The 56679-nt window shown below is 68.6% G+C and carries 52 protein-coding genes (1 of these 52 only partly in view); 34 read left to right on the plus strand and 18 right to left on the minus strand.

Annotation, left to right across the window (positions count from 1 at the left end):
- Positions 1-268 precede the first annotated feature (268 nt).
- Complete coding sequence (locus WFQ67_RS30450; protein ID WP_442969608.1) at positions 269-457, plus strand: hypothetical protein; 189 nt, start codon at positions 269-271, stop codon at positions 455-457.
- Positions 458-508: 51 nt separating this feature from the next.
- Here WFQ67_RS30450 and WFQ67_RS18850 read toward each other — a convergent pair whose 3' ends face one another.
- Positions 509-682 (minus strand): hypothetical protein, encoded by a 174-nt coding sequence (locus WFQ67_RS18850; RefSeq protein WP_213630101.1) that lies wholly within the window; start codon positions 680-682, stop codon positions 509-511.
- Positions 683-818: 136 nt separating this feature from the next.
- On the opposite strand from WFQ67_RS18850, the gene WFQ67_RS18855 reads away from it, so the two are divergent.
- The gene (locus tag WFQ67_RS18855) at positions 819-1784 is read left to right on the plus strand and encodes an ATPase (protein ID WP_337057862.1); all 966 of its coding nucleotides are present in this window, start codon (positions 819-821) and stop codon (positions 1782-1784) included.
- A 6-nt stretch (positions 1785-1790) separates the two neighbouring features.
- On the opposite strand, the gene WFQ67_RS18860 is transcribed toward WFQ67_RS18855, so the two are convergent.
- Both WFQ67_RS18860 and WFQ67_RS18865 read right to left on the minus strand, forming a co-directional pair.
- Positions 1791-2372: a DUF3156 family protein gene (locus WFQ67_RS18860; RefSeq protein ID WP_173175787.1), complete on the minus strand. Its 582-nt coding sequence runs from the start codon at positions 2370-2372 to the stop codon at positions 1791-1793.
- The gene (locus WFQ67_RS18865) at positions 2353-3852 is read right to left on the minus strand and encodes an APC family permease (protein ID WP_213630097.1); all 1500 of its coding nucleotides are present in this window, start codon (positions 3850-3852) and stop codon (positions 2353-2355) included. The genes WFQ67_RS18860 and WFQ67_RS18865 overlap by 20 nt, the downstream gene beginning before the upstream one ends.
- A gap of 611 nt (positions 3853-4463) precedes the next feature.
- On the opposite strand from WFQ67_RS18865, the gene WFQ67_RS18870 reads away from it, so the two are divergent.
- Positions 4464-5960, plus strand: a complete 1497-nt coding sequence (locus WFQ67_RS18870; protein WP_271106042.1) for an aldehyde dehydrogenase family protein — start codon at positions 4464-4466, stop codon at positions 5958-5960.
- 49 nt (positions 5961-6009) lie between these two features.
- Here the strand turns inward: WFQ67_RS18870 and WFQ67_RS18875 are convergent, their stop codons facing one another.
- Positions 6010-7689, minus strand: a complete 1680-nt coding sequence (locus WFQ67_RS18875; RefSeq protein ID WP_337057863.1) for a hypothetical protein — start codon at positions 7687-7689, stop codon at positions 6010-6012.
- Between the two features lie 276 nt (positions 7690-7965).
- On the opposite strand from WFQ67_RS18875, the gene WFQ67_RS18880 reads away from it, so the two are divergent.
- Positions 7966-10029 (plus strand): TerD family protein, encoded by a 2064-nt coding sequence (locus WFQ67_RS18880; RefSeq protein ID WP_337057864.1) that lies wholly within the window; start codon positions 7966-7968, stop codon positions 10027-10029.
- Positions 10030-10056: 27 nt separating this feature from the next.
- On the opposite strand, the gene WFQ67_RS18885 is transcribed toward WFQ67_RS18880, so the two are convergent.
- From WFQ67_RS18885 to WFQ67_RS18895, 3 genes are all read right to left on the minus strand, one after another.
- On the minus strand, positions 10057-10752 hold the full coding sequence (locus WFQ67_RS18885) for a hypothetical protein (RefSeq protein ID WP_337057865.1): 696 nt from the start codon (positions 10750-10752) through the stop codon (positions 10057-10059).
- On the minus strand, positions 10749-11663 hold the full coding sequence (locus WFQ67_RS18890) for a hypothetical protein (RefSeq protein WP_337057866.1): 915 nt from the start codon (positions 11661-11663) through the stop codon (positions 10749-10751). Before WFQ67_RS18890 ends, WFQ67_RS18885 begins: the two co-directional genes overlap by 4 nt.
- 90 nt (positions 11664-11753) lie before the next feature.
- The gene (locus tag WFQ67_RS18895) at positions 11754-12758 is read right to left on the minus strand and encodes a TerC family protein (protein ID WP_213630084.1); all 1005 of its coding nucleotides are present in this window, start codon (positions 12756-12758) and stop codon (positions 11754-11756) included.
- 356 nt (positions 12759-13114) lie between these two features.
- Here WFQ67_RS18895 and WFQ67_RS18900 point away from each other — a divergent pair, with 356 nt between their 5' ends.
- Complete coding sequence (locus WFQ67_RS18900; RefSeq protein ID WP_337057867.1) at positions 13115-13705, plus strand: YopT-type cysteine protease domain-containing protein; 591 nt, start codon at positions 13115-13117, stop codon at positions 13703-13705.
- A gap of 80 nt (positions 13706-13785) precedes the next feature.
- The gene (locus tag WFQ67_RS18905; RefSeq protein ID WP_337057868.1) at positions 13786-14277 is read left to right on the plus strand and encodes a hypothetical protein; all 492 of its coding nucleotides are present in this window, start codon (positions 13786-13788) and stop codon (positions 14275-14277) included.
- A gap of 6 nt (positions 14278-14283) precedes the next feature.
- Here the strand turns inward: WFQ67_RS18905 and WFQ67_RS18910 are convergent, their stop codons facing one another.
- Positions 14284-15186 (minus strand): hydrogen peroxide-inducible genes activator, encoded by a 903-nt coding sequence (locus tag WFQ67_RS18910; protein WP_271106026.1) that lies wholly within the window; start codon positions 15184-15186, stop codon positions 14284-14286.
- Positions 15187-15389: 203 nt separating this feature from the next.
- Between WFQ67_RS18910 and katB the strand changes: the two genes are divergently transcribed.
- The 14 genes from katB to WFQ67_RS18980 all read left to right on the plus strand — a co-directional run bounded on the left by katB (position 15390) and on the right by WFQ67_RS18980 (position 33506).
- Positions 15390-16916: a catalase KatB gene (gene katB / locus WFQ67_RS18915; protein WP_337057869.1), complete on the plus strand. Its 1527-nt coding sequence runs from the start codon at positions 15390-15392 to the stop codon at positions 16914-16916.
- Between the two features lie 48 nt (positions 16917-16964).
- Entirely contained in the window at positions 16965-17495 is a 531-nt protein-coding gene (locus WFQ67_RS18920; protein ID WP_337057871.1) for an ankyrin repeat domain-containing protein, read from the plus strand.
- Positions 17496-18165: 670 nt separating this feature from the next.
- Positions 18166-20232: a hypothetical protein gene (locus tag WFQ67_RS18925; protein ID WP_337057873.1), complete on the plus strand. Its 2067-nt coding sequence runs from the start codon at positions 18166-18168 to the stop codon at positions 20230-20232.
- A gap of 67 nt (positions 20233-20299) precedes the next feature.
- Positions 20300-20599: a hypothetical protein gene (locus WFQ67_RS18930; protein ID WP_337057874.1), complete on the plus strand. Its 300-nt coding sequence runs from the start codon at positions 20300-20302 to the stop codon at positions 20597-20599.
- 210 nt (positions 20600-20809) lie between these two features.
- On the plus strand, positions 20810-22303 hold the full coding sequence (locus tag WFQ67_RS18935; RefSeq protein WP_337057875.1) for a flavin-containing monooxygenase: 1494 nt from the start codon (positions 20810-20812) through the stop codon (positions 22301-22303).
- 94 nt (positions 22304-22397) lie between these two features.
- Positions 22398-23228, plus strand: coding sequence for a hypothetical protein (locus WFQ67_RS18940; RefSeq protein ID WP_337057876.1), 831 nt, complete (start codon positions 22398-22400; stop codon positions 23226-23228).
- A 150-nt stretch (positions 23229-23378) separates the two neighbouring features.
- Entirely contained in the window at positions 23379-24053 is a 675-nt protein-coding gene (locus WFQ67_RS18945; RefSeq protein WP_173175729.1) for a nitroreductase, read from the plus strand.
- 225 nt (positions 24054-24278) lie between these two features.
- Positions 24279-25739 carry a GGDEF domain-containing protein gene (locus WFQ67_RS18950; RefSeq protein ID WP_337057877.1) on the plus strand — a complete coding sequence of 487 codons (1461 nt, stop codon included), beginning with the start codon at positions 24279-24281 and terminating at the stop codon, positions 25737-25739.
- 56 nt (positions 25740-25795) lie between these two features.
- Positions 25796-26518, plus strand: coding sequence for a response regulator transcription factor (locus tag WFQ67_RS18955; protein WP_337057878.1), 723 nt, complete (start codon positions 25796-25798; stop codon positions 26516-26518).
- Complete coding sequence (locus WFQ67_RS18960; RefSeq protein ID WP_337057879.1) at positions 26518-27855, plus strand: HAMP domain-containing sensor histidine kinase; 1338 nt, start codon at positions 26518-26520, stop codon at positions 27853-27855. The genes WFQ67_RS18955 and WFQ67_RS18960 overlap by 1 nt, the downstream gene beginning before the upstream one ends.
- 316 nt (positions 27856-28171) lie before the next feature.
- Positions 28172-30424: a TonB-dependent siderophore receptor gene (locus WFQ67_RS18965; RefSeq protein WP_337057880.1), complete on the plus strand. Its 2253-nt coding sequence runs from the start codon at positions 28172-28174 to the stop codon at positions 30422-30424.
- Positions 30425-30440: 16 nt separating this feature from the next.
- A complete protein-coding gene (locus tag WFQ67_RS18970) occupies positions 30441-31364 on the plus strand; it encodes an alpha/beta hydrolase (RefSeq protein ID WP_213630060.1) in 924 nt (307 codons plus the stop codon).
- Positions 31365-31499: 135 nt separating this feature from the next.
- Positions 31500-32564: a PAAR-like domain-containing protein gene (locus WFQ67_RS18975; protein WP_337057881.1), complete on the plus strand. Its 1065-nt coding sequence runs from the start codon at positions 31500-31502 to the stop codon at positions 32562-32564.
- Between the two features lie 15 nt (positions 32565-32579).
- Positions 32580-33506 carry a hypothetical protein gene (locus WFQ67_RS18980; protein ID WP_337057882.1) on the plus strand — a complete coding sequence of 309 codons (927 nt, stop codon included), beginning with the start codon at positions 32580-32582 and terminating at the stop codon, positions 33504-33506.
- Positions 33507-33560: 54 nt separating this feature from the next.
- Here WFQ67_RS18980 and WFQ67_RS18985 read toward each other — a convergent pair whose 3' ends face one another.
- Entirely contained in the window at positions 33561-33785 is a 225-nt protein-coding gene (locus WFQ67_RS18985; RefSeq protein WP_111263213.1) for a DUF2188 domain-containing protein, read from the minus strand.
- Positions 33786-33795: 10 nt separating this feature from the next.
- On the minus strand, positions 33796-34140 hold the full coding sequence (locus tag WFQ67_RS18990; RefSeq protein WP_337057883.1) for a hypothetical protein: 345 nt from the start codon (positions 34138-34140) through the stop codon (positions 33796-33798).
- A 394-nt stretch (positions 34141-34534) separates the two neighbouring features.
- Between WFQ67_RS18990 and WFQ67_RS18995 the strand changes: the two genes are divergently transcribed.
- The gene (locus WFQ67_RS18995; protein WP_337057884.1) at positions 34535-36571 is read left to right on the plus strand and encodes a TonB-dependent receptor; all 2037 of its coding nucleotides are present in this window, start codon (positions 34535-34537) and stop codon (positions 36569-36571) included.
- 49 nt (positions 36572-36620) lie between these two features.
- On the opposite strand, the gene WFQ67_RS19000 is transcribed toward WFQ67_RS18995, so the two are convergent.
- Positions 36621-37547, minus strand: a complete 927-nt coding sequence (locus tag WFQ67_RS19000; RefSeq protein ID WP_173175705.1) for a LysR family transcriptional regulator — start codon at positions 37545-37547, stop codon at positions 36621-36623.
- Between the two features lie 143 nt (positions 37548-37690).
- Between WFQ67_RS19000 and WFQ67_RS19005 the strand changes: the two genes are divergently transcribed.
- Complete coding sequence (locus tag WFQ67_RS19005) at positions 37691-38083, plus strand: RidA family protein (RefSeq protein WP_173175703.1); 393 nt, start codon at positions 37691-37693, stop codon at positions 38081-38083.
- A 12-nt stretch (positions 38084-38095) separates the two neighbouring features.
- Here WFQ67_RS19005 and WFQ67_RS19010 read toward each other — a convergent pair whose 3' ends face one another.
- Positions 38096-39082 (minus strand): DMT family transporter, encoded by a 987-nt coding sequence (locus WFQ67_RS19010; RefSeq protein WP_337057885.1) that lies wholly within the window; start codon positions 39080-39082, stop codon positions 38096-38098.
- A gap of 102 nt (positions 39083-39184) precedes the next feature.
- On the opposite strand from WFQ67_RS19010, the gene WFQ67_RS19015 reads away from it, so the two are divergent.
- A complete protein-coding gene (locus WFQ67_RS19015; protein ID WP_173175699.1) occupies positions 39185-40069 on the plus strand; it encodes a LysR family transcriptional regulator in 885 nt (294 codons plus the stop codon).
- 24 nt (positions 40070-40093) lie between these two features.
- Here the strand turns inward: WFQ67_RS19015 and WFQ67_RS19020 are convergent, their stop codons facing one another.
- Positions 40094-41989 (minus strand): diguanylate cyclase, encoded by a 1896-nt coding sequence (locus WFQ67_RS19020; RefSeq protein WP_337057886.1) that lies wholly within the window; start codon positions 41987-41989, stop codon positions 40094-40096.
- A gap of 271 nt (positions 41990-42260) precedes the next feature.
- On the opposite strand from WFQ67_RS19020, the gene WFQ67_RS19025 reads away from it, so the two are divergent.
- The 7 genes from WFQ67_RS19025 to WFQ67_RS19055 all read left to right on the plus strand — a co-directional run bounded on the left by WFQ67_RS19025 (position 42261) and on the right by WFQ67_RS19055 (position 49752).
- Positions 42261-43181, plus strand: coding sequence for an ABC transporter substrate-binding protein (locus tag WFQ67_RS19025; RefSeq protein WP_213630050.1), 921 nt, complete (start codon positions 42261-42263; stop codon positions 43179-43181).
- Positions 43178-44329, plus strand: a complete 1152-nt coding sequence (locus WFQ67_RS19030) for a phosphotransferase enzyme family protein (RefSeq protein WP_337057887.1) — start codon at positions 43178-43180, stop codon at positions 44327-44329. The genes WFQ67_RS19025 and WFQ67_RS19030 overlap by 4 nt, the downstream gene beginning before the upstream one ends.
- Before the next feature lie 9 nt (positions 44330-44338).
- Positions 44339-45220 (plus strand): sulfurtransferase, encoded by an 882-nt coding sequence (locus WFQ67_RS19035; protein WP_213630046.1) that lies wholly within the window; start codon positions 44339-44341, stop codon positions 45218-45220.
- A gap of 102 nt (positions 45221-45322) precedes the next feature.
- Positions 45323-47491, plus strand: coding sequence for a TonB-dependent siderophore receptor (locus tag WFQ67_RS19040; RefSeq protein ID WP_337057888.1), 2169 nt, complete (start codon positions 45323-45325; stop codon positions 47489-47491).
- A gap of 10 nt (positions 47492-47501) precedes the next feature.
- Positions 47502-48344, plus strand: coding sequence for a 5'-nucleotidase, lipoprotein e(P4) family (locus tag WFQ67_RS19045; protein WP_337057889.1), 843 nt, complete (start codon positions 47502-47504; stop codon positions 48342-48344).
- Positions 48345-48355: 11 nt separating this feature from the next.
- Entirely contained in the window at positions 48356-48952 is a 597-nt protein-coding gene (gene pnuC / locus WFQ67_RS19050; protein WP_213630040.1) for a nicotinamide riboside transporter PnuC, read from the plus strand.
- A gap of 47 nt (positions 48953-48999) precedes the next feature.
- On the plus strand, positions 49000-49752 hold the full coding sequence (locus WFQ67_RS19055) for a UTRA domain-containing protein (RefSeq protein WP_213630556.1): 753 nt from the start codon (positions 49000-49002) through the stop codon (positions 49750-49752).
- A gap of 45 nt (positions 49753-49797) precedes the next feature.
- Here WFQ67_RS19055 and mnmH read toward each other — a convergent pair whose 3' ends face one another.
- Together mnmH and selD are read right to left on the minus strand one after the other, a co-directional pair.
- Positions 49798-50898, minus strand: a complete 1101-nt coding sequence (gene mnmH, locus WFQ67_RS19060) for a tRNA 2-selenouridine(34) synthase MnmH (RefSeq protein WP_213630038.1) — start codon at positions 50896-50898, stop codon at positions 49798-49800.
- On the minus strand, positions 50898-51932 hold the full coding sequence (gene selD / locus WFQ67_RS19065) for a selenide, water dikinase SelD (RefSeq protein ID WP_213630036.1): 1035 nt from the start codon (positions 51930-51932) through the stop codon (positions 50898-50900). The genes mnmH and selD overlap by 1 nt, the downstream gene beginning before the upstream one ends.
- A 151-nt stretch (positions 51933-52083) precedes the next feature.
- Between selD and WFQ67_RS19070 the strand changes: the two genes are divergently transcribed.
- From WFQ67_RS19070 to phnE, 4 genes are read left to right on the plus strand one after another with little or no spacing between them, the layout of a single operon-like run.
- On the plus strand, positions 52084-52935 hold the full coding sequence (locus WFQ67_RS19070) for a putative selenate ABC transporter substrate-binding protein (RefSeq protein ID WP_263154186.1): 852 nt from the start codon (positions 52084-52086) through the stop codon (positions 52933-52935).
- On the plus strand, positions 52932-53729 hold the full coding sequence (locus WFQ67_RS19075; protein WP_337057890.1) for a phosphonate ABC transporter ATP-binding protein: 798 nt from the start codon (positions 52932-52934) through the stop codon (positions 53727-53729). The genes WFQ67_RS19070 and WFQ67_RS19075 overlap by 4 nt, the downstream gene beginning before the upstream one ends.
- The gene (locus WFQ67_RS19080; RefSeq protein WP_213630031.1) at positions 53723-54550 is read left to right on the plus strand and encodes a PhnE/PtxC family ABC transporter permease; all 828 of its coding nucleotides are present in this window, start codon (positions 53723-53725) and stop codon (positions 54548-54550) included. The genes WFQ67_RS19075 and WFQ67_RS19080 overlap by 7 nt, the downstream gene beginning before the upstream one ends.
- The gene (gene phnE / locus WFQ67_RS19085) at positions 54547-55314 is read left to right on the plus strand and encodes a phosphonate ABC transporter, permease protein PhnE (protein WP_213630029.1); all 768 of its coding nucleotides are present in this window, start codon (positions 54547-54549) and stop codon (positions 55312-55314) included. Before WFQ67_RS19080 ends, phnE begins: the two co-directional genes overlap by 4 nt.
- A gap of 34 nt (positions 55315-55348) precedes the next feature.
- Here phnE and WFQ67_RS19090 read toward each other — a convergent pair whose 3' ends face one another.
- The 3 genes from WFQ67_RS19090 to WFQ67_RS19100 form a co-directional block, all read right to left on the minus strand.
- On the minus strand, positions 55349-55582 hold the full coding sequence (locus WFQ67_RS19090) for a hypothetical protein (protein ID WP_213630027.1): 234 nt from the start codon (positions 55580-55582) through the stop codon (positions 55349-55351).
- Positions 55583-55619: 37 nt separating this feature from the next.
- Positions 55620-56141 carry a hypothetical protein gene (locus tag WFQ67_RS19095; RefSeq protein WP_337057891.1) on the minus strand — a complete coding sequence of 174 codons (522 nt, stop codon included), beginning with the start codon at positions 56139-56141 and terminating at the stop codon, positions 55620-55622.
- Positions 56142-56257: 116 nt separating this feature from the next.
- Positions 56258-56679, minus strand: the 3' portion of a protein-coding gene (locus WFQ67_RS19100; RefSeq protein WP_337057892.1) for a winged helix-turn-helix transcriptional regulator. It continues 64 nt past the right edge of the window; the window shows 422 of its 486 coding nt (coding positions 65-486); its start codon lies off the right edge, out of view; its stop codon occupies positions 56258-56260.

Here is a 56679-nt window from a genome sequence, read left to right on the forward strand (position 1 = left end):
TAAACATCCACGCCCTTGGGACGTGGCTTTGCTTTTGGCGCCCTAGAAGGACCGCAACCAGACCTCGGAGCATGCAGCCGCCGCTCACTCCGGACGCAGGGTGTGCTGCGCGCACCTCGGACTCGCCGGCAGCACCGCGCGGAGGTGCGCACGGTGTTCAGCCGGGGGGCATAGGTGACAGGTGTCGGGAGACATAGGTAACGCATTTAGGCTTACGGGATCCGTCGAATGAGGAGTTCGAGCGATGCCGTGGCAGGAGTGCACCACCATGTCGATAAGACGCGAATTCGTGTTGTTGGCCGAGCATCCACAAAGCAACATCCGGGAGCTCTGTCGACGCTACGGCATCAGCCAGCCGGCCTATGCCCAGCAGGAGCAGGCCACCAGGCCGCGCAAGGCGACCCGGGAGAAGATCGCCAGCGCCCTCGGCATCGCCCCGCAGCTGCTTGACCTCTGAAACGAAAAGCCCCGGCACTGGCCGGGGCTTTCTCGATGGTCTCGCTGCGCCTCAGCGGGCCAGCACCGCCAGCACGATGACTAGCAGGACGATGCCGCCGGCGATCACCAGGGCCTGGGTGCCCGAGCGCTCCTTGCGGGTGCCCCGGCCCCTCTTCGGGTGGGCGGTGCCCATGCCCGGCTTGAGGCCGGCGGTCCTGGGGCCCTTCATCTTGTGCGATGCCATGAATCACTCCTTGTTGAATAACGACACGCCAAGAACCTAGCACCCGCCCGTCACCCACTCCAGCCCCGCAGCGTTTGCCGCCATCGCGCCAGCCTGCATAATCCCGCCTCATGCCCCAGCCAGGGAACCGCCCCGGATGCCCACCAAAGCCCCGATCACCCGTGCCTACTGCGTCCAGCTGGACGAGGTGCTGTCCATCGCCGAAGCCCGGCGGGCGTTCTTCTCCCTGCCCGAGCCACGCAGCCGCTTCGACTTCCTGTGCTCCTGCGAGGCCTGCCGCGCGCTGGGCACCAAGGTCACCGCCGCCAACTACGACAAGCAGCCGAACGAGACCTACAAGGCCGCGCACTTTCGCGAGAACCCGCACTCGGCCCATGCGCCCGATTGCGAATGGATGGCCGACGAGGAGGACGAGGACGCCGAAGGCAGGCTGCCCGGCGAGAGCGAGGCCGAGGCCCGGCAGCGCCACGCCCGGCGCAAGCTGCACGACTACATCGACGTGTTCGAGCCCCCGGTCGAACGGGCCAGGCCCAGCGTCGAGAAGCCCGACACGCCGACCGCCCCCCCGCGCAAGCCCGCCGGCACCCCAGAGGAATCCCCGGCCCCAAGCACCGAGAAGAAGGCGATCAACCAGCGCACCAACAGCCTGGAGCGCCTGGTGGAGTGCTACCGGCAGGCACGGCTGGAGCTTGGCGACGAGGAGTTCAAGGCCATGCGCCTGCGCGTGGTGGGTGAAGGCGAGATGCCGCTGGGCGCGTACTTCAAGGCGATCAAGTACGCCAGGCTGGGCAACGCCAACCGGGTGCTGCAGGGCGGCGCGCTGCTGGTGGACCGCTACGGCAGCGGCTTCAAGCTGAAGTTCTACGACCGGATCGATAACAAGCCGGTGTTCCTCTACATCTCCAAGGAACAGATGGACGCCTACCGCTTCAAGGGCTACCTGGACGGTTTGCTGAGGGAAGAAGTCGACTACTTCCGCGTCTACGCCATCGGCGAACTGGCGCTGTCCCCCAGCGGCAAGAGCGTTGACCTCAGGGTCGCCGACCTGCGCCAGCTGGTGCTGATCCCGGGCATGAAGAAGGCCCCCGCGACAGGGGCCTGAAGCCACTCAGAATCCTGCCAGCACCCGGGCCAGTGCAGGCAGCGCATTCAGCAGATGGGCCTGCTGCGCGTCGTCGAGGCGAATGTAGCGACGGAACGCCGGCATGCGATTGACCACCTCGCTGGCGCCCATGTGCTCCAGCCGCACCTGCCAGTGATCGCCGTCGCGCTCGATGCGCAGGCGTTTGAAATCCAGCGGCATCAGCGCCGCCCTCAACGCCTCGTCGCCTTCCAGCGCGGCGATCACCCCCGCCAGTCCGGGCGCATTGCCATGGCGGCGGACGCAGGCCAGCCCCTGGCGGCGGATGGCGCCTGTGTGACGCAGGTCGATCACCGCCACGCCCTCGGAACGAGTCGGCACCCGCAGTTCGAATTCGGTGAGCACCAGGTGCATCAGCAGCTCCGACTGGGTGCGCTCGCGGGCCTCGAAGCTCAGCCCGCCCTCCAGGGTGAAGCGCCCCCTGCCCGGCTCCAGCGCCTCGAAAGCGAGGCCGCCCAGGTTGCGCCGTACCAGGGCCAGGGTCGCCCCCGGCCGATAGCCGGAGGGCGCGCGACCGTTGCCGAAGAACTCACGCAGCGCGAGAAGCATGGCCGTAGCTCTCGCTGGCGTGGATGCCCGGCTCGGCGGCGAATTCCTTCTCCAGCACCTCCTCCACCGGCACCGGGCGGAACGGATTGACCTTCTGTACCACCACCGTCCAGAACAGCGCGTAGGCGGCGGTCAGGCCGAGCATCACGGCGAAGGGGCCGTAGATGTCCTTGGGGTTCATGCCCGGCGGGGTGATGAACCACATGCCCAGCAGGATGCCGGCGCTGGAGACGATCTGCGGCAGCGGGAAGAACGGCGACTTGTAGGCACGCGGCAGGTCCGGGCGACGGATGCGCAGGATCACCACCGAGATCGTCACCAGCAGGTAGGCGGTGCTCCAGGCGCAGACGGCGGCCAGCACCAGGTTGAAGATGTTGTCGGTGTTGCCGCCCAGCCAGGCGGCATGCAGGCAGGGGATCAACACCGCCACGGCGATGCACAGCAGCGGCGTCTTGTAGCGCGGGTGCAGGTAGGCGAAGACCTTCGGCAGCGCGCCATCGACCGCCATGCCGTACATGATGCGCGGCACGCCGGCCATCAGGGTGTTGATGGTGGCGGCACCGGCGAAGAGGAAGCCGATGCCCAGCCAGATCGGGCCGATGTCGCCCATCACCTGCTGGGCGAACTGCGGAATCGCCATGGGCGTGTCCAGCAGGTGCAGGCCGGTGGCTTCGTCGAGCACCACGTTCTCCACCTGGCGCTTCATCGCCGCGCCGTAGATGAACATGCAGGAGGCCACGCCGAACAGGCCCAGGGCCATGGCGCGCGGCATGGTACGGGCAGAGTTGCGCAGGTCCGGCGCCAGCGGGGTGACGAACTCGCAGCCGACGAACATGAACATCGCCATGCCCACCAGGGAGAGGATGGTCACCAGGTCCGTGCCGATCAGCGAGGTGCCGAACCAGCCGTCCAGTTGCACGGCGGGCGCGGCGATCAGGCCGGCGATGCCGAACACCATCAGCGTCGTCCACATGCCGAAGGTGAGGATCACCTCGGCCTTGCCGAACACGCTGACGCCAAAGCCGTTGAGGATGCCGAAGACGATGACGAAGCCCACGCCCAGCAGCCAGGAGCCGCCGGCCGATTCGGCCAGGGTGTTGAGGTGCTCGAAGTTCACCAGCGCCATGACCCCGGCGAGGATGGTTTCCGCCGTACCGGCGAACACGTGGACGATCAGGTACGCCGCGATGGTCCCGGTGATGGCGAAGAAGCGTCCCATGCCGCAGGCGATGTAGTCGTAGACCGAACCGGTGGTCGGGAGGATCGAGGCCGCCTCGGCGAAGGTGGTCGATTGCGCGAGCATCATCACCATGGCGATCAGCATGGCCACGGCGAAGGCGCTGCCGCCGATGCCGAAGCCCATGGTGGCGGTGAGAATCACCGGGCTGGCCATGATCAGCCCGATGGTGCTGGCCAGCGCAGTGGGGAAACCGACCGTACCTCGATTCAAATGTGCGGTGAGCTTGGCGTCGATCGACATCGTCAGGGCCCTCGAATGCATTGTTCTTGTTTATCGTTATCCGGCCATCACGGCCGGTGCGGTCGAAGCCGCAGGTTCCCGAACACTCTGCGCCCGCCCTCCCCGGGCGTCTTGCCCCTGCCTGCCGCTGCTCTTGTAGCAGCCTGACATGCCCGCACGCCCCGCAGGATGGCGTAGAGCGCAGCGAAACCCATCGCCCCGAGGCCCCATCCCACACCGTGATTGCCGGCTGCTCCGGCAGCATGGGTTGCGTACCTCTACCCGTGCGACGAACTACGCCCTGTGCTCCGACCTCGTCCGCCTTCCCGCCAAAATGCGGGCAAAAAAATGCCGCCGATGACCAGGGCGGCGGCGAAGCATGGTGACACGGAGCAAGCAACAATGGTGTCGCCCTCGCAGACGACGCCCCGACTATCCCACGTGCACCTCGGCGCCGCTTGCCCACCGCTGCCAGGTCGTTGCGTCTGCCTGACACGCCGCGCCCGCTGCACGCTGCACGCTGGGTCATGTCGGCATGGCAGGCAGAGTCAAGCCCGGCACCGGCTCCCTCCCTAAGCTGGGGCACGCCCCATGCGGGCGCCCCATACCGCTGCCCGAACCAGGAGCCGATCGTGTCCAATGCCCTGATCAACACCCTCCCCAGCGTCGACGCCTTCGTCGACCGAACCCACGCCTCGTTCATCGACGGCCAACAGCACCAGGGCGCACAAGGCACCCCGCGCGAGGTGCACAACCCCGCCACCGGCGCGGTGCTCTCGCGCACTCTGCAGGCAGACGCCCCGCAGGTGGACGCCGTGGTCGCCTCGGCCCACCGCACCTTCCGCTCCGGCGTCTGGAGCCGACTGGCCCCCGCCGAGCGCGAGCGGGTGCTGCTGCGCTTCGCCGACCTGGTGGAGGCCCATGGCGAGGAACTGGCGCAACTGGAAACCCTCAACCAGGGCAAGTCCATCCACCTCGCCCGCGCGGTGGAGGTCGGCGCCTCGGTCAACTACATGCGCTACATGGCCGGCTGGGCCACCAAGATCGAAGGCCAGACGCTGGACGTGTCCATCCCCGTGCCGGCCCAGGCGCGCTTCAACGCCTACACCCGCCGCGAGCCGGCCGGCGTGGTCGCCGGCATCGTGCCGTGGAACTTCCCGATGATGATCGCCCTGTGGAAGGTGATGCCGGCCCTGGCCTGCGGCTGCACCATCATCATCAAGCCCGCAGACGAGACCCCGCTCACGGCCCTGCGCCTGGCCGAGCTGGCGATACAGGCCGGCATCCCGGCGGGTGCCTTCAACGTGCTGGTGGGCGGTGCCGATGCCGGTGCGGCGCTGGTGGCCCACCCGCTGGTGAACAAGGTGTCCTTCACCGGCTCCACCGCCGTGGGCAAGCAGGTGGGCCGTGCGGCGCTGGACAACATGACCCGCTTCACCCTGGAGCTGGGCGGCAAGAACCCCATGCTGGTGCTGGCCGACGCCGATATCGAGCAAGCCGTGGCCGGTGCCATCGGGGGCGGCCTGCTCAACCAGGGCCAGGTCTGCGCCGCCGCTTCGCGACTCTACGTGCACGCCAGCCGCTACCAGGACTTCGTCGAGGCGCTGACCGCCCAGGTGGCGCAACTGAAGGTCGGCGCGGGCATGGACCCGGAAGCCCAGGTCAACGCCCTGGTCTCCCGCCGCCAGCAGGCCAGCGTGCTGCGCTACCTGGCCATCGCCCGCGAGGAAGGCGCGCAATTCTGCACCGGCGGCGGCCAGCCCGACCTGCCCGGCTACTTCGTGCAGCCCACGGTGCTGGGCAAGGTCACCCAGGGGATGACCTCGGTGCGCGAGGAAATCTTCGGCCCGGTGCTCTCGGTGCTGCCCTTCGATGACCTCGACCAGGCCGTGGACATGCTCAACGACAGCCGCTATGGGCTGACCGCGAGCATCTGGAGCAACGACCTGGGCCGGGTGATGGACCTCATCCCGCGCATCGAGGCCGGCACCGTCTGGGTCAACAACCACGTGCCGGTGGACCCCAACCTGCCCTTCGGCGGCTACAAGCAATCGGGCATGGGTCGCGAGTTCGGCAAGGCCGCCATCGAAGGCTTCACCGAGGTGAAGTCGGTGTGCATCACCTACTGATGCAACGCGCCATCGCCCGGCCCGCAACGGCCCGGGCGATGCGCCTGCCCTACCCCCGCAGCAGCCAGAACAGCGCGAACACCCAGCGCTGCCAGCCGGCGTCGGCCGACTTCAGCACGCCGCTCGCCACGCCATAGCGCCAGGCCCAGTGCAACGCCCGGCGCAGGTCGCGCAGCGGGCTGTGGCGATTGCGGTACACCTCCACCGCCAACAGGCCCATGGCCTCGGCATGCTCCGCCTCGGCCGCACGCAGCAGGTGCGCCTCGGCCTCCTCCCAGTCGACGGGATCGGTGCGCAACGCCAGCTCACCGCAGAAGGCGTGCATGAAGGCGATCACTTGGAGATCGCCACGATCGGCGAAACACTCCAGGTAAACCTCGGCGTGGTTCAGTGCTTCCAGCCACAGCCGCTCTGCTGCTTCGGCGTCCTCCTCTGCCTCGGCCTGTGCCGCCAGCAACGCCACCAGCGCTTGCGTCGCCGGGCCATGGCCATCGGCCGCCGCCGAGCGCCACAGCACCCGCGCTGCCTCCTTATCTACCGTGCAACCCAGCCCGTCACGGCGGCAGAGGCCGAGCAGGTGCAGCCCCTCGGTGTGCTCCGGCTGGTTGCGCCCACTCAGCAGCAACAGGCGCTCCAGCGCGGCGAAGGCCCGGGCACCGTCCACCGGCCCAGCCTCGGCATCCAGCCACAGGCGTGCCTGCAGCAACAGCAGCGCATGGACCTCATCCAGCTCATGGTCCAGCGCCTGCCCACGCTCCACCCAGCCGCGCGCCTGTTGCAGGTCCGCCAGGCTGCCGGCCCGTTCGAACGCCAGCTGCGCCAGCCGCAACCAGGCCGCCGCGGTGGGCTTGGCCGTGCCTTCCAGGCCACAGGCACATCGTGCCCAGCGCATGGCCTGGGCCGGCTCAGCGGCAAGGTGGGACAACGCCAGCGCCGCAGCGGGGTCGCCCGCCGTGTAACGGCGCGCCCACTCTTCAGGGGACACGGGCGCCTCCCGCTCCACTTCAAGTTCTGGTTCAAGCCCCAGTTCAAGCTCAGCCTCTTCGCCGGGCTCGATATCGCTCTCATCCAACTCATCTGGCAGCGGTTCGGCCTCGACGGGCTCCGCGAGCTCACCAAAGGGCGCATGCAACTCGCTGAAATTCTCGATATGGCTCAAGGCGCGGAACCAGGGATGGTCCAGCGTATCCAGGCCGAAGGCCCGCACCCATTCGTCGAGGTCCTCGTAGTCCAGCACCAGGGTGACGTCGTGCAGGTCGACCGTGCCTGCCTGCAACGCGTGCAGGCGCGTGTCCGCGTTCCACTTCCAGAAGCCGATACGCGAATCGGTGTTGGCATCGAAGGGCCCGGAAACCGCATCCAGGTCGCCCTGCAGCCACAGTGCCTCGACCGGCGCCCCACTCCGCGTCACGGCACTGCTGAGGAACACCGCCACCGCATCCAGGCACAACCCGATGGCGGGCACGCGATGGTGCTGGGGGTGCCGGCGGATATAGGCATCGAACTGCGCCCAGTTGCCTTGCGCCGTGGCCAGCGGCAGGCGCAGGCCGAACAGGGGGGTCTGCGCCTCCTGCTGCGGCGGGGTGATCGCCGGCACCACCTCGGCGCCGGCCAGCAATAGGCACCAGAGCGGCGTCACATAGGCGTCCGTCGCCAGGCAATGGGGCTCGATACCCTCGCCACCGAGGTAGAGCCAGGCGGCCGAGGCCAGTTCCGATTCCATGGGCATCGCGGTTTCCCTGCACAGCGGGCCTGGCCGATCCACGGCCCGCGCAAAGGCGCCAATCATGGCGTGAAGCAAGGGCGCCCACCAGCCGGTGCCTCCAGGGAATCGCCATGATGCGAAGGCGTCGAGCATTCGTCTGCAAGGGGTGATTCATTTTTCCCGCCGCCTGCAATATCCTCAGCGCCGTGGCTATGGGCGTCCTTCCTTCTACCCCTGAATCTAGGGTGCCCGCTTCCCACCCGCCCACCTCACGGTGGGCTTTTCATTTCAGGAGCAGACGTGAACGGAATCTTCCTGCGCCGCTGCCGCAAGTTCGCGGTCAGCCCCGGTGAGGGTGGCGCCAGCCTGGCCCAGTTGGCCATGGTGCAAAAGGAAACCGAGCAGCTCGGTTTCGTGCTCTCCGAGGCGCTCGGTGAACGCCTGCTGACCCTCTCCGCCGAACAGCTAGAGCGGGTGCTACGCGACCTGCGTCGCTACCTCACCGCGATGACCGGCGCGCACCGCGAATACCGCCCGCTGTTCCCCGACTTTCCGGCCGGCAGCCTGACCCTCGACGAGGCGCAGCTGTACCAGCGTGCCGTGTACCACTACCTGACCCTGCGCCGCCTCTACGTGCAGGACCCCAGCCGGCCGGTGCCCCTGCTGCACGAGCGCCACCCGCGTGAGATCGAGCTGGGCACCCAGGCGGAATTCGAGCTGATCTGCACCCGCCTGGCCGCCTCGCGCACCTCGCTGTCGGTGGAGGACAAGGCCGACCTGCAGTGGTTCGTGCGCCAATACCGCGAAAAGGTCCTGGACCTGCTGCCCGAGGAGATCCCTTTCAAGGAAAACCTCGCGCTGATCGCCGCCTGGCTGCTGCGCTTCGTCCCCGGCGAACGTGCCGAGCGCTTCATCGACCAGCGGGTCGGCACCGCCACCGATGTGCTGCGCCTGGCCGTGGCGCTCTGCGATGGCGATGTCTCGCTGGTCGAGCCCTGCCGTTTCAAGGGCTTCAAGCGCCGCGAACGGCGTCGGCTTCTAGCGCTGCTGGAAGCCACTGGCGACCCCACCGAAGACATGCGCCGCTGGCCCGAGCGCTGGAAGCGCCTCGGCGAAGGCCTGCACCCCGGCGACTACCGCGAGCAGTACCCACGGACCTGGCAAGCCTTCAAGGTGCTGCGCGAAGACCTGCCGTTCAAGGGGTTCAACGGCCAGGTCGAGCATGCCCTGGAAAGCGGCGACACCCAGGCCGCCACGCGGCAGCTGGCCGCCCGCCCCGGCGAAATGGCCCGGCGCCTGGACCACCTGCTGCGCATCAGCGCCCAGCCCGGGTCCGTGCTCGGGCAGTTCGCCGAAGTCGCCCAGCAGGTCGCCACGCCGGTGCTGTTGCAGGCCCTGGCGCAGTTCGAACATCGCGGGCACGCGCCCCTGCGCACCTTCTTCCCCAAGGGCGATGCCGCCCGCGCCTGGAGCCTCCCGGACCGGCGCGCACCGATAGCACCCGAGCACCTGGCCGACGCCATCGCCCTGATCCGCGCCACCCTGGTGGCCCGCTTCGCCAGCCGCCCGCCACTGGGCCGCTGCTACCTGGCGCCGGAGCTGGTCGACCGCATGGTGCCCCTGGCCCAGCGCTCGGCGTCGCGCTCGCTGCGGACCCTGGTGCGCGGCAGCCGCCTGCCACTGCCCGACTCGCGCTATATCCGCCTGTTCCTCTGGTGGACCAACGGCCACAGCCGCACCGACATCGACCTGTCCGCTGCCTTCTTCGACGGCGCCTACGTCTTCCGGGACGTGGTCTCCTACTACAACCTGCACGGCTACGGCGGCCACCACAGCGGTGACATCGTCGACGCTCCCAAGGGCGCCGCCGAGTTCATCGACCTCGACTTGCAACTGCTGCGCGACAAGGGCCTGCGCTTCGTGGTGCCCTGCGTCAACAGCTACACCAACCAGCCCTATTGCGACCTGCCGGAATGCTTCGCCGGCTGGATGGCCCGCAGCGATGTGAACTCCGGCGAGGTCTTCGAGGCCCGCACCGTGGAAGACCGCCTCGACCTCTCCGCCAACCAGCAGACCTGCCTGCCCTTCATCATCGACCTGGAGCAGAGTTGCCTGATCTGGACGGACATCGGCCTGGGCGGCTACCCGCGCTGGAACAACGTCGCCAACAACCTCAGCGGCATCGCGCTGATGCTGCGCGCCATGACCAGCCTCGCCGCCCCGGACCTGCACACCCTGTTCGCGCTGCATGCCGAGGCACGCGGCAGCCGGGTGGACACGCCCGAGCAGGCCGATACGCTGTTCGGCCTGAGCGAGGGCATCACCCCGTTCGACACCGACCGCATCCGCGCCGAGTTCCTCTGAGCCACGGGAGACGCCCGCTCGAGCGTCTCAACGTAGGGATTCGAACTGCCCCGTGCCCTCGTCCCAGGCAAAGGCCACGCCCGCGCAGCGGTAGCGCTTGCCCACCCGCAACTGGGTAGCGCCCTGCTCCACCGCCAGTTGCACGGTTTCCACATCCTCGCTGCGGCAGCCCGGCAGGCTCAGGGTCTGCACGCGCTTGCCGGTCTTCTTCGCATACACCTCGATGGCCGACGCCGGGCCACCGTCCTTGGCCAGCGGCACCTGGAAGTAGAAGCGTTCGGTGGAGGCCGCCTGCAACACCGCCGTGGTCGCCCCCGGCCAAGCTTCGTCGGAGCGCAGCATGGCCACGTGCTTCATGTGGATGGGCAGGCTCTTGCCGGTGCGGTAGTCGGTCCAGGTGCCATTGAGGGTGGCATCGCGCTTGTAGTAGCCCGAGAAGAACACACGGATGCGCGCAGCCGGCAGCCCACCGGCGTCCAGTTCGTCCATGCCGATGCCGTTGTTGGGCTCGTTGTTGCTGAACACCGGTTTGAGGCGGATCGGCGTGCGGTAGCGGTCATAGAAATACACGCCGCGGATGATGCGGTTCTGCTGGAACGTCACCAGGGTGACCGCCTGCTTGCCGAGGGTGCCCTGGTAGACATCCACGGCGCCGGCCAGGCCGGGCCCACACAGGGCCGCGAGCAGCGCCAGACGCAAGCAGGAACGGAACAGGCGGCTCATTGCGCGGCCTCCCCGGCCGGTTCAGCCACCACCCGCTGCCCTGCGTCCAGGCGATAGAAACCCGCGTGGAAGGTGCCGGGCCGGTAGCCATCGCCGCCTTCGGGACGGTATTCGAAGCGCCCGCGCTGGTGGGCGTCGGGGTACAGCGAGCCGCTGCCGGCCATCTCGGTCAGGCCCGCGTGCAGTGCGTAGCGGCCGGACGCCGGATCGTACAGGTAGTACTGCACCGTGCCACTGGCCAGGGCCTTGTCGCTCTCGCGGATGCGCTTGGGCACGAAGGAGAAGTCGACGACGTCGTCATCGTCCAGGTAGGCCAGCCGCAGGGTGTCGGTGCCGAAGAAGTAGGCATCCAGGCCCTCGATCACCTGTCGCGTCGCGCCGCTCGCCTTGTCGATGACGGTGATGCGGTCGAAGACCGACACCGCTTCGTTGGCCGCCTTGCGTGCATGCACGCGGAAGCTCATGCCCTGGCTGGTGCCCTGCTGCAGCAGGTCGGCCTCGTAGACAGCCCTGGAGCCTTCGCGGAACACCTGCTCCCGTTGCAGCTGCAGCGGACGCTCCTCGCGGGTGCGCAGGTCGATCCAGCGCCCTTGCAGCACCTTCTGGTCGAGGGCGAAGGGTTGCAGTTCGATCGCCGCCGGCGGCAATGGCGTGCCGTCGCGCAGGTTGATCAGCAGCGGCTCGCTGGCGTCATAGGGGGTCTCTTCCAGGGTCAGGTGATCGGCGGCGGCCGATGTCTCGACGAACCCGGCCATGACGTCCCAGGCGCTGTCGAACTGGAGGATGACCTCCAGCTGCATGTCCCCTGCCGTGCCCCGGTAAACCGTGCTGGGCAGGGTATGGGCGTTCGCCGTGGTGGCGATGAACAGGGCCGCCAACGCGGGCAGGTGCTTCCATGCTGAAAGGGCCAAGCGATGCTCCTTGCGAAAAAAGGAGCGCAGCCTAACAAAAAGCCCCCTCGGCGCGTCAGTGCGCGAGGGGGCGGGTGTGACACCGCGCCATCAGCTCGCGCGGTTTTCCTCGATGGGCTGCGCCGCCTGGCCACGGGTCTTGTACAGCGACAGCAGCACGCCGCCAATGAGCAGGCCCAGGGTCACGCTCAGGGAGATCACCGCCGGGATCTTGCCGATGATGCCCACCAGGAAGATCTTCGCGCCGATGAACACCAGCACCAGGGCCAGGGCGTACTTCAGGTAGGCGAAGCGGTGGATCAGCGCCGCCAGGGCGAAGTACAGGGCGCGCAGGCCGAGGATCGCGAAGATGTTCGAGGTGTAGACGATGAACGGGTCCTGGGTGATGGCGAAGATCGCCGGCACGCTGTCGATGGCGAACACCAGGTCGGCGCACTCGATGAGGATCAGCGCCAGGAACAGCGGCGTCGCCCAGAGCACGGTCTTGCCGGCGGCGTCCGGCTGGCGCACGAAGAAGCGCTGCCCGTGCAGGCTGTCGGTGACGCGCATGTGCCGGCGCAGGAACTTCACCAGCGCGTTGTTCTCCAGGTCCGGGTGGTCATCCACCCTGGAGAACAGCATCTTCACTCCGGTGATGGCCAGGAACACGCCGAACACGTAGAGGATCCAGCTGAACTCGTGGATCAGCGCCGCGCCCAGGCCGATCATCACCGCACGCAGGACGATCACGCCCATGATTCCCCAGAACAGCACCTTGTGCTGGTACTCGCGCGGGATGGCCAGGAAGCTGAAGATCATCGCCATGAGGAACACGTTGTCCATCGACAGCGACTTTTCGATGAGAAAGCCCGTGAGGTAATCCATGCTGGCGTCGCCGCCCTTCTGGAAGAACACCCAGAGCCCGAACAGCAGGCCGGCGGTGATGTAGCCGGCGGAGAGCAGCAGGCTTTCCTTGACGCCGATCTCGCGGTTATCGCGATGCAGCACGCCCAGGTCGAAGGCCAGCAGGGCGAACACCACGGCGAAGAAGACCAGCCACAGCCAGGTGGCGGTGCCGAGGAAGTCGGAAAACAGGAACGTATCTAGGGCGGTCATTGGAGCCCCTCCTTGCAGTCGAAGTTGTACAGACTGTGATTCCGACATCGCGGTATTAACCGCCAGAGGGGCCCGGCTTCACGGCGGCTAAATTACAGAATCCCGGGGGAAGCGCTCAACGAGCGGGCTTTTGCAAAGTGTTTCCTGCGCGTCATGCGAAAGCCCCGCCTGTAACCGGGTGATCTTGACTGCGCACAGCCCTGCATGAAGGCTGGAATTGAGCATGAGGCCACCTCGTTGTCGTCCATTGACAGCACTCTGACGCTGGCTAGTCTCCATCGCCTCCGTTGTTGCATTCCCTCAGCCAACAGGCCAGAAAGCGCAACGAACGCCCACCCCATGAACAAGGAAGTGTCATGACTATCGAACGCCACAAGGTCAGCCAGTCCAGCGCCCTCGCCTACACCGGGAACGATGCCCGTGGCGTCTGTCTCGAAGCCTGCCGCCGCTGGGTCAGGGCAGCGCTGACGGGCCATCTGACGCCCGGTGAAACCATCTACGACATCATCGGCCCGGACACCATCCGGGAGTTGCTGGACAGCCACAGGCAACGCAACAAGAAAAGCGACAAGAGCATGGAGGGGTTCGGCCTGACGGTGACCAGGCGGGAAGGCGGCGGCCCCTTCAAGAAATTCACCGGGCTGCGCACGCGCCAGGATGTGATCGACCATGTGCTGGCGGTCCCGGGCGCCTACATCTACGTGGTGGATGGCTCCGATGGCGGGCATGCCCTGGCGTTCAGCAGCCTTGACAGGAGCCACGTGCTGTTCCTCGATCCCAATCTGGGCGAGTGGGAACTCATCAATGAAGACCAGGCGTCGATCCGCAACTGGTGGAAGGACTTCTGGGCAGGCAAGGGGTCCGAGTTCAAAGGCCTGGTCAGCTACAAGAAGGAGTACCACAAGGGCGGCCGCGAGCTCTGGCAGTACAAGGTCGTGACGCTTTGAACCGTTGAAGCCGCCGCACCACCGGCAGCCCTCCCCGTGCTAGATTTCGCGACCATTCCAGCGAAGCCAGGCAGGCGGCGATGACAGCGGATATCCATCAGGGCGGTTGCCAGCAGCACAGCGACGCGCCCCCGGAAAGCCTCGCGCTACTGATCTGGCGCTGGTACGGCGAGGAGCAATACCGCCGGCTCATCCTGCTGGGCGAACTGGGCCCGGCGCTGCAGTTCCTCGCCCGGGACGCCGAATGGCAACGGGCGAACATCGGCTGCTGCGCCGACTGCAACCTCTGGTCCGATCACCTCCAATACCTCCACGCCTTCGTCCACGGCTTCCCGCCGCGCCTTCTGCCCCGTGCCCATGCGCACCTGCAGGCGCTCCTGGCCGCCTGCGAGGCCCTGAGCCACGAGGCCTACGTCGACCTGGAAGGCAACAACTTCGACCACCCGCAATGGGCGCCGCTGCGCACGGCGGCGCAGGAGGCCCTGGCACTGCTGCTCTGGCAGGAATTGGAGGCGCACATGCCGGCGCTGGTGGAGGATTGCCAGGCGGCCCTGGAGAAGTGGCGGTCCTAGCGCCTCTCAAACCTCCCCGTTCGGCCCACGGGAAACCGAGCAGAGCCTGACCGAATCGGCCAGCACGTCGATCGCGCGGGGACGCGGGAAGCTGGCGCGCCAGGCGATGGCCACCTGGCGGAACGGCACCGGCGCACTGAAATGACGGATGGCCACGCTGCCCGGCGAATAGTGATGGCCGGAGACCGCCGAGTGCGGCAGCACGGAGACGCCGAGGCCGGAGGCTACCATGTGGCGGATGGTCTCCAGGGAACTGGATTCCACGCTGGCGCGCTGGGTGGCCGGGCACACCTCCAGCACGCGCTCGCGGAAGCAATGCCCCTCGCCGAGGATCAGCAGCTCGGCGTCCTCCAGCGCATCCGCCGACAGACGCTGCTCCGCCGCCAGGGGGTGCTCGGCGGGCAGCAGCACGCACAGGGCTTCGTCATAGAGCACCTTGGTCAGCACGTCGGGCTCGGTGAACGGCAAGGCGACGATGATGGCGTCCAGCTCGCCCTCCCGCAGTCGCTCGCGCAGCACGTGGGTGAAGTTCTCCTCGATGTACAGCGGCATCTGCGGCGCCACGGTGTGCAACTGGGGGATCAGGTGCGGGAACAGATAGGGCCCGATGGTGTAGATGGCGCCGACCCGCAGCGGCGAAGACAGCTGGTTGCGCCCGGCGTGGGCCATCTCCAGCACCGCATTGGCTTCGGCCAGCACCTTCTGCGCCTGCTCGATGATGCTCTCGCCGATGGGCGTGAGGTAGACGGCACCCTTGCTGCGCTCGAAGAGCAGCACGCCCAGGTAGTCCTCCAGCCGCTTCATGCCCACCGAGAGGGTGGGCTGGCTGACATGGCAGCGCTCGGCGGCGCGGCCGAAATGTTGTTCCTGCGCCAGGGCAACGGCGTAACGCAATTCGGTCAGGGTCATCGGTCTTCCTGTGTGCGGGCTGCCAGGGCGGCCTCCTGTGAATCCGGGGTGCGGCTTGTACCCGAGAACTCTAGGGAGGCGGCGCGCGCAGGACCTTTAATATTTCCTAATCGACAGGCTGACGAAATCCTATTATCCGGGCCCCTCCGCGCTCCCTATGGTTCAGGCCGCAACACCCGAACCAGAGACATCAGGAGACGCAAATGTCCAGATTCCAACGCACCGCCCCCGGCCTGCTGGCGGCGGCATGCCTGTTCAATCTTTCCATGGCCGTGGGCGCACCGCTGACCCGTGACAACGGCGCCCCCGTAGGCGACAACCAGAATTCTCAGACAGCCGGACCGAAGGGTTCCGTGCTGCTGCAGGACGTCCAGCTGATCCAGAAACTCCAGCGCTTCGACCGTGAACGCATCCCCGAGCGCGTGGTGCACGCCCGTGGCACCGGGGCCCACGGCGAGTTCACCGCCTCGGCGGACATCGCCGACCTGACCCTCGCCAAGGTGTTCCGCAACGGCGAACGCACGCCGGTCTTCGTGCGCTTCTCCTCGGTGGTGCACGGCAACCACTCGCCGGAAACCCTGCGTGACCCGCGCGGCTTCGCCACCAAGTTCTACACCGCCGATGGCAACTGGGACCTGGTGGGCAACAACTTCCCCACCTTCTTCATCCGCGACGCCATCAAGTTCCCGGACATGGTCCACGCCTTCAAGCCGGACCCGCGCACCAACCTGGACGACGACTCACGCCGCTTCGACTTCTTCTCCCACCACCCCGAGGCCATCCGCACCCTCACCCTGCTCTATTCCAACGAGGGCACCCCGGCCGGCTACCGCTTCATGGACGGCAACGGCGTGCACGCCTACAAGCTGGTGAACGCCAAGGGCGAGACGCACTACGTGAAGTTCCACTGGAAGAGCCTGCAAGGCATCCGCAACCTCGACCCGAAGCAGGTGGAAGCGCTCCAGGGCAAGGACTACAGCCACATGACCCACGACCTGGTGAACGCCATCGCCAAGGGCGACTTCCCGAAATGGGACCTGTACATCCAGGTGCTCGAGCCCAGGGACCTGGCGCGCTTCGAGTTCGACCCGCTGGACGCCACCAAGGTCTGGCCCGACGTGCCCGAGCGCAAGATCGGCCAGATGGTGCTGAACCGCAACGTCGACAACTTCTTCCAGGAGACCGAGCAGGTGGCCATGGCACCGTCCAACCTGGTGCCCGGCATCGAACCCTCCGAGGACCGCCTGCTCCAGGGCCGCGTCTTCGCCTACGCCGACACCCAGCTCTACCGGGTGGGCAGCAACGGCCTGTCGCTGCCGGTCAACAAGCCCCGTGGCGCGGTGAACAACGGCAACCAGGACGGCAGCATGAACGCCGGCCACACCACCAGCGGCGTTAACTACGAGCCGAGCCGCCTGCAACCGCGTGAGGCCACCGCCAGCGCCCGCTACGTCGAGACGCCGCTGCAGGGCACCACCCAGCAACGCGCCATCCAGCGCGAGCAGAACTTCAAGCAGGCCGGTGACCTGTACCGCTCCTACGGCAAGAAGGACCAGCAGGACCTGGTCGACAGCTTCGGCCAATCCCTCGCCGGCACCGACAGCGAGAGCAAGCACCTGATGCTCGCCTACCTGTACAAGGCCGACAGCGACTACGGCACCCGCGTCGCCAAGGTGGCCGGGGGCGACCTGGCCCGGGTGAAGGCCCTGGCCGCCACGCTCGCCGACTGACCCGCCAAGCGCCGGCCCGCACGCGCGGGCCGGCCCCAGGAGCCCGAGATGAACCATGCACTCCTCGCCCTGCTGCTCTGTGCCGGCCTGGCCCAGGCCGAACCGGCGTCCGACCCGGCCGCCATCAGGGCCGAGCTGGCCCAGCGCTATCTCGACGCCGCGCGCGAAGGCCGGCTGGAGGTGCTCCAGGCCTTCATCGAGTCCGGCTACGACCTCGACATCCAGGATGCCAGGGGCTACAGCGCGCTGATCCTCGCCGCCTACCACGGCCACGCCGAAGCGGTCGACGCACTGCTCGCCGCCGGCGCCGATCCCTGCCTGCAGGACGGCCGCGGCAACACCGCCCTGATGGGCGCCATCTTCAAGGCCGAACTGGGCATCGCCCACCGCCTGATGAACACCCCCTGCCCCACCGACCAGCGCAACGCTGCCGGGCAGACCGCCGCCATGTACGCCGCCCTGTTCCAGCGCACCCGGTTGCTGGACCAGCTGCGCGAGAAAGGCGCCGACATGGCGTTGAAGGACGCGCTGGGCAACGATGCCCAAAGCCTGGCGCGGGGGGAGATCCGTACCCGCTGACAGCGGTCCGGAGCGCGCGCCGTTAAGCGGGTAAACATCCACGCCCTGGTTCGGGGCATGCAGCAACCGCTCACTCAAGACGTAGGGTGTGCTGCGCGCACCTGGAGCTCGCCGGAAGCACCGAGCGGCGGTACGCACCGCACACCCTGCGGCACGCGTTCATCCTGCAGGGCTCTCGATTCAAATCGTCACAGGCAGAGCCGATGACTCATGAGCACGCTCAAATGAATTCGCACCTGCAAAGGTAGGCTCGGCGCGGGCGGGTGGGCTTGGGTGGGCGTAGGGTGGGCTTCAGCCCACCGATTCCCACGGCCGACCACCCCCCTCGCCCCCTCCCCACGCAAACGCCTTTACGGCATATCGACAAGCACGAAAAGTTCGGTTGCACGGGGCTGTGTAGCGGCGCCCTTACAGGGCTTGCGGGCGCTCCGACAATCGGTCACGCCGCCCGTCCTGCGGGCGATGGGCGGCACTATGCAGGGCCCCGGGCAGTCGCATACTCACGGGGCCATGCGCACGCGGTACGCATGACACGACCCTAAAAAAGGAACCTTCCAGGGGTGTCGTACCGGCGTCATGCAATGGCTCGCGTGGTTGGGAGTACGGGCAGGGTGCGCCCCTTGTTGAATAGGAGTGTTCAACGATGTCCAGCCTCGACAGAATCCCTCCCATGCCCGATGTACAGCCGCCCGAGCAGGAAGACGCCCGAGCGGCCGCCGCCCTTCCCATGACCGAACTGCCCAAGCCCATCCCCGGCCCGATCATCGTGCCGCCACTGCGCAGCATCCGCCCCGGTTGCTGGCTGCTCAACTACAAGCCCACCGGGGCGCCGCTGGTGTCCTATGACGGCACCCTGCGCGTGGAATCCCACGCTGCCGGGCGAACCGCCAGCGGCGACCTCTACCAGCGCCCGACCATTTTCCTGCCGCTGCCAATCGCCTCGCCGATCCCCCTGCTGGGCGGGCGCCCGGAAACCAGCCTGAAGCCGATCCTCCTGGCCGGGCCCAACCCAGCGTCGGGCATCCCTATCCTCTCGCGCTCACGCTACCGCTACTACATCCGCGTCACCTCGCTGCCGGAGCACTTCTACCTGGGCAACAGCTTCAGCCTCGGCTTCGAGCTGTGGCGCTTCACCGCGCCCAACAGTTGGGCGCTGGACTCCACCCTCACCACCCAGATGGTGCGCATGGCCGCGCCGGCGGGCTACCCCTCCTCCGGTGACTACGCCGAGGGCGATGTGAAGAACGCGGCCAACGCCGTGATCGGACGCCTGACCATGGGCTGGCTGTCGAGCTACTACCGCCGCTGCACCGTGGAGATCGACACCGTCTCTGGCTCCGAGCAACCAACCAACAGCGGCCTCGGCCACACCTGGCAGACGGTGATGGATGCAGTGGGCTGGCAGGTCACCGTGCACGCCAGCGACACCAATGTCGCCGAGGCCAGCGGCGCGTCCTGGTCCGATGCCGAGATGCACGCGGCGATGCTGGCCCGGCGCGCGGTGGTCAACCTGGATACCGAGTGGCGCTACCACGTGCTGGCGGTGAAGAACATCGACTCCACCCCGCGCGGGATCATGTACGACAACGGCGGTACCGACTCCAACAACGTGCCCCGCGAGGGCATCGGCATCGCCTCGCACTGGACCATCGCGGCCGGCTGGGGGACGGTCAGCGGCAAGCGCTTCGGCACGGCGGCAGCCCCCTACTTCCGCACCGCCGTACACGAGATCGGCCACGCCATGGGGCTCTATCACAACTCGGCGGACTTCGGCTTCATGTGCACCAGCGACGTGATCGCCGCCGCCGGCACCCCGGCCACGCCCTTCCCCAGCAACATCCAGTGGTCCTTCCATCCGGACAACCTCAAGCAGCTGCGCCACTACCCCGACCCCTTCGTACGGTCCGGCTCGGTGGCCTTCGGCGGTGCCTCCACGGCTGCTCCGAACATCACCCCGACGGACCTGGAAGCCGAAGTCCTGGGGCTCGACGTGGACGTCACCCCGCTGCTCGGCGAAGTGCCCCTTGGCGCTCCGGTGCGCGTCGGCATAGCCCTGGTCAACCGTGGCGACCAGCCCGTGAAGGTGCCGGCCAACCTCAGCCTGAAGAGTGACTTCGTCAGCGGTAGCGTCAGTGATCCATCCGGCACCGTGCGCAGCTTCCGCACCCTGGTGCATTGCATCGAGGACCAACCCTACGCGCTGCTGCAGCCGGGCGAGCGGATCAGCGAATCCATGACCCTGATGCGCGGAGCCGAAGGGGCGCTGTTCGGCGTGCCCGGCGTGCACGAGGTGAAGGTGGAGGTGCACTGGGAAATCGATGGCATGGTCGCTCATGCGGCTGGCAGCGCCACGGTGATGGTCACGGCAGCGGTCGAGGCGCGGCATGCCGAGGCTGCCCACCGCGTACTCTCCACGCCGGACGCGCACCTGGTGCTGGCCATCGGCGGCGACCACCTCACCGAGGGCCTGGACGCCATCCAGGCGGCGATGGATTCGGCAGTGCTCAAACCGCACTTCGCCGCCATCGCAGCCAAGCGGCTGGCCAAGCGCTTCCATAAGCGCAAGGCCGATCCGAAGGGCGCGAGCGTGCTGCTCGACTACGATACGGTGATGAGCAACACCGAACGCAGCAAACTGACGACACTGCTCGGCGATGCCGGTGGCGTGCTCAAGGAGCTGGGCAAGGCGCCGAAGGCACGGGCCAGGACCACGGGCCTGGCGGCCGGTGCCAAGTAGGACTGAAACGGCTGGCAAGGGGCGCCGTCATGCGGCGCCCCGCTGCTGGTGATGACCGGAGCCCGAGATGACCGACCTGGAAAACCAACTGCTGGGACAGTGGCGCAAGAGCCCGTCCCCGGCCTGCGCGGCGAAGTACGCCAGCAGCCTGCGCTTCGACGCCAACGGCCTGTACAGCGGCACCCCCGAGGTGCCCGGCGGCTTCACCTGGTGGGACAGCGGCACCTGGCACATCGAAGGGCCAGGCCGCGTCACCCTCTCCACCGCCAACGACGCACTGGTGAGCTATGGCTACAGCCTGGACGCCGACGGCCTCACCTTCACCGACCCCAGCGGTTGCCGCTTCAGCTACCGACGCGAGCACTGACCGCGCGCGTGTCCTGCAACCCCCGGGCTAAGAGCCCGTGGGACCGAATTCATTCGCGATGCGCCTTCACGGTCGAAGCCGCTCCCACATTCCCCACGACACGCCGAGCCGGGACGGGCTCGCGGAAAACCCGCCAAAGGGCCGGCGGGCAGGCTGGGGAAAGCCTGCTATGACTGGTTCCACACAAGAACAACAAAAGGAAGGCAGACCTTGAACGACCATCACGACGTGCTGATCATCGGCGCCGGACTCTCGGGCATCGGCATGGGCTGCCACCTGGTGCGCGAAGCGCCGCAGATGGACTTCGCCATCATCGAGCGGCGCCAGGCCGTGGGCGGCACCTGGGACTTGTTCCGCTACCCCGGCATCCGCTCGGATGCCGACATGTTCAGCTTCGGCTTCGCCTTCCGCCCCTGGGACCGACTCAAGACCCTGGCCGACGGCGACACCATCCGCCAGTACATCGAAGACACCGCCCGCGAGCATGGCGTCGACCGCAAGATCCGTTTCGGCCTGGCCTGCACCGAGGCCTCCTGGTCCAGCCACGAGAGGGTGTGGACCGTGAAGACCCGCGACGAGGCCAGCGGCGTGCAGCGGGTGTTCACCGGTCGCTTCCTGGTCTCCTGCGTCGGCTACTACGACTATGACCGCGGCTACCAGCCGGACTTCCCCGGCATGCAGCGCTTCCAGGGCCGCCTGGTCCACCCGCAGCACTGGCCCGAAGACCTCGACTACGACGGCAAGCGCGTGGTGGTCATCGGCAGCGGCGCCACCGCCGTGACCCTGGTGCCGGCCATGGCCGGGCGCGCCGGGCACGTCATCATGCTGCAGCGCTCGCCCAGCTACATCATCAGCGTGCCCGGCAAGGACGTGGTCTCGGCCGCGTTGCGCCGCGTGCTGCCCGAGCGCTGGGTCTACGCCATGGCCCGCAAGCGCAACATCTGGTTGCAGCGGGTCATCTACAAGGCCGCGCGGCGCTGGCCAGGGAAGGTCCGCGCCTGGTTGCTGGGCAGCGTCAGGAAGCAGCTCGGCGGCAAGGTCGACATGCGCCACTTCACGCCCAGCTACATGCCCTGGGACGAACGCCTCTGCGCGGTGCCCGACGGCGATCTGTTCGCCGCCCTGCGCGAGGGTCGCGCCTCGGTGGTCACCGACCGCATCGCCACCTTCACCGAACGGGGCATCGCCCTCGAATCCGGCGCCGAGCTGCCGGCGGACATCATCGTCAGCGCCACCGGCCTGCAGCTGCGCGCGCTCGGCGGTATCGACCTGCTGGTGGACGGCCAGCGCCGAAGCCTGGCCGACCGCCTCACCTACAAGGGCGTGCTGGCCCAGGGCATCCCCAACATGGGCTCGGTGTTCGGCTACACCAACGCGCCCTGGACGCTGAAGGCCGATATCGCCTCCAGCTACCTGTGCCGGCTGTTCAACCACATGCGCAAGCACGACCTGGAGGTGTGCACGCCGCGCGCACCGGAGGGCGAGATGGAGGAAGGCAGCGTCATGGGCGCCCTGCAGTCGGGCTACGTGCAGCGCGGTTCCGACCTGCTGCCGCGCCAGGGCCGGCACCTGCCCTGGCGCGTGCTCAACCACTACGAGCGCGACCGCGAGATGCTCCTGCGCCAGCCCATCGCCGACCCTGCTCTGGAGTTCGAGCCCGCCCGCGGGCAGGTCGGAGCGCCACTGGCCACCAGCGCCGGCTAGCCGACCAATCGGCGGAAATGCGAACCGGTCAGCCACACCGAACCCGGCGGCGGCCGCTAGAATGTCGCCCTCTCCCCCTCAAGGAACCGTCGACATGGAGCGTTACCGCCGCCTCGCCTCCTTCGCCCCCCACCTCGCGCTGCTCGCCTGTGCCGTACTCGCCAACCCGGCCCAGGCCCGCGACCCGCAACCCTGCTCCGCCCCCTTGGTCAAGGCCCTGGCCAAGCAACTGGGGCAAAGCGGCTGGACGACGCCCGACAGCGACGGCGAAGGCCCGCTGGTGGCCGCCGCCTGCAAACCCTGGCCGGACGACAAGGCCCAGTCGGTGGTCGCCCTCGCCTATGTGCGGCCGGGCGATGAAGGCGTCGCCCAGGGTGAACGCAGCCTGGCCCTGCTGGTGGCCAAGGTGGACGGCAGGAGCGGCGCACTGCTGGAGCGCTACGACTCGACCCTGGACGAGGACGCGGCCACCGAAGTGAGCGGCGACAGCCTGTGGCTGGACACCGCCCGCTACCACCTGGCGCCGGGCGTGCGCGCCTTCGGCCTGGTGTTCGACAGCACCGCCCGCGGTGCCAGTTGCCCGGACGGCGGCTCGGACGAGGAGCTGACCCTGTTCGCCCCGGCTGGCAAGGCCCTGCGGCCGGTGCTCAAGGCCTACCTCAGCGAATGGACCACCATCAAGGGCACCCTCTGCGTCAACGACCCGGACTTCATGACCGAGAGCGCCAAGGTCACCCTCGACCTCGCCAGGACGAGCAGCAACGGCTTCGCCGACCTGGTCCTGGCTGCCAAGGTGACCGGCGACTCGGCCGCCGGGGAGAAATACCTGCGCACCGTGCGCAAGACTCTCAAGTACGACGGCAAGCAGTACCCGCACGAAACCTTCCCGCGTTTCTGGGAGCAGCCCGGCCCCCCCTCGCAATGAACCCGGCCATCGCCCGCTCGACCGGCGAGGAGCGCGCGGGTGATGGTTCTTGGCAGTTCTGCCTGTGGCGGCAAGCACGGGCTTTTCGCTAAGTTCGGCCGGGCCCGCGCGCGGCCCAGGCCGCGCCATCACCTGCCGAGGAACGTCGCCATGTCCGTAGCCGAAATGCTGCAGCAACGCATCTCAGTCCGCGCCTACACCGATGAACCCGTCGACGCTGCCACCGTGCGCGCACTGCTCGACACCGCACGCTGGTCACCCTCGGGGGGCAACCTGCAGCCCTGGAAGGTGATCGCCGTGAGTGGCGCCGCCAAGGCCGAGGTCGAGCGCATCGCCCTGGAAACCCTGATGAAGAACCCCGCCGGCGAGGCCGGCGACCATCCCATCTACCCCGAGGGGCTGGCCGAGCCCTACCGCACCCGCCGCCATGCCATCGGCGAGGCGCTCTATGCCAGGCTCGGCATCCCCCGTGAGGACAAGGCCGCCCGCCTGCGCGCCATGTCGCGCAACTTCCAGTTCTTCGGCGCGCCGGTCGGGCTGTTCTTCGTCATCGACCGTTCCATGGGCCACGGCCAATGGGCGCACCTGGGCATGTTCATGCAGTCGCTGGCGCTGGTGGCCGAGGAGCGCGGCCTCGCCACCTGCATGCAGGAAGCCTGGGGCATGGTGCGCCAGAGCCTGCACGCCCACTTCGGGCTGCCCGGGCACGAACTGCTCTACTGCGCCATGGCGCTCGGCCACGCCGACCGCACCGCACCGATCAACCAGTTGCGCTCCGAACGTGCCCCGGTGGAGGAATTCGCCGTGTTCAAGGGTTTCGACTGAGGGCCAGCGCCCCGGGGCGGGCCGCCGCGCCTTGGCTACACTGCTGACGCCGCCCCAGCTGCATGCCGCCGTTGGGCGCGGCCGGGCCCCCCAAGCGTCGCAGGAGCGTCGTCGTCGATGAACCCCACCCCCTTCCCCGCGACGCGGCTCCGCCACCTGATCCTGCTGCTGGTCCTGCTGGCCTGCATCGCCACGCTGGCCAACGGCCTGTACGCGGCCTAACGGGTGCAGAAGACCTCGCTGTTGGACGGCGCGCTGAAGAACAACCACGCCTACGCCCAGAAGCTGGCCAGCAGCATCGGCGCCCAGTTGCAGGCGGCCCAGCAACAGCTGGCGTACAGCGCGGCGCTGCTGGGCAAGCACTTCGATGACCCGCAGCTGCTCGCCGAGGAAGCGCGCCGGCTCGACCTGCAGGATGCCGGCTTCAACGCCATCGCCGTGGTCGCCGCCGATGGCCGCGTGCTGGCCGCCGTGCCCGAGGCGCCACAGCTCGATGGAAGCGGCCGTTCCCCCGGCCTCGAGGAGGCGCTGAACGCACGCCGCGCGCTGATCAGCGCCCCCTTCAACGCCGCCAGCGGGCGGCTGGTGGTGTTCGTCTCGCAGCCGGTGCGCGATGCCGACGGCCAGTACCTGGGCCTGGTCGGCGGCTCGATCTACATGCGCAAGGACAACCTGCTGCACGGCCTGATCGGCCTGCACTTCCACCAGGACGCCTACGTCTACCTGATCGACGCCAACCGCCGGCTGCTCTATCACCCGGACCCCGCGCGCATCGGCCAGCAGGTCGGTGCCAGCGCCGTCGACGATGCCGTGCTCACCGGGCGCAGCGGCACCCTGGCCTATGTGAATTCCAAGGGCGTGGAGATGCTCGCCGGGTATGCCGGCATCCCGGGAACCGGCTGGGGCGTGGTTTCGCAGCAGCCGCGCGAGGCCACCCTGGTGGCGCTGGAGGGGTTGGTGCATCACGTGCTCGTCGCCGCAATGCCCCTGGCGCTATTGGGCTTCGCGGTGCTCTGGTGGACGACACAGCTGATCGCCGACCCGCTGCGCCAGCTGGCCGCCGGCGCCCGCCAGATGGGCGAGCCGGGCAGCTCGGAACGCCTGGCCACGGTGCGCGCCTGGTACTTCGAGGCCGCGCACATCAAGCAGGCGCTGATCACCGGCATCGCCCTGATGCAGGAGAAGCTCGGCCGCCTCAACCACGAGGCGCAGACCGACCCGCTGACGGGCCTGCTGAACCGCCGCGCGATGGACGAAGCCCTGGTGGCCATCCAGGGCGGCGAGCGCGACCTCGCGGTGGTGGCGCTGGACATCGATCACTTCAAGAAGGTCAACGACCGCTTCGGCCACGATGCCGGCGACCGCACGCTCAAGGTGATCGCCACGGTGATGCAGGCCTGCTCGCGGGACCGCGACCTGGCCTGCCGCGTGGGCGGCGAGGAGTTCCTCCTGTTGCTGCCCGGCACCACGCTGGCGGAAGCCTCGGAGGTCGCCGAACGCCTGCGCCACTCGGTGGAGGAGGCACATACCGAAGGCGTCGGCCAGGTGACCATCTCCCTCGGCGTGGCCGAGTGGACGCCCGGCGGGCGGAGCCTGGAAGCCACCTTCAAGCAGGCCGACGAAATGATGTACCGGGCCAAGCGCCAGGGCCGCAACCAGGTGGTGGTGGAGCCCGCCACGCACTGACCCCTGTGACCATCGCGCGATTGCCAGGAACCCCCTGGCAATGAGATATTTCAAATGTGAAACATTCTCATATCGAACGCCCCGCCCCCTCCCCGCGCCTGCTGCTGGTCGAAGACGATCCCCGGCTGCGCGAAGACCTGGACCTGCACTTCCGCCAGCGCGGCTTCGCCGTCACCGCCTGCGCCACCGGCACCCTGGGCCTGGCCGCCGCCGAATGCGCGCCCTTCGACCTGGTGCTGCTGGACATCATGCTGCCCGGCCTCGACGGCCTGCAGCTGCTCGAGGCCCTGCGCCAGCGGCAGGACACCCCGGTGATGCTGATGTCCGCACTGGGGGCCGAGCAGGACCGCATCACGGGTTTCACCCGGGGAGCCGACGACTACCTGCCCAAGCCGTTCAGCCTCGCCGAGCTGGACGCCCGGACCGATGCCCTGCTGCGCCGCGTGCGCCTCGACCGGCGCCAGGCGGCGCAACGCCCGGGTCCATCGCTGCACCTCGACGAGCAGGCCCAGGACGTGACCCTCTCAGGCCGCGCGGCCGGGCTCACACCGTCGGAATACCGCCTGCTGGCCACCCTGCAGGCGCACCCCGGCGAGGCGCTGAGCAAGCCCTTCCTCTACCGATGCGTGCTGCACCGTGCCTACACGCGGCTGGACCGCGGGCTCGACGTGCACGTCTGCAACCTGCGCCGCAAACTGGCCGACATCGGCATCCACCATCTGCAGATCCAGGCCGTGCGCGGCCAGGGCTACCTGCTGGTCGAAACGGAACGCTCCTGATGCGCCGCCACCCCCTGCTGTGGAAGCTGGCGCTTCTGCAGGTCGGCTTCTGCCTGCTGCTCACCTGGCTCATCTACACCTGGGGCCTGTCGGTGGAGCGCAGCACCTACTTCCTCGCCCCGGCCGACCGCGACTACCTGGCGCAATACGCGCAGCAGGCCGAACAGGCCTGGGAGAACGGAGGCGCCGCGGGCGTGGCACGCTTGCGCCAGGCACTGAGCCGCCGCGAAGGTACCTGGGTGGCCGTGCTCGGCCCGCGCCTGGAAAGTCTCGACGGCACGCCGCTGAGCGCGGAGGAATCCGCCCACCTGACCTTCATGCGCAAGCTCGACTGGCCCATGAGCCGGCGCCTGCAAGACGAACTGCCCTTCGTCAGCATCGAGTTCCCCGAGCACCCGGAGAATGGCCGCCTGGTGCTGCAACTGCCCGAACGCCTGCTGCCCGGCGGCCTCACGCCCTGGACCCACCTCGTCACCCACGGCGTGGTGCCGACGCTGCTGGCAGCCCTGCTCGGACTGCTGATCTACCGCCATCTCGTCGTGCCGCTGAACCGCCTGCGTGACCGCGCCGATGCCCTGCGCGCCGACGAACTCGACACCGCGCCGCTGGGCACGCCGCTGGCCGACCGCCGCGACGAACTGGGCGAACTGGCCGAAGCCCTGGAGCACATGGCCGAGCGCCTGCGCCTGAGCCTGGGCCAGCAGCGCCTGCTGCTGCGCACCCTGTCCCACGAGATGCGCACCCCGCTGGCCCGGCTGCGCATCGCTCACGACAGCGACCTGCCCCCTGAACAGCTGCGCCAGCGGCTGGGTCGCGAGATCACCGACATGCAGCGCCTGCTGGAAGACACCCTCGACCTCGCCTGGATGGACACCGAACGCCCGCAACTGCCCACCGAGCCGGTGCAGGTGCTGTCGGTGTGGGAAGCCCTGCGCGAGGACGCCTGCTTCGAAAGCGGCTGGGACGCCGCGCGGCTGCCCTGCAGCCTGGACGCCGACTGCTGCGTGCAGGTCCACCTCGACAGCCTGGCCCAGGCCCTGGAAAACCTCCTGCGCAACGCCATCCGCCACTCCCCGGAAGGGGGCTCGGTGCACCTCGACGGCGAGCGCGACGGCGAGACCTGGCACCTGCGCCTGCGCGACCAGGGCCCGGGCGTCGCCGAGGCGGACCTGGAACGCATCTTCCTGCCCTACCAGCGCCTGGACGGCGGCACCGGCGAAGGCTTCGGCCTGGGCCTGGCCATCGCCCGCCGCGCCATCGAACTGCAAGGCGGCCGGCTCTGGGCCAGCAACGCCCACCCGGGCCTATGCCTGCACCTGCGCCTGCCGGCAGCGTGATGTCCCCTCATGTAGCCCGGGCTTCAGCCCGGGAACGGCGCCATGTAAACCCCGCGCTAAAGCCCGGGCTACGAACGCTCAACAGTGGCCCCCCGCGTTCGCGAGGGTGACGGCGTACGCACAACCTCCCCGCCTCGTCATCCCGCGCAGGCGGGGATCCACTGAACGGCAAGCGCCGACCCGCCGCAGGACCCAGCGAAGGAGGCCGTAACCGGGCACTCACGAAGTGTTTAGAAAGTTAATGCGCTTTACTCTCAAATAACAATTAATATCATTCGTGATCTTCGCGTTCACTCGGCATTACCGGAGATCGTCCATGTCGCCTCGCCCGTCTTCCACCGCCATCCCCTTCCTGCTGTTGTCCAGCGGCCTGCTGTCGTTCGCCGTGCACGCGGCCAGCGCCGAAACCGGCGGCTCCGGCCTCGTGCTGGACGCCCAGAACGTCATCGCCACCGCCGAGGAAGAGACCAAGCAGGCACCGGGCGTGTCGGTGATCACCGCCGAGGACATCAGGAAGCGCCTGCCGGCCAACGACCTGTCGCAGATCATCCGCACCATGCCGGGCGTGAACCTCACCGGTAACTCAACCAGCGGCCAGCGCGGCAACAATCGCCAGATCGACATCCGCGGCATGGGCCCGGAGAACACCCTGATCCTGGTGGATGGGCGGCCGGTGAGCAGCCGCAATGCCGTGCGCTACGGCTGGCGCGGCGAACGTGACAGCCGTGGCGACACCAACTGGGTGCCGGCCGACCAGGTCGAGCGCATCGAGGTCATCCGTGGCCCGGCGGCCGCGCGCTACGGCAATGGCGCGGCGGGTGGCGTGGTCAACATCATCACCCGGCAGGCCGGCGCCACGCCCCACGGCAACGCCACCGTCTACACCTCCTTCCCCACCCACAAGGACGAAGGCGCCAGCCAGCGCCTGAGCTTCGGCCTCAACGGCCCGCTGACCGACAACCTCAGCTACCGCGTCTACGGCAACGTCGCCAAGACCGAGTCGGACGACTGGGACATCAACGCCGGACACGAGTCCGCCCGTACCGGAAACCAGGCCGGCACCCTGCCCGCCGGCCGCGAAGGCGTGCGCAACAAGGACGTCAACGGCCTGCTCAGCTGGCGCTTCACCCCGGAGCAGACCCTGGAACTGGAGACCGGCTTCAGCCGCCAGGGCAACCTCTACACCGGCGACACCCAGAACACCAACAGCAACGCCACCGTGAAGAAGATGCTCGGCCACGAGACCAACCGCACCTTCCGCGAGACCTATGCCCTGACCCACCGTGGCGACTGGGACTTCGGCAGCTCGCTCGCCTACCTGCAGTACGAGAAGACCCGCAACAACCGCATCAACGAAGGCCTGGCCGGCGGCACCGAAGGCATCTTCGCCAACAGCGGCTACTACACCGCCGTACTGCGCGACCTCACCGCCCACGGCGAGCTCAACCTGCCGCTGGATGCCGGCCTGCCGCAGACCCTCACCCTGGGCAGCGAATGGACCCGCCAGCAGCTGGATGACCCAAGCTCCAACACCCAGACCACCACCGAAGGCGGCGCCATCGGCGGCCTCGCCAGCAGCGGCCGCGACACCACCTCCGAGGCACGGATCTTCTCGCTGTTCGCCGAAGACAACATCGAGCTGGCGCCCGGCACCATGCTCACCCCGGGCCTGCGTTTCGACCACCACGACATCGTCGGCAACAACTGGAGCCCGTCGCTCAACCTGTCCCACGCGCTGACCGACACCCTGACCCTGAAGGCCGGCATCGCCCGCGCCTACAAGGCGCCGAACCTGTACCAGCTCAACCCCGACTACCTGCTCTACAGCCGTGGCCAGGGCTGCTCCGGGCAGAGCACCAGCTGCTACCTGCGCGGCAACGAGAACCTGGATGCCGAGACCAGCGTCAACAAGGAACTGGGCATCGAGTACAAGAAGGACGGCCTGGTCGCCGGCCTGACCTGGTTCCGCAACGACTACCGGAACAAGATCGAGTCCGGCATGGCCTCCATCGGCAACGCCACCGGCGGCCAGGTGGTCGGCGGCGTGAACTACGCCAACGCCCGCATCTTCCAGTGGGAGAACGTGCCCGAGGCCCTGGTGGAAGGCCTCGAGGGCAACCTCACCCTGCCGCTCACCGAGCAGCTGACCTGGACCAACAACCTGACCTGGATGCTGCGATCGAAGAACAAGGAAACCGGCGACGTCCTCTCGGTGACCCCGGCCTACACCCTCAACTCCATGCTCGACTGGCAGGCCCGCGACGACCTGTCCTTCCAGGCCAGCGTCGCCTGGTACGGCAAGCAGAAGCCGAAGAAATACGGCTACCAGGGCAACCGCGTCACCGGCAATGCCAACAACCAGCTCTCGCCCTACGCGTTGCTGGGCCTGAGCGGCACCTATGACCTGAGCGAAAACCTCAGCTTCACCGTCGGCGTCGACAACCTGCTGGACAAGCGCCTGTACCGCGAGGGCAACGCCCAGGGCGTGAACAATATCGATGGTGCCGGCGCGGCTACCTACAACGAGCCCGGCCGCACCCTCTACACCAGCATGACCGCCTCGTTCTGACCGTCGAGACCACCTGATGAGACTGCCCCGCTTCACCGCCGCCCTGGCCCTCGCCCTGGCTGCGGCATTCCCCGGCGTCGCGCCCCAGGCGCGACCCGACCCCAACGCCCTGATGGACACGCGCCTGCTGCAGCGCCAGGACCTGCCCTACGCCTTCAGCAGCCTGAAACTCGATTCCGCCGACGGCCAGCGCCACTACCAGCTGTGGATCGCCAGACCCAGGAGCCCGGCCCCGGCCAGCGGCTACCCGGTGGTGTGGATGCTCGACGGCAACGCCGCCCTCGGCGTGCTCGACGAATCCCTGCTGAACGACCTGGCCAAGGGCGACGCACCGCTGCTGGTCGCCATCGGCTACCAGACCCCGCAACGCATCGAGCGCAATGCCCGCACCCTGGACTACACGCCCCGACAGCCCGGCAAACCCGGCCAGCGCGACCCGCTCACCGGCCAGCCCAGCGGCGGTGCCGATGCCTTCCTCGATCTGCTGCAGCAGAAAATGCGCCCGGCGGTGGCGGCGCAAGCGCCCTTCGACGCCAGCCGGCAGACGCTCTGGGGCCACTCCTACGGCGGCCTGCTGGTGCTCCATGCGCTGTTCACCCGGCCGCAGCAGTTCAGCCAGTTCGCCGCCGCCAGCCCGTCGCTCTGGTGGGCCGATGGCGTCATCCTCGCCGAACGCCCGGGGCTGGAGCAGCGCATCGCCGGCCACCCGGCGCGCCTGCTGCTGATGCGCGGCAGCGAGGAGCCGGCCAACCCGCGCGGCACCGCCGAGCCCTACCCGGAACGTGCCGCCACCAAGCTGGTCGAGGACCTCGCCCAGGTCCCCGGCCTCGACGCCCGCTTCCAGTCATTCGCAGGCCTTGGCCACGGCGAGGCGCTGGGCGCATCCCTGCGCCACCTGCTGCGCGAGCGCTTCACCGCGACGACCGAAGCCCTGGAATGACAGGCCTCGTCACGAGCGGCCCAGGGCACCGCGGCCTCTGCACTCGGCAACCGCCGAGCGGCTCTAGCGAGCGGCCGGCCGGCTGCTAGATTGAATCCGACCCGACAGGGATGCAGAGGGCTCTCGGGAGGAGAGATGGCCAACCAGGTTTTCGCGAACGGACTTGAGATTTCCTGCAAGGCGGCCGTGGGCAAGTCCGTGGCCTGCTTTCCCGATGTGTGCTTCACCCCTCCGCAAACCCCCGCGACGCCCCCGGGCGTGCCCATTCCCTACCCCAACACCGGCATGGCGAGCGACACATCCAACGGCTCGCGCACCGTGAAGATCTCCGGCCAGGAAGTGATGCTCAAGGACAAGAGCTACTTCAAGACCAGCTACGGCGACGAGGCCGGCTGCGCGCCGAAGAAAGGCGTCATCACCTCGAAGATCAAGGGAAAGGTGTATTTCACCGCCTGGTCGATGGACGTGAAGTTCGAAGGCCAGAACGTGGACCGCATGTCCGACCTGACGACCCACAACCACGGTTCGCAAGGCAACACCGTGCCCTGGCCCTACCTGGACGAGGTCGCGCTGGCCCTGGACGACCACCCCTGTGCGAAGTCCGGCGATGCCAAGAAGGTCAACGACAATTGCAAGAAACCCATCGCCAGCGACTGTTCCGATGACTGCTGCAAGGCCCGCCGCTGTGTGCTCGTGCCTTTCAGCCCGAACAGCTGCGTGGGCTGTGGAGACAAGACACCGCACCACCCCATTCCCGTCGCCGAGCTGTCCGAACAGCGCAAGGCCGGCGAGGCCCGCGGGCAACCGCGCTACCCCAAGTACTCCGAAGGCGCCGCCCCCTGCGTCTGCGTGGAAGGCAAGGACCATGACTCGCGCAACCCGGTCTCCACCGAGCTGGACGAGCATGGCCGGGTGGGCGCCAAATTTGCCCAGTTGCGCAACGACCGGATTCCCAAGAAGTCCAAACTGGGCGACCCATACGACTTCAGCATCGCCCTGGACTGCGGAGCGCAAGCCGTCTCGTCCGCCATGGGCTGCGACGAGGCCTGCGTACGCAAACAGCTGGAGGCAGGCCACACGAAGCTGGAGGTGAAACCCACCGACAAGGCGTTCAAGAGCAAGCAGAAAGCCAATGTTCCGCTGTTCAAGAAGCCGAAGATCGCCGCCTCTCCCCTGGCGACGCCGGCGCCCCCCAAATAGGACATGGATCGATCGATGACCCGCCAACCCGACTATTTCTTCCTCGACGGCGTGCCCCTGGGTTCGGGCGATGTGGCGCTCGCCGCGCAGTACAACGCCTACCCGGATGTGGACGCCTCACGCGTCCTGCTGAAGCTGCAAGGCCAGTGGACCTACATAGATTTCGACGAAGACCTGATCCGCTCCCTGGCCTTCGACCCGGCCAGCGGCACCTTGTACATGCTTGGCAAAAGCGGCGTGATGTACAGCCTGGGCGGCAAGGGGCCCGGCTTCTCTCCGGCAGCGATAGCCGGAACCTTCAGCCAGGAGGAGGTCGTCGACCCCGAGGAGCGCGGCGAGCTCTTCAGGGTTCGCGCGCTGAATGGCCGCGTGCTGGTGTGTGGCCTGGGCGGCCAGTTGCTCGAACTGAGGAACGGCAACTGGCTGGACCTGAGCTTCACGGGACCGATCGCCGAGTCGCCGGACTTCGAAGACATCGGCCTGGATGCCCAGGGCCTGCCCATCGCCGTCGGCTGGGCGGGCGCGGTCTACCGGAGGACGCCCCGGGACTGGGAGCGCATCGACTGCCCCACCAACGCGATCCTCTCCACCCTCGTCGCCGACGGCCCCGGGCGGCACCTGCTGTGCGGGAACAACGGGGTCGTGCTGGAGATGGACCACAACGACAGCATCTGGGACCTCTCGGTGGACGCCCCGTTGGGCAATCTCTGGTCGGTGACCCGCCACGCAGACCTGATCTACGCGTGCGAGCCCGGACGCCTGCTGGTGCGTGTCCGCGACAAATGGCAGCCCGAGATCGTCAGCCAGACCATCGCCTCGCCCACCTTCCATCGCCTCATATCCACCGGCACGGAGTTGTGGTCGTTCGGCGCCGACCATGTCTTCGTGAAACGGGCGGACGGCACCTGGGAGCAGTTTCCGGTCCTGGGCAACGAGCTGTAGCCGCACCCGGGCTCGAACCCGGGGCTCACCTGGCAGGCACCATCACGCCGGCCTTCACAGGTACCGCAGCGGATCACCGCTGAGCAGCGGGTAGATCCGCTCCTCTTCCAGCGAGCCGTCCTCGCCATGGATCTTCACCGACGATTGCAGGTGTCCGACCTGTGCCGCGGCCATGCAGATGACGTCCGCCTTGCTGGCCGAGCTGAACAGGTTCTCCAGGCTGCCGAACCGGCGGCACGCCCACTCCTGATGGTCCTTGACGATGAGAAAGTGCTCCATGGCGATGCCCTCAGCAGGTCGCGCGCCCGAGGCGCGGTTCGCCTGCCGGGGCGCTGGACGCCCAGGCAGCGATGAAGGGGGGAACGACAGCGGTGGTCGGCAGACCCCGGGCGAGCCAGCGGGCGCCCTGCCCCGGCTGGCGGCTGTCGGCACCGGCACGCACGTCCTCCACCAACTGGTCGATCAGGCTGCCGACCTGGGCCCGCGACAACACGGCATCGCAATCGATGACCCGGTGAAAGTCCGGCTGGGCCGCGCCGACGATGGTCAGCGACAGGCGACCGTCCGGACGGGTGGTGAGGGTCACTTCCCGGTCGGGAAAGGCTTCGATGATCTCTCTGACACAGACATTCATGGGCATCCTCCTGCTCGTAGGGCTTGTGGTGGAGCGAGAAGCACGCAACATGCCAGCTCCGCAAAACCGGATGAATCCTTACAGAACAAGGGGTTGAACCCCATCGCCGAGACCGGGCGAATTGCAAACTGCAAGATCGCCCACGCGCCACGCGGCATTTTGCACTGGCCAGCCAGCCGCCGATGAAGCTCCGCCGGCGCAGCGGGCGCATCCAGCCCGGGCGGCGCAGAGGGCCAGGTCGTGCAGCCGGCTTGTGCGAGAGCGCGTCGCGCACAAGCGCACCGGTTGATTACCCCCCAGCCCGTTGGGAGCGCTCTACGACGGGCACGCAAACTGCTGGCGCCGAAACTGTTATGTTGTAACATTGCAATTCCAACCTACAGGAAAGGCTCCGATGTCCGCTCGATTCCTCCGCCTCCACACGCCCATCGCCACCGCATTGCTGATGGCGCAGCACGCCTTCGCCGCGCAGCCCATCGTCCTCGACCAGCAGGTGATCACCGCCAATCCGCTGAAAAGCGAAACCCTCGCCTCGCCCACCAGCGTGGTGGAAGGCGACGAGCTGAGCCTGCGCAGCGCGGCGCAGCTGGGGGAAACCCTCAACGGCCTGCCCGGCGTCTCCTCCACCTACTTCGGCCCGGCCGCCAGTCGCCCGGTGATCCGTGGCTTCGATGGCGACCGCATCCGCATCCTGCGCAATGGCGTCGGCGCGCTGGATGCTTCCTCGCTCTCCTACGACCACGCCGTGCCCTATGACGCGGCCAATGCCGAGCGCATCGAGGTGGTGCGCGGCCCGGCGGCACTGCTGTATGGCGGCAATGCGGTGGGCGGCGTGGTCAACACCTTCGACAACCGCATCCCCACCGAGCCGGTGGACGGCCTGCACGGCGGTGGCGAACTGCGCTACGGCGGCGCCGACACCACTCGAAGCGCCGCCGGCAAGCTGGAAGCCGGCGACGGCAACTTCGCCCTGCACCTGGACGCCAGCTCGCGGCAGTTCAACGACACGCGCATCCCCGGCCATGCCCGCTCCCGCGACCAGCGCGCCGTGGACGGCAACGACGCCAGGCACCGGGTGAACAACAGCGACGGCCGCCAGGACGGCGGCGCCGTGGGGGGTGCCTACCATTGGGATCACGGCTACGTCGGCCTCTCATACGACGAGTACGACAGCAACTACGGCTCGCCCGCCGAAGACGACGTACGCATCGACATGGAGCAGCGCCACTCCGCCCTGGCCTCGGAAATCCGCGACCTGGAGGGCCCCTTCAGCTCGCTGAAGCTGGACGTCGGCCACACCACCTACGAGCACCGCGAGATCGAGGACGGCGAGGTCGGCACCACCTTCAAGAACGAAGGCTACGAGGCCCGCCTCGAAGCCCGCCACGCGCCCATCGGCCCGCTGCAGGGCGTGGTCGGCGTGCAGGTGGCCAACAGCCGCTTCCAGGCCCTGGGCGAGGAAGCCTTCGTACCGGAGACCGACACCGACAGCGGCGCCCTCTTCGCCCTGGAAAGCTGGCAGGCCACCGAGCGCCTCGAACTCAGCCTCGGCGGCCGCCTCGAACACACCCGCCTGCGCCCGGACGCCGGCGGCAACGAGCGCTTCGAAGGCGCCGATGACAGCCACAGCTTCACCGCCGGCAGCCTGTCCTTCGGCTCCATCTACCGCCTCACCGACATCTGGTCCCTGGCCGGCACCCTCAGCTACACCGAGCGCGCGCCGACCTTCTACGAGCTCTACGCCAACGGCCCCCACGCCGCCACCGGCACCTACGAGGTGGGTGACGCGGATGCCGAGAAGGAGAAATCCTGGTCCACCGACCTGGCCCTGCGCTTCGACGACGGCACCCACAAGGGCAGCGTCGGCGTGTTCTACAGCCGCTTCTCCAACTACATCGGCCTGCTGGGCAGCGGCCGCTACCTGGACGAAGACGGCCAGGAAGTCGCCCCGAGCGATGCCGATGCGCTGCCGGAATACCTCTACAGCGGCGTGAAGGCCGACTTCTGGGGCGTCGAGGCGCAGGACCACTGGCGCCTGGCGCAGACCGCCTACGGCGACTTCGCCCTGCAGAGCTCCGCCGACTACACCCGGGCGAAGAACAAGGAGACCGGCGAGCCGCTGCCGCGCATCTCGCCCCTGCGCCTGAACAGCGCCCTGCTGTGGAACTACCAGAGCTGGCAGGCCAGCGTCGGCGTCGAGCACGCCAGCGCCCAGCGCCGGGTCCCCGCCGAGGAGCGCGGCACCGACGGCTACACCACCCTCAACGCCACCCTCGGCTACCGCTTCGACCTGGCGCAAAGCGAGTGGCTGGTGTTCCTCAAGGGCGACAACCTCAACGACCAGACCGTGCGCTACGCCAGCTCGATCCTGCGGGACGAGGTGCCGGCGGCCGGTCGCAGCGTCGAGGCCGGGGTCCGGGTCGCGTTCTGAGCCAAGGGCGACGGCGCCATTGCGGCCCCGTCGTCATCCCTTCACTGCGTCACGCGCCCGGGTGGGTCATCACCGGCGCGTGGCGCGCCATCAGCTCGGCGACCCAGTCGATGAACACCCGCAGCTTGGCGCTGATGTGCCGGTTCGGCGGGAACGCCAGGTAGATCGGCATCGGGTCCAGCGTCCAGTCCTCCATCAGCGGCACCAGCGCACCGCTCGCCCGACTGGGCCGGGCCATGTACTCCGGCAGCCAGAGCACGCCCAGCCCGGCGAGGCCAGCGGCGAGGTAGGCGTTGCCGTCGTCCACCGCCAGCACGTAGCGCCCGTTCACGCGGATCTCCTCGTCCCCCTTGCGCATGGCGTAGGGCACCGGCTTGCCGGTGCGTGCCCAGAGGAAGCCGACGATGCGGTGGGGTGAATCCTCCAGCTCGCGCGGGTGGGTCGGCGTACCCAGGCGCTGCAGGTACTCCGGCGCCGCGTAGACGCCCAGGCGCAGGTCACCGACCCGCCGCGCCACCAGCGACTGGTCGCTCAGCTCGCCGCCGCGTACCACGCAATCGACGTTCTCGCCGATCACATCGACGATGCGGTCGCTGACGCCCATGTCGATCTGGATGTCCGGGTGGCGTGCATGGAACTCGGGCAGCGCCGGCACCAGGATCATGCTCGCCAGCGGGCTCGGCACATCCACCCGCAGGCGGCCGCGGGGCGAGGCGGAGGCGCTGGAGAGGCTGGTCTCGGCGTCGTCCAGGTCGGCCAGCAGGCGCACCACCCGCTCGTAGTAGGCGGCGCCGTCGGCGGTGAGGGCGACGCGTCGCGTGGTGCGGTTGAGCAGCTTCACGCGCAGGCGCGCTTCCAGCTGCTGCACCAGTTGGGTGACGCTGGTCTTGCTCATATGCAGGGTGTCGGCGGCACGGGTGAAGCTGCCCGCCTCCACCACCCGGGCGAAGGCCTGCATCGCATCGAAACGGTCCATGGACGCTCCAGATTTCCAGCGGATTGTTTGGGATTTGCAAACAGTGATGGACAAGCTTGCGCGTTTATCGCCCCTGCGCAAGGGCCTAGAGTCGCCTCCATCGTTGATCCCGGGTCGCATCGACCCACCACCGGAGTACCCCCATGACCCAACGCGACGTCGTTTTTCCGCCCGGCCGCCAGGCGCTCTACGAGCGTAACCGCTACTCGCCGGCGATCCGCTCCAATGGCTTCCTGTTCGTCTCCGGGCAGGTGGGCAGCCACCCCGACGGCTCGCCGGAACCGGACCTCAAGGCCCAGGTGCGCCAGGCCTTCACCAACCTCAATGCGATTCTCGGCGAGGCCGGCTGCAGCTTCGACGACGTGGTCGACGTCACCGTGTTCATGGTCGACCCGCAGGCGAAATTCGAAGCCATCTGGCAGGTGGTGCCGGAGTTCTGGGGCGCGGCTCCCCACCCGACGCTGACCGCCGTCGGCGTCACCTGGCTCTACGGCTTCGACTTCGAGATCAAGGTGATCGCCCGGTTGCCGAGCTGATCGGAGGCGGCCTCAGGCCTGCCCGGCCCCCCTGGGGCTCTGGGCGGCCGACGGCGCCGCGTCCTCGGTCGCGACGGCCTTGGGCGCCGCCGGCTTGAGCCGCGACACCCCGAATAGCACCAGGGCCAGCCCGGCCAGCTGGTAGGCCGAGATGGCCTCGTCCAGCAGCGCCCAGGACGCCAGGATGGTCAGTACCGGGCCCAGGTTGCCGACGGCTGCGGTGTTCGTCGTGCCCATGCGCTGGATCGCCAGCGCCATCCAGTAGACCGGCAGCACGGTGGAGAGCAGCGCCATCAGCGCCGCATACCCCCACACCGCGACCGGCAGCATGCCCAGTTGGCCGATATCGGCCGTGGCGCCGTAGTGCGCCAGCACCATCAGCGCCGACGCGCTGCCGGCGAGCCCGGCCAGGCGCATGGAGCCCAGGCGCTTCACCATCACCCCGGTGCCCAGGTAGTAGAGCGCATAGGTCACGGCGCTGGCGAAGACCCAGGCCGCGCCGACCATCACCTGCGCGCCCATGTCGGTGCTGCCGATGTCGTGCATCAGCGCCACCCCCAGCCCCAGGTAGCACAGCCCCATGGCCAGCAGGGTGCGGCGGCTCGGCCGCTCGCGGAAGGCCAGCGCCTGGAAGATCAGCACCAGGGTCGGGTAGGTGAACAGGATCAGCCGCTCCAGCCCGGCGCTGATAGACTCCAGCCCATAGAAGTCGAAGAGGCTGGAGAGGTAGTAGCCGAACATCCCCAGCAGCACCACGCGCGCCCAGTCCTGCATCGACAGCGCCACGCTCCCCGGGCTACGGCTCAGCCACAGCAACCAGGCGAACAGCGGCAGCGCCAGCCCCATGCGCATCGCCAGGACGGTGAGCGCGTCGACTGGAGCGGCTGCATAGGCGAGCTTGACGAAGATCGCCTTGAGGCTGAAACCGGCGGCCGAAAGCACCGCGAACAGGCTGCCGTTGCGGGCGCCACGTTGGTAGAGGGAGAGCAAGGCGTTCATCAGGCATCCGGTCCAGGGGTTGGCGATCGTTATTCTGAAGCGAAGGCAGCAGCGCTAGAATCGCTTTTTCCTGAACAGACCCTTCTCCAAAGGAGAACACCCTTGCACTTCGACCTCACCGACCTGCGCCTGCTTACCGCCATTGCCGCCACCGGCAGCCTGAGCAAGGCCGCCGCCACCTTCCCGGTCGCGGTCTCGGCGGCGAGCACGCGGCTGCGCCAGTTCGAGGAGCGCTGCGCTCTGGCCCTGTTCGTGCGCAAGGCCGACGGCATGGTGCCGACTCCGGCGGGACGCCTGGTATTGGAGTCCTGCCACGGCGTGCTGCACGAGGCGCAGAAACTCAGGGACACCCTGCAGGAGCTGGCCGGGCAGCGCCGCATCACCCTGCGCCTGGCGGCGAGCACCGTGGCCAACAGCACCTTCCTCCCCGCCACGCTCGGGCCCTTCCTCGCCGACTACCCGGAAGTGGACCTGCAGCTCACCGAGCTGAACAGCCGCGACGTGCTGCGCGGCGTGCAGGCGGGCGAGTTCGATCTCGGCGTCTACGACGGCAACCTGCCCACCGGCGGGCTGGTCTCGATGCCCTTTCGCGATGACCGGCTGGTGCTGCTGGTGCCCCGGGACCACCCCCTGGCCGAACGCCGCCAGGCGCACATGCGCGAGGCACTGGGCTTTCCCTTCGTCTGCCTGCCGCCGGAGCGCGCCATGCAGCGCTTCATCGAGGAGATGGCGGTGAACTACGCCTTGCCGTTGAAGGTACGGGTGCGCGCGCCGAGCTTCGACGCCATCGCCCAGCTGGTGGCCCAGCACGCCGGCATCGCCATGCTTCCGGAGGCTGCGGCCACGCGCCTGGCGCAGGAGATGCCGGTGGCCATCGTCGGCCTGGAGAACACCTGGGCCACGCGGGAGCTGCGGCTGTGCATCAAGGGGTGGGATGCGCTGTCCTCCCATGCGCGGCAGTTGCTGACCCACCTGTCCGCACCCTGACAGCGGACTCGTGCAGCAGGCGACCTACAGGAAGCGCCAGACACGGTTGCGCCCGGCTTTCTTCGCCTCGTACAGCGCCTCGTCGGCACGTCGCAGCAGGGTCTCCGGCACGTCGTCCTGCCCGGGTGTCATGGCGGCGACGCCGATGCTCACGGTGACGCGGCCGAAGGTCGAGAGCTCATGCGGCAGGTCCAGCGTCTCGATGGCCTGCACCAGCCGCTGGGCGATGCCCTGGGCTCCGCTCGCATCGGTCAGCGGCACCAGGAAGACGAACTCCTCGCCGCCGTAGCGGGCCACCAGGTCGCTGGAGCGGCCGACGGTGCTCGCCAGCACCTGGGCGATGCGCTGCAGGCAGGCGTCACCGGCCGGGTGGCCGTAGTGGTCGTTGTAGCGCTTGAACCAGTCGACATCGAGGATCGCCAGCGCCAGCGGCTCGCCCGTGCGCTGGGCTCGCTGCCATTCCTGCTGCAGCACCTCGTCGAAGTGGCGGCGGTTGGCGATGCCGGTCAGCGCGTCGGTCAGGCTCAGGGTTTCCAGCCGGCTGTTGAGCTCCTGCAACTCGTCGGTGCGCTGGGCCACGCGCAGCTCCAGCTCGTGCTCGGAGGCCTGCAGCGTCTCCACCAGCTTGCGCTGGGCCTGCAACAGCGCTTCCTGCGCCCGCATCTTCTCGCGACGCATGACGGCGAAGCGGTCGGCCAGGGCGAAGGCCAGCACGATCATCTCCATCGCCGAGCCCAGCTGGATGCCATCCACCGTGAACATAGTGGTGGGCACCACGCCCATGGCGCGCAGCGTGGTCATGGCGCCACCGAGCATCAGCAGCGCGAAGGCCGCGAGGAAGAACCAGGCGCTGCGCTGGCGCCTGACCGCCCCCGCCAGCGCCACGCCCAGCACCACCACTGCGGTGGCCAGGTTGAAGTAGACCGCCAGGCGCGAGAACAGCGGCAGCGCGAAGGCATAGAGCAGTGGCGTGACCAGGTACAGGGCGACCATCGCCAGCAGCAGGCGGTCGACCCTCGGCATCACCTGGTCGGTGCGCAGCATGCGCCGGGTGAACAGCAGCATCGCGCCGAGGGCCAGGGAGACGCCGGAGTAATAGGCCACGTTGGAATTCAGCGGCAGGCCGGCGATGGACCAATCCGGCGCCAGGCCGTTCTTGATCGCCAGGGTGAAGGCGGTGGAGGCCACGAAGGCCACGTACAGCAGGTAGACAGGGTCGCGCAGGGCGACGAACAGCATCAGGTTGAACAGCACCATCGCGGTGGCGATGCCGAAGTACCAGACCTTGCTCACATAGTCGTCGCGCTCGTAGGCGTGGAACGCCTCCACCGGCCACAGCTGCAGCGGCACCAGCAGCCCCACGCTCGACTCCACGCGCAGGTACAGCACCTGCTCCGAATGGGCGCCCAGGTGCAGGGGGAAGACGAAATTGCGGTTGGGGTAGGCCTTGCTCGAGGGCGCGACGTCGCAGCCGGTGGCGGTCACGTGGTAGATGCCCTGCGCATCCGGGATATGCGCCTCGACATGGGAGATGCGCGGGTTCTCCACCACCAGCATGCGCCGTAGCGGGGTGTCGCCCGGGTTGCGCAACACCAGGCGCAGCCAGAAGGCGGAGCGGGTGAAACCCAGCGCCAGGGCGTTGCCGGGCGGCAGGTCGCCCTGGAAGCGCGCCGCACCTCCGGGCGCCTGCACGTCCGCCAGGGTCAGGGAACGGTCCGGGTCCTCCAGCAGCGAAACGAAGGGCATCAGCGACAGCGCCGCCTGGTCCACGGCGGCGGCATCGACCACCCGCCCACCCGCCCCGGCCTGGAACGGCAACAGGAGCAGAGCCAGCAGGAGCGCGAAAAACGGCTGTCGACGTCGATGGGTGGCGTGCATGCGGCGGGGTACCAGCAGGGCCCAGGGGAGCCAGGGAGGCATCCGGATCGAATCCGGCCGACGCGCCCTGACGGTGCCGAAGTCTACAAGACAACCCCGGGGCGCCGACAGATACGCAAGGGTGCGGAGCCTGCGCCGCCCGCACCATTGGCGGTTGCGCCGGCATGCCGGCACTTAATCCTCAATCGAATTAGCAGCAAGCCATTTATTCCATGAAGGGATATCAATAGCGCTGAACGATATTGGTATATACCAGAGCCCCTCCCTTTAAATCCGCCCCCATGAGCCCACTGGGCAATGCGGAGCAAGATGGATGATCGCTGTACGGGTAATGCTGGAATATTTTCATCCCTGGCCGAATTCGGCCGGCTTCTACGTGGCGCGGGAACGCGGCTGGTACCGCGACGCCGGGCTGGATGTACAACTACAGGTGCCGGACCCTTTCCGGGGCGACACGCTCGAACACGTGCTGCAGGGTGCGGCCGATCTTGGCGTATTCCCCAGCAACCGCCTGCTGGTCCGGCGCAGCGTCGGCCAGCCCCTGCTGGGCGTGGCCGCCATCAACCATTGCGGGCTGGAGTCCATCCAGACCCTGACCGGCCTCGGCATCCAGCGCCCCCGTGACCTGGCCGGCAAGCGCCTGGCGCTCAACCCCACCCCGCGCGGCCTGGCCATGGTGCGCCACCTGGTGGCCGCCGACGGTGGCGATCCGGCTGCCGTGATCATCGTCGACAGCAAGGTGCGCGAGCTGCGCCCCGAACAACTGGCCGCCGGTGTCGCCGACGCCAGCTTCGGTGGCTACTGGGCCTGGGAAGCGCTGATGGACAGCCCCATCCCAGCCGAACGCCGCGTGGTCTGGCCGGTGGACGAGATCGGCGCGCCGCGCTACCACAGCTACCTGCTGGGCGGCCGCGAGGACTGGCTCGACAACAACGCCGAAGCCGCACGCGCCTTCCTCGCCGCCACCGAGCGCGGCTTCCGCGCCGTGGCGGCCGACCCGCAAAGCGCCCTGCCCGCCTACGAGGCGGCCATCCCCTACTTCCCCACCGAGCTGCTCAGCCAGTCGCTGCAACGCATCGCCACCACCTGGTTGCACGAGCAGCGCTGGGGCCAGCAGCGTGAAGAGCTGCTCGCACCCTATGCGCACTGGCTGCACGCGCACGGTGTGCTCGCCGACGCGGACGCCTGGCGCCACGCCACCCGCAATGACTACCTGGCGGAGCCGCAGCCATGAGCGCACCCGCACGCATCGCCCACGGTATGGGCGCGCAACCGGTGGAAGCCGACTGGCCTGCCCTGCAACAGCGGGACGTCGAGCAGGTGCTGCAACGCTTCCCGCAACTGGGCACGCTGCAACAGCTCGGCTGGCATAGCCCGCGCCCCTTCTCCGCCGCCGCCCAGGTGCACACGGACCGTGGCGAGCTGTTCGTCAAACGCCATCACCGCAGCGTGCGCCAGCCGGCCTGGCTGGAAGAGGAACACCGCTTCATCCGCCACCTGGCAAGCCATGGCGCCCCGGTGGTCAGCCCGCTGACCGACATGCAGGGCAACAGCGCGCTGGCCCTCGGCGACTGGACCTATGAAGTGCTGCCCCGCGCCGCCGGTGAAGATCTTTATCGCGAAGCGCTGTCCTGGACGCCCTTCCTCGACCTGCACCAGGCGCGCTCCGCCGGCGCCGCCCTCGCCCGCCTGCACCGCGCCGCCGAAGGCTTCGCCGCCAGTGCCCGGCAAGCGCCGGTGCTGGTCTCCAACCTGCGCTTCTTCAGCCAGCGCGACCCGTTGCAGGCCATCGAGCAGGCCCTGCCCCGGCAACCCGCCCTGGCCCGCTACCTGGCCGGGCAGGACTGGCGCCGGACCCTGGCGGAACTGCACCTGCCGTGGCACCGCGAGCTGCGACCGCTGCTTGCCGGCCAGCCAGCGCTCTGGACCCACAACGACTGGCATGCCTCCAACCTGCTGTGGCGCGCGGAAGGTGGCTCGGCCGAGGTTGAGAGCGTCCTCGACTTCGGCCTCAGTGACCTCACCTTCGCCCTGTTCGACCTCGCCACCGCGCTGGAACGCAATTGCGTTCCCTGGCTGGAACTGGATGATGGCGGCCGCGCCCCGGCCGACCTCGACGCCGTCGAAGCGCTGCTGGCCGGCTACACGAGCCAGCGGCCCCTCGACCGCAACGACCTGTTCACCCTCAAGGCACTGCTGCCGCTGGTGCACGCCGACTTCGCCCTCGCCGAGGTGGATTACTTCGAAGGCATCGTCGGCTCCCGGGCCAGCGCGGATATCGCCTACCACGCCTTCCTGGTCGGCCATGCCCGCTGGTTCGGCGACAGCGAGGGCACCCGCCTGCTCGCCCACCTCGACCGGCTCGCCCGCACACGCAACTAGGAAACCGCCATGCCCACGCACCACCCCGCCATCCTCATCGCCCCGCAGGCCCTGCACCAGGCCCTGGCCGAACCCGGCCTGCTGCTGCTCGATGCCAGCGTCGAACTGGCCGCTGCCGCATTCGACGGCGACTACCGCGTGGCCAGCGGCGAGGCGGCCTGGCGCCAGGAACACATCCCCGGCGCCCGCCACGCGGACCTGCTGCACGAGCTGGCCGACACCACGGCGGGCTTCAGCTTCGCCCTGCCGAGCCCGGCCGCGCTGCAGCCCCCCCTGGCACGCCTGGGCGTCGGCGCGGCACGGCGCATCGTCCTCTACGACCGCCACGACGGCTTCTGGGCCGCGCGCCTGTGGTGGATGCTGCGCAGCCTCGGCATCGCCGCCGCCGTGCTCGATGGCGGCCTCAAGGCCTGGCGCCAGGCCGGCCTGCCCCTGGCACAGGGCGAGGAGCCCGGTGGCGGCGGACCGTTGCCGCAGCTGGCCCCCCAGACGGGTTTCTGGGCCGATCGCCAGGACGTGATCGCCGTGGTCGAGGGCCGCGCGCCCGGCACGCTGGTCTGCGCACTGTCCGCCGCGCTCTTCGACGGCAGCGCCGTGACCCGCTATGCCCGGCGCGGCCATATCCCCGGCAGCCTCAGCCACCCGGCACGCGGCCTGTTCGACGCGAGCGGCCGCTACCTGCCCGCGCCGCAGCTGGCCCGGGCCCTGGGCACGCTGCTGGAGGGCGAGCAGCCACTGATCCTCTACTGCGGGGGCGGCATATCCGCCGCCGCCACGGCCCTCGCCCTGACCCTCCTGGGCCGGCGACGGGTCTCGATCTACGACGGCTCGCTGCAGGAATGGGCGGCCGATCCAGCCTTGCCAATGTCCACCGGAGCAGCTCCGGCCTGAGGTTCTTCTTCCGTCTTTCAGCAGTAGGCACGCCAGCACCGCGAGCCGGGCGACACCTCGCCCGCCCCCGCTGCCTGCCGGCGTCCATCGAGGAGTTCGTCCATGGCTTCATCCCTGTTCCTGCAGCACCGCCACGGTTTCGCGCTGGCGCTCCTGGCCCTGTCACTGAGCCCGTCACTGGTCTGGGCGCAAGGCGCCGTCACCCTGGACCCCCTCACCGTGCACGGCGACGAGGGCGACGGCTACCAGGCCCGAAGCGCCTCGGTGGGCGGCTTCGACGAGGCCCCGTTGCTGGATACCCCTGCCTCCGTCTCGGTGTTCACCGAGGAGCTGATCAAGGATCGCCAGGCCAAGTTGCTCAGCGAAGTGCTGCGCAACGACGCCTCGGTCGGCGACAGCTACGCGCCCATCGGCTACTACGAGAACTTCGTGATCCGCGGCTTCTCCCTCAACGCCGCCAGCAGCTACAAGATCAACGGCCGCACCATCACCGGCGAGCAGAACGTCGCCCTGGAGAACAAGCAGCGGGTCGAAGTGCTCAAGGGCCTCTCCGGCCTGCAGAGCGGCGTCTCCGAGCCCGGCGGGCTGGTCAACTACGTCACCAAGCGCCCGGAGGCCGTGCGCTCGGTGACCCTGGCCACCAACGAGGAAGGCGAGCGCTACATCGCCACCGACATCGGCGCCTGGCTCGACGACGAGCAACGCTTCGGCCTGCGCGCCAACGTCGCCCACGAGGACATCCGCACCTACGTCGACAACTCCGACGGCACGCGCGACTTCCTCTCCCTGGCCAGCGACTGGAACATCAGCGACGCCGCGCTGCTGCAGCTGGACGCCGAGTACCAGACCCGCGAGCAGCGCTCGGTGCCCGGCTACCAGCTGCTGGGCGGCAGCGTGGTGCCCAGCGGCATCGACCCGAGCGACCGCCTCGGCGACCAGAGCTGGTCCAAGCCCGTGAAGATCGACTCGCTCAACCTCAACGGCCGCTTCGAATACCGCTTCGACGACGACTGGACCGGCAGCCTCAGCGCCGCCCGCAGCCGCGTGGTGATCGACGACTACAGCGCCTTCGCCTGGGGCTGCTACGGCTCGGCCAGTTGCGCCGGCTCCGCCGTGCCGAACTTCTTCAGCCCGGAAGGCGACTACGACATCTACGACTTCCGCAACCCGGGCGACACGCGCCGCAACGACGAGCTGCAAGCCGCCCTCGCCGGCCGCTTCGACAGCGGCCCGCTGAGCCACGAGCTGACCATCGGCAGCAGCGCCTTCCGCCGCCTGCTGGACCGGCGCAAATCCACCAACGAATGGGTGGGCACCGCCAACATCCACCAGCCCACGCCCGACTTCCCGCCCACCGACGTGCCCCTCGGCCACACCTATCGCCGCCTGGACAGCCGCCAGTACGGCCTGTTCGCCAGCGACCGCGTGAGCTACGGCGAACACTGGCAGGCGGTGATCGGCGGGCGCCAGGTGCGCCTGGACGAAGAGGCCTTCGACAAGGACGGCAACACCACCCGCCACACCCAGCGCTCGGAGTTCCTGCCCAGCGTCGCGCTGATCTACAAGCCGCGCGCGGACATCTCCCTCTATGGCAGCTACAGCAAGGGCCTGTCCCTGGGCGGCGAAGCGGCCTGGTTCACCACCAACGCCGACGAAATCCTGCCGCCGACGGTCTCGCGCCAGCTGGAGCTGGGCATCAAGCGCGACTGGCAGCGCCTGAGCCTGAGCGCCGCGCTGTTCCAGATCACCAAGGCCTACCAGTACGCGCGGCCCAACGGCGACACCACCTTCACCTATGTGCAGCAGGGCGAGCAGAAGAACATCGGCCTGGAGCTTTCCGCCACCGGCCGGGTCACCGACCGCCTGCAGGTTTCGGCCAGCGCCGCGGCCATCCGCGCGCGGGTCACCGGCAGCGGCACCGCCGCCTATGAAGGCCACCAGGCGATCAACGTGCCCGAGCTGCGCGCCAGCCTGCATGCCGACTACGCCATCCCCGGCATCCAGGGCCTGGCCCTGCTCGGCGGCGTGCAGTACAGCGGCAGCAAGTACGCCAGCCAGGCCGGCAATGTGAAGGTGGACGACTACGCGGTATTCGACCTCGGCGGCCGCTACAGCCTGGATATCGACGGCTACGAGACGGTGCTGCGCCTGACCGTCGACAACCTCTTCGACGCCCGCTACTGGCGCGACGCCGGCGAGTACATGGGCGACGGCTACCTGTTCCAGGGCGCCCCACGTACCGCGCGCCTCTCCGCCACCGTGAACTTCTGAGGAACCTGCCGTGCGCATCGCCCCCCCGCTCGCCACCGCCCTGCTCGCCGCACTCCTGGCCGGCTGCCAGCAGCACCCGCCCGCCAACGACCAGCTGGACGCGGTGCTCTGGACCCAGACCTCCATCGAGCACGACCTGCTGTTCCGCCAGGTCTACGCCAGCGCCACGCGGCAACTGGACAAGGCCCTGGCCGACCCCGGCTGGGACGCCCTGGCCGAAGCGCCTCGCGAGCTGGCCGGGCTGCCGCCGGCGGTGATCGTCGACATCGACGAGACCCTGCTCGACAACGTGCCGCTGAACGCCCGCACCATCCTCGAAGACCGCCCCTACGACTATCAGGAGTGGAACCAATGGGTGGAGCGCGCCGAGGCCAGGGCGCTACCGGGCTCGGTGGCCTTCCTGCAGGCGGCGGCGCAGCGCGGCATCACCCCCTACTACCTGACCAACCGCGAGCCCGGCCAGGAGCAGGCAACCCTGGTCAACCTGCGCCGCGCCGGCTTCCCCATCGACGACACCGCGCAGATCCTCACGGCGGGCACGGCCATCGGCGGCTGCGCGGACGCGGGCTCGGACAAGACCTGCCGACGCCACTGGGTCGGCAGCCGTGCCCGCGTGCTGATGCTGGTCGGCGACAGCTTCGGCGACTTCATCGCCGGCAAGGGCAGCCTGGCCGATCAGCAACGGGTGGCCGCGCCCTACCTCGGCTGGCTGGGCGAGCGCTGGTTCCTGTTGCCCAACCCCACCTACGGCCACTGGTACAGCGCCCCCTACCAGGGCCGCGAGGACCTGCCGGCCAGCGAGAAGCGCGCGCTCAAGCAACGGGCGCTGCAACCGCAGTACCCCACCTACTGAGGGCCTCATCGATGTCATCACTGGAAATCGTCGCCGTCATCGTCAACATCCTCGGCGTCTGGCTCACCGCCCAGCGCATCCGCTGGTGCTGGCCGGTCAGCGTGGTCGCGGTGCTGCTCTACGCCTGGATCTTCTTCGGCGTGAAGCTCTACTCCGACATGCTCCTGCAACTGGTCTTCGCCGTGCTTCAGGGCTACGGCTGGTGGCGCTGGAGCAGCGGCCAGAGCGTCGGCGGCAAGGTCCGCGTCGAGCGCCTGCCCCTGCGCGAAGCCGTCCTCAGCCTTCTCGCCGGCCTGCTCGGAGCCGTGCTGCTGGGCAGCCTGATGCACCTTTTCACCGATGCCGCCGTGCCCTGGGTCGACGCCCTGCTCACCGCCTTCAGCCTGGTGGCCAGCTTCTGGGCGGCGCGCAAGTACCTGGCCAGCTGGGGGCTGTGGATCATCCTCGACGTCGCCTACGTCGGCCTCTTCCTCTACAAGGACCTGCAGCTCACCGCCGCGCTCTACGCCGGCTTCGTGGTGCTCGCCGGCTATGGCCTGCACGCCTGGCGCAAGGACCTGCGGCACCAGGAGCGGCCCCTGGCACCGGCAGCCGAGGCAACGGCGTGAACGGCGCGCTGCTCAACCCGTCGCGCCCCTCGTTCGTCACCGAGTCGTTGCCCCAGGGCAGCTGGCGGGCCTCCCAGCCCCACTACCTGCGCATCCGCGACCAGTTGGTGACGGACCTGGCCGAAGGCGTCCTCCCCAGTGACAGCAAGCTGCCGGCGGAGCGTGAGCTGGCCGAGCGCTTCGGCTGCACCCGGGTGACCCTGCGCCAGGCCTTGCAGTTGCTGGAAACCGACGGCCTGATCTACCGCCAGAACCGCCGGGGCTGGTACGTCAGCCCGCCACGCATCCGCTACGACCCCACCGGCATCATCGGCTTCATGGAATACGTGGCGGCCCAGGGACGCGTGCCGCGCACCGAATGCCTGCACGCCGAACGCCGCCCCGCCGGCGCCTGGCTGGCCAAGCGCATGGGCCTGGAGCACCCCGAGGAGCCGGTGTTCTACCTGCAACGGCGCCGCTGGGTCGACCAGCGCCCGGTGCTGCTGGAATGCAACGTGCTGCTGGTGGACTGGTGCCCGGAGCTGCTCACCACCGACCTCAACACCTCGCTCACCCGCCTGCTGCGCGAGCGCTTCGGCCGCGTGCAGTCACGCAGCGAACTGCTCATGCATCCGGAAACGATGAACGACGTCCAGGCCGAGCTGCTGCAGGTCTCGCCGGGGTCCGGCAGCTTCTACCTGGAGCGCCTGAGCTACGGCGAGCACGGCCAGAGCGTGGAGTTCGACCAGGAATTCTGGCGCCCGGACTCCCTCGCCGTGGTCCTCGGTACCCAGCACCCGGAAGCGGTCCGGCACCCATGAGTCAGCGCGACGTACGACCGCGAGTCCGCCACTGGTCGACAGCCCCTAGCGCCGCGCCCGGCGATGCGCCAGGTAGTCGAGGATGGCCGGCGCGTCCCCGGCGAACTCGATGCGCGTGCCCTTGTTCTCGCGCTGGTAGGCGTACATCGGGTCGTAGTACTCGCGCAGCAGGCCCTCGATCCAGCCACGGTGGAGTTCCACCGCACCCCTGCGACGCTGCTCGTCCAGGGCCGCCTGCATGATCAGCCGCAGGCGCTGGTAGCGTTCGCCGCCGAGGCGCTTCTGGATGTTGTCCAGGCTCTGCAACAGGCGCTCGGCGAAGCGCTCGAAGCCCGGCTCATCGCCGTGCACGGCGCGGAACTCGGCGGCCAGGTCGATCACGTAGTCCTTGAGAATGCGCTCGATGCGCCCTTCGAGGCTGTCCTCCAGCCACACCAGCGGGAAATGCTGCATGCCCTGGTGCAACGACAGCGGCAGCGAGCACATGCCGATCATGCGGCTTTCGTCCTCCAGCACGAACAGCTGCTGGCCACGGGCCCGGCGCTTGAGCAGGTCGATGGCCAGGCGGTTCTCGAAGTCGATCTGCGAAGGTTGCCCGGTCGCACGCTTGCCGAAACTGGAGCCACGGTGGTTGGCGTGGCCCTCCAGGTCGACGCTGTCGGCCAGGGCCTTGACCACCTCGGTCTTGCCGGTGCCGGTCATGCCGCCCACGACGACGAACTCGCACTCGGCCACGGCCCGGTCCAGGGTTTCGATCAGGAAGGTCCGCATCGCCTTGTAGCCGCCGATCACGCGGGGATACTCGATGCCGGCTTCCTTCAGCCACTGCTGCACGATCTGCGAACGCAAGCCGCCCCGGAAGCAGTACAGGTAGCCCTCGGGGTGGGCCTTGGCGAAGGACGCCCAGGCCTCCACCCGTTGCGCCTTGACCTTGCCGGACACCAGCTGGTGCCCGAGCTCGATGGCGGCCTGCTGGCCCTTCTGCTTGTAGCAGGTGCCGACCTTCTGCCGCTCCAGGTCGGTCATCAGCGGCAGGCTCACGGTGCCGGGGAACGCGCCCTTGGAGTATTCCACCGGGGCACGCATGTCCATCATCGGGACATCGTTGAGGAACAGCTCGCGGTAGTCGGTGGTGTTGTCGCGCATCAGAGCACCTCGACCGCGTGTCTCTGTCGCTCGACCAGCTGGCCGATCGGCGAGAGGTCCAGCCGCAGCTCGGCGGCCACGGCGAGGAACTCGGCCTCGCCTTCGGGCGCCACCGCCACCAGCAGGCCACCGCTGGTCTGCGGGTCGCACAGCAGGTCCCGCTGCGCCTCGGAGATCGGCGCGATCCTGTCGCCATAGCTGTCGAAGTTGCGCAGCGTCCCGCCGGGCACGCAACCCTCCGCCAGGTAATGCTCGACGCCCGGCAGGCGCGGCACGCTGGCGTAATCCAGCCGAGCCGTGAGGCCGGCGCCGTCGGCCATCTCCACCAGGTGGCCGAGCAGGCCGAAGCCGGTGACGTCGGTCATGGCGCGGACGCCCGCCAGGCGGCCGAAGCGCGAGCCGGGGGTGTTCAGGGTGCACATCCAGTCCCTCGCCAGGCCGACGTCCTGCTCGCGCAGCCTGGCCTTCTTCTCGGCGGTGGTGAGGATGCCGATGCCCAGCGGCTTGGTCAGGTAGAGCCGGCAACCGACGGTTCCGGTGTCGTTGCGCTTCATGTGCGCCTTGTTCACCACGCCGGTCACGGCCAGGCCGAAGATCGGCTCCGGCGCGTCGATCGAGTGGCCGCCGGCCAGCGGGATGCCCGCCGCATCGCACACCGCGCGGCCTCCCCGGATCACCTCGCGGGCCAACTCAGGCGGCAGCAGGTTCACCGGCCAGCCGAGGATGGCGATGGCCATCAGCGGGTCGCCGCCCATGGCGTAGATGTCGCTGATCGCGTTGGTCGCGGCGATGCGGCCGAAGTCGAAGGGGTCGTCGACGATGGGCATGAAGAAGTCGGTGGTGGAGACCACCCCGCGCTCCTCGTCCAGGGCGTACACCGCGGCGTCGTCACGCGAGGCATTGCCGACCCACAGGCGCGGGTCGAGGTTCTGTGCGCCGCTGCCGGCCAGGATCACGTCCAGTACCTTGGGGGAGATCTTGCAGCCGCAACCGGCGCCGTGGCTGTACTGGGTCAAACGGATCGGCTCGTTCATTGCACACCTCGTTATTCTGATGGCGGCGGATTTTAGCAAAGCTGGCGTTTCACACCTCCATCCCTATAATCGCCGCCGATTCGGCTACCCTCTGCAAGCGCGCACGGCGCGTGACTGCGAACCTTTTCCGCCATTGAACCGGAGAATCTTCATGCTCAAGCGCATCCTGGCCGCCACCGCCGGCCTCGCCCTGTCCCTGTCCACGCTGGCCACCCAGGCCGCCGACGTGCTGCGCGTCAGCGCCATCCCCGACGAAGCCCCCACCGAGCTGCTGCGCAAGTTCGAGCCGCTGGGCGCCTACCTGGAGAAGACGCTGGGCATGAAGGTCCAGTTCGTCCCGGTCGCCGACTACCCGGCGGTGGTCGAGGCCCTGGCCACCGATCGCCTCGACATGGCCTGGCTGGGCGGCTTCACCTTCGTCCAGGTGCGCCTGAAGACCGGCAACGCCATCCCGCTGGTGCAGCGCGAGCAGGATGCGCAGTTCACCAGCAAGTTCATCACCGCCAACCCGGAGGTGAAGTCGCTGGCCGACCTCAAGGGCAAGACCTTCGCCTTCGGCTCCATCTCCTCGACCTCGGGCAGCCTGATGCCGCGCTACTTCATGCTCAAGGACGGCATCAAGCCCGAGCAGTACTTCAGCCGCATCGGCTATTCCGGCGCCCATGACGCCACCGCCGCCTGGGTCCAGGCCGGCAAGGTGGACGGCGGCGTGCTGAACGCCAGCGTGTGGGACAAGCTGGTCGCCGCCGGCAAGGTCGACACCGCCAAGGTCAGGGTGTTCGCCACCACACCGGCCTACTACGACTACAACTGGACCGTGCGCGGCACCCTCGACCCGGCCCTCGCCGAGAAGATCAGGAAGGCCTTCCTCGCCCTCGACCCGGCCAACCCCGAGCACAAGGCGATCCTCGACCTGCAGGCCGCCAGCCGCTTCATCGAGACCACCCCGGACAACTACAAGGGCATCGAGGAAGCCGCCCGCGCCGCCGACCTGCTGAAATGAGCCTGCGCCTTGAGGGCGCCTGCCTGCAGCACGGCAATGGGGTCCACGCCCTGCGCGGCGTCGACCTGCGCATCGCCAGCGGAGAACGGGTCGCCATCATCGGCCCCTCCGGCGCAGGCAAATCCAGCCTGCTGAACCTGCTCGCCAGCGCCCTGCAGCCGAGCGCGGGCCAGGTGGAGGCGCTCGGGCAGAACCCCTGGCAGCTGTCCTCCCGTGCCCGGCAGCATCTGCGCGCACGCATCGCCCTGATCCACCAGTCGCCACCGCTGCCGCCCCGGCAGCGGGTGGTCACCGCCGTGCTCGCCGGCAAGCTCGGCCAATGGGGGCTGGGCCGCAGCCTGCTCAACCTGCTGCATCCGCTGGACATCCCCGGTGCGCGCGCCGCGCTGGCGCGCCTGGACCTGGCCGACAAGCTGTTCGCCCAGTGCCAGCAGTTGTCGGGAGGGCAACTGCAACGCGTCGGCATCGCCCGGGCGCTGTACCAGGCGCCGGAGCTCCTGCTCGCGGACGAGCCGGTTTCCGCGATGGACCCGGTGCTCGCGGACCACACGATGCGCGTGCTCTGCCAGCACGCCGAGGCCCATGGCATGACGCTGGTGGCCAGCCTGCATGCCGTGGAACTCGCCCTGTCGCACTTCCCGCGCATCGTCGGCGTGCGCGAGGGGCGCATCGCCTTCGATCGCCCGGCCGGCGAGGTCGACCAGGCGCTGCTCGACGCCCTCTACGCCAATGAGCAACTGCAGTCCCCGCAGCCTCGGGCCGTGACCCTGCAATTGCAGATTCCCCGATGCTGAGAGCCGATCACCGCGACCCCGCCACCCTGCCCCGCCTGCTGCTGGCGCTGCTGGCGGTGGCCCTGCTGTGGCCCGGCATCCGCCTGGCCGAACTGGACCCCGGCGTGCTCCTTGCCGCGGACAGCCAGAGCGAGATGGGCCGCTTTCTCGCCGGCTTCTGGCCACCTGCACACGACCCGGCCTTCCTGAAGCTGCTGCTGGACGCCACCCTGCAGACCCTGGCCATCGCCACCGCCGGCATGGTCCTGGCGCTGCTGGTCGCGGTGCCCGCCGGGCTGCTCGCCAGCCGTGCCCTGTCGCTGTCGGCGGCCTCCCGGGGCGGCCATCCCGGCGTGCTCGGCCGGGCGTTGCGCTGGCCGGTCCGGGGGCTGCTCATCGTCCTGCGCAGCGTGCCGGAAATCGTCTGGGCACTGCTGTTCGTGCGGGCCGTGGGCCTCGGCCCGACCGCAGGCGTGCTGGCCATCGCCATCACCTATGCCGGCATGCTCGGCAAGGTCTATGCGGAAATCCTCGAGTCGGTCGACCAGCGCCCCATGCACGCCCTGTTGCAGGGCGGTGCCGGGCGCCTGGGCGCCTTCTTCTATGGGCTGCTGCCGAACGCCGCTGCCGAGCTGACCTCCTACACCGTGTACCGCTGGGAGTGCGCCATCCGCGCCTCGGTGGTGATGGGGTTCGTCGGCGCGGGCGGGCTGGGTCAGCAGATCGACCTGTCGCTGCGCATGTTCGCCGGCGGCGAGGTGGCGAGCATGCTGCTGACCTTCCTCCTGCTGGTGCTGCTGGCGGACCTGCTCAGCCGCGTGCTGCGTGGGAGGCTGGCATGAAGCGCCTGGTCGACACCGCCCTGCTGCTGGCGATCCTCGCCGCCGTCATCGCCTCCTTCCTCTACCTGGGCCTGGACCTGCCGGCCCTGGGTGAGGCGGGGAACCTCAAGCAGATGGGGGCGTACGTGATGCGCTTCCTGCAGCCCGACCTCAGCGACTCCCACCTGCTGGCCATCGCCCGGGGCGCGCTGGAGACCCTGGCCATGTCGGCCCTGGGCACGCTGCTCGCCGCGCTGCTGGGCCTGCTGCTGGCGCTGCCCGCCGCCGGGCGCTTCGGCACGCTGCCGCAGGGCCTGACCCGCCTGCTGCTCAATGGCCTGAGGGCGATACCCGAGCTGGTATGGGCGGCGCTGATGGTGCTCGCCGCCGGCCTCGGGCCCAACGCCGGCACCCTGGCCCTGGCCCTGCACACGGCGGGCGTGCTCGGCCGCCTGTTCGCCGAGGCGCTGGAGAACACGCCGAGCGCCCCGGCCGAGGCCATTCGCCTGCAAGGCGGCGGCCAGGTCGCGGCCTTCTGCTACGGCACCCTGCCCAATCTGTGGCCGCAGTTGCTGGCCTACTCGCTGTACCGCTGGGAAAACAACATCCGCATGGCCAGCGTGCTCGGCTTCGTCGGCGCCGGCGGCCTGGGGCAGATGCTCTATGTCAGCCTCAGCCTGTTCCAGGAAGCCCGCGCCAGCACCGTGATCCTGGCCATGCTGGTGCTGGTGCTCGCGGTCGACGCCCTGAGTGGCTGGACCCGCCAGCGCTGGGTGCGGGCCTAGCGCCTGCGGTGTCGGCGGTGCCTGCTGGCCGCCGTCAACCGAACGAGGGCATCGGCCCCAGCGAATGCAGGATCCAGGCGATCCCGCCCGCGGCGGCGAGGCCCAGCACCGCGATGCCGATGAACAGCCATTTCAGGACCTTCGGCAGCACGGACGGCCTGGGCCTGGGCACCTGCGCCTCCAGCGCCAGCCGCGCGTCCTCGGCGCATCGCACGCACGGGCGGTGCACCTCGAAGACGAGGAACCCGCAGTGGTCACAGACCTTCATGGCCGGCCATCGCGGCCGGGGATGGACACGGCCGGGGTCACTTCAGTTCCAGCAGGCGGGTGGCCTGGAAGGAGTCGTCCAGGGACAGGTGGATCACGCCGGCACGGGTCGGGAAGTTCGGCGAATCGTCATCGGAGTTCTCCATCACCGGGATATCGATCAGGGTCTTGTCGCCTGCGGGGTCGCTGACCAGCCGGGCGTTGAGCTTCTCGATCGAGCGCCAGCTGTCGCCACCGATGCGCACCACGTCGATCAGGCTGTAGTGCGGCACGCCCTCTTCGTTCGCCTCCGGGGTGAAGGCCGCCAGAAACTGGGCGTAGTTGTTGCCCATGCCGAAGCCTTCGACGGTGAACACCGCCAGGGTGACCTGGCTTTCCTCGCCGGTATCCAGGGTCTGGGTCATGGTCGCCTCCGGGTAGCCGGTGGCGTAGCTGTCCCTGAGCAGTTCCACCAGGCGCCCGACCTGCTCCTCCAGCGCCTTGGGCACCGGTTCCGGGTCGGCGGCAAGGGTCAGGGAAGAGGCGAGAAGCAGGCTGAGGGGCAGCAGGCGCAATTTCATCAGGTGGAGTCCGCAATAGCTGGAGGGGGCGTTCTGGCGCGGATGTTAGCGTCCGGCTAGGAAATTACCGCCGACCAGTGCTCGCCCCGCTGCGATGGGCCTGCACGCCGCGCCGGTCAGCGGGCTTTGCGCAGCCTGTCCAGGCGCTCCAGGGTCGTCGCGTCCGCACCGGGGCCGGGGCGAAGGCCCAGGTCCTTCAGGGCGAGGGGCACACCATCGCTGTCTACCAGCTGCAAGGGCGCGAGGGTCGCCCCGGTTTTCCGGTTGATGGGTATCAACGGGGGGCCCTCCGGCAGCGGGTTCCATTCATCCCCCCACTGGAGCATGGCGATGATGATGACGTGCAGGGCCCGGCCCTTGTCGGTCAGGGTGTATTCGGTGCCGGTGCCGACCGGGGTCTTGATGATGATCGAGTGTTCCTGAAGCAGCTTGAGGCGCTTGGAAAGGATGCCCTTGGAAATCTCCAGGTTGCGCTGGAATTCATCGAACTTCGTCGTTCCCCAGAGCAACTCGCGGATGATCAGCAGGTTCCACCAGT

The sequence above is a fragment of the Pseudomonas sp. USHLN015 genome (assembly GCF_037153275.1).
GTDB lineage: Bacteria > Pseudomonadota > Gammaproteobacteria > Pseudomonadales > Pseudomonadaceae > Metapseudomonas > Metapseudomonas tohonis.

Bases quoted from the DNA above. Each gene is read 5' to 3' on its own strand.
- WFQ67_RS18995 (WP_337057884.1), top strand. From the start codon at position 34,535: ATGTCCGCTCGATTCCTCCGCCTCCACACGCCCATCGCCACCGCATTG.
- WFQ67_RS19035 (WP_213630046.1), top strand. From the start codon at position 44,339: ATGCCCACGCACCACCCCGCCATCCTCATCGCCCCGCAGGCCCTGCAC.
- WFQ67_RS19030 (WP_337057887.1), top strand. From the start codon at position 43,178: ATGAGCGCACCCGCACGCATCGCCCACGGTATGGGCGCGCAACCGGTG.
- WFQ67_RS18910 (WP_271106026.1), bottom strand. From the start codon at position 15,186: ATGACCCTGACCGAATTGCGTTACGCCGTTGCCCTGGCGCAGGAACAA.
- WFQ67_RS18985 (WP_111263213.1), bottom strand. From the start codon at position 33,785: ATGGAGCACTTTCTCATCGTCAAGGACCATCAGGAGTGGGCGTGCCGC.
- katB (WP_337057869.1), top strand. From the start codon at position 15,390: ATGTCCAGATTCCAACGCACCGCCCCCGGCCTGCTGGCGGCGGCATGC.
- WFQ67_RS18945 (WP_173175729.1), top strand. From the start codon at position 23,379: ATGTCCGTAGCCGAAATGCTGCAGCAACGCATCTCAGTCCGCGCCTAC.
- WFQ67_RS19005 (WP_173175703.1), top strand. From the start codon at position 37,691: ATGACCCAACGCGACGTCGTTTTTCCGCCCGGCCGCCAGGCGCTCTAC.
- WFQ67_RS18865 (WP_213630097.1), bottom strand. From the start codon at position 3,852: ATGTCGATCGACGCCAAGCTCACCGCACATTTGAATCGAGGTACGGTC.
- WFQ67_RS19080 (WP_213630031.1), top strand. From the start codon at position 53,723: ATGCTGAGAGCCGATCACCGCGACCCCGCCACCCTGCCCCGCCTGCTG.
- WFQ67_RS18895 (WP_213630084.1), bottom strand. From the start codon at position 12,758: ATGACCGCCCTAGATACGTTCCTGTTTTCCGACTTCCTCGGCACCGCC.
- WFQ67_RS19000 (WP_173175705.1), bottom strand. From the start codon at position 37,547: ATGGACCGTTTCGATGCGATGCAGGCCTTCGCCCGGGTGGTGGAGGCG.
- WFQ67_RS19095 (WP_337057891.1), bottom strand. From the start codon at position 56,141: ATGAAATTGCGCCTGCTGCCCCTCAGCCTGCTTCTCGCCTCTTCCCTG.
- WFQ67_RS18850 (WP_213630101.1), bottom strand. From the start codon at position 682: ATGGCATCGCACAAGATGAAGGGCCCCAGGACCGCCGGCCTCAAGCCG.
- WFQ67_RS18860 (WP_173175787.1), bottom strand. From the start codon at position 2,372: ATGCTTCTCGCGCTGCGTGAGTTCTTCGGCAACGGTCGCGCGCCCTCC.
- selD (WP_213630036.1), bottom strand. From the start codon at position 51,932: ATGAACGAGCCGATCCGTTTGACCCAGTACAGCCACGGCGCCGGTTGC.
- WFQ67_RS18940 (WP_337057876.1), top strand. From the start codon at position 22,398: ATGGAGCGTTACCGCCGCCTCGCCTCCTTCGCCCCCCACCTCGCGCTG.
- WFQ67_RS18905 (WP_337057868.1), top strand. From the start codon at position 13,786: ATGACAGCGGATATCCATCAGGGCGGTTGCCAGCAGCACAGCGACGCG.
- WFQ67_RS18980 (WP_337057882.1), top strand. From the start codon at position 32,580: ATGACCCGCCAACCCGACTATTTCTTCCTCGACGGCGTGCCCCTGGGT.
- WFQ67_RS18960 (WP_337057879.1), top strand. From the start codon at position 26,518: ATGCGCCGCCACCCCCTGCTGTGGAAGCTGGCGCTTCTGCAGGTCGGC.
- WFQ67_RS18885 (WP_337057865.1), bottom strand. From the start codon at position 10,752: ATGAGCCGCCTGTTCCGTTCCTGCTTGCGTCTGGCGCTGCTCGCGGCC.
- WFQ67_RS18965 (WP_337057880.1), top strand. From the start codon at position 28,172: ATGTCGCCTCGCCCGTCTTCCACCGCCATCCCCTTCCTGCTGTTGTCC.
- WFQ67_RS19075 (WP_337057890.1), top strand. From the start codon at position 52,932: ATGAGCCTGCGCCTTGAGGGCGCCTGCCTGCAGCACGGCAATGGGGTC.
- WFQ67_RS19090 (WP_213630027.1), bottom strand. From the start codon at position 55,582: ATGAAGGTCTGTGACCACTGCGGGTTCCTCGTCTTCGAGGTGCACCGC.
- WFQ67_RS18990 (WP_337057883.1), bottom strand. From the start codon at position 34,140: ATGAATGTCTGTGTCAGAGAGATCATCGAAGCCTTTCCCGACCGGGAA.
- WFQ67_RS18855 (WP_337057862.1), top strand. From the start codon at position 819: ATGCCCACCAAAGCCCCGATCACCCGTGCCTACTGCGTCCAGCTGGAC.
- WFQ67_RS18975 (WP_337057881.1), top strand. From the start codon at position 31,500: ATGGCCAACCAGGTTTTCGCGAACGGACTTGAGATTTCCTGCAAGGCG.
- phnE (WP_213630029.1), top strand. From the start codon at position 54,547: ATGAAGCGCCTGGTCGACACCGCCCTGCTGCTGGCGATCCTCGCCGCC.
- WFQ67_RS18875 (WP_337057863.1), bottom strand. From the start codon at position 7,689: ATGCCCATGGAATCGGAACTGGCCTCGGCCGCCTGGCTCTACCTCGGT.
- mnmH (WP_213630038.1), bottom strand. From the start codon at position 50,898: ATGCGCGACAACACCACCGACTACCGCGAGCTGTTCCTCAACGATGTC.
- pnuC (WP_213630040.1), top strand. From the start codon at position 48,356: ATGTCATCACTGGAAATCGTCGCCGTCATCGTCAACATCCTCGGCGTC.
- WFQ67_RS19020 (WP_337057886.1), bottom strand. From the start codon at position 41,989: ATGCCTCCCTGGCTCCCCTGGGCCCTGCTGGTACCCCGCCGCATGCAC.
- WFQ67_RS18925 (WP_337057873.1), top strand. From the start codon at position 18,166: ATGCCCGATGTACAGCCGCCCGAGCAGGAAGACGCCCGAGCGGCCGCC.
- WFQ67_RS18930 (WP_337057874.1), top strand. From the start codon at position 20,300: ATGACCGACCTGGAAAACCAACTGCTGGGACAGTGGCGCAAGAGCCCG.
- WFQ67_RS19010 (WP_337057885.1), bottom strand. From the start codon at position 39,082: ATGAACGCCTTGCTCTCCCTCTACCAACGTGGCGCCCGCAACGGCAGC.
- WFQ67_RS19025 (WP_213630050.1), top strand. From the start codon at position 42,261: ATGATCGCTGTACGGGTAATGCTGGAATATTTTCATCCCTGGCCGAAT.
- WFQ67_RS18970 (WP_213630060.1), top strand. From the start codon at position 30,441: ATGAGACTGCCCCGCTTCACCGCCGCCCTGGCCCTCGCCCTGGCTGCG.
- WFQ67_RS19040 (WP_337057888.1), top strand. From the start codon at position 45,323: ATGGCTTCATCCCTGTTCCTGCAGCACCGCCACGGTTTCGCGCTGGCG.
- WFQ67_RS18920 (WP_337057871.1), top strand. From the start codon at position 16,965: ATGAACCATGCACTCCTCGCCCTGCTGCTCTGTGCCGGCCTGGCCCAG.
- WFQ67_RS18900 (WP_337057867.1), top strand. From the start codon at position 13,115: ATGACTATCGAACGCCACAAGGTCAGCCAGTCCAGCGCCCTCGCCTAC.
- WFQ67_RS30450 (WP_442969608.1), top strand. From the start codon at position 269: ATGTCGATAAGACGCGAATTCGTGTTGTTGGCCGAGCATCCACAAAGC.
- WFQ67_RS19070 (WP_263154186.1), top strand. From the start codon at position 52,084: ATGCTCAAGCGCATCCTGGCCGCCACCGCCGGCCTCGCCCTGTCCCTG.